Origin of the sequence: Pseudomonas sp. KD5, from assembly GCF_012932895.1 — a bacterium.
Classification (GTDB): Bacteria; Pseudomonadota; Gammaproteobacteria; order Pseudomonadales; family Pseudomonadaceae; genus Aquipseudomonas.
Window position 1 is genome coordinate 1 of record NZ_JDWJ01000013.1, and the last position, 57671, is coordinate 57671.

At 59.7% G+C, this 57671-nt stretch carries 47 protein-coding genes (1 of these 47 running past the window's edge); 25 read left to right on the forward strand and 22 right to left on the reverse strand.

Translation table 11 applies throughout. The features are described from left to right. Positions 1-268: 268 nt before the first annotated feature. The 3 genes from AF70_RS25060 to AF70_RS25070 form a co-directional block, all read right to left on the reverse strand. A complete protein-coding gene (locus tag AF70_RS25060) occupies positions 269-643 on the reverse strand; it encodes a DUF6124 family protein (RefSeq protein WP_019582286.1) in 375 nt (124 codons plus the stop codon). A gap of 862 nt (positions 644-1505) precedes the next feature. After that, the gene (locus tag AF70_RS25065; protein ID WP_081791058.1) at positions 1506-2309 is read right to left on the reverse strand and encodes a response regulator transcription factor; all 804 of its coding nucleotides are present in this window, start codon (positions 2307-2309) and stop codon (positions 1506-1508) included. A gap of 109 nt (positions 2310-2418) precedes the next feature. Then, the gene (locus AF70_RS25070) at positions 2419-2889 is read right to left on the reverse strand and encodes a prepilin peptidase (RefSeq protein ID WP_028940117.1); all 471 of its coding nucleotides are present in this window, start codon (positions 2887-2889) and stop codon (positions 2419-2421) included. Between the two features lie 75 nt (positions 2890-2964). Between AF70_RS25070 and AF70_RS25075 the strand changes: the two genes are divergently transcribed. Next, complete coding sequence (locus tag AF70_RS25075; protein ID WP_028940118.1) at positions 2965-3405, forward strand: TadE/TadG family type IV pilus assembly protein; 441 nt, start codon at positions 2965-2967, stop codon at positions 3403-3405. Continuing rightward, positions 3402-6170: an ATP-binding protein gene (locus AF70_RS25080; RefSeq protein ID WP_028940119.1), complete on the forward strand. Its 2769-nt coding sequence runs from the start codon at positions 3402-3404 to the stop codon at positions 6168-6170. The genes AF70_RS25075 and AF70_RS25080 overlap by 4 nt, the downstream gene beginning before the upstream one ends. Here AF70_RS25080 and AF70_RS25085 read toward each other — a convergent pair. The 5 genes from AF70_RS25085 to AF70_RS25105 form a co-directional block, all read right to left on the reverse strand. Continuing rightward, positions 6140-8122, reverse strand: coding sequence for a pilus assembly protein TadG-related protein (locus AF70_RS25085; protein WP_028940120.1), 1983 nt, complete (start codon positions 8120-8122; stop codon positions 6140-6142). The two genes, AF70_RS25080 and AF70_RS25085, sit on opposite strands and share 31 nt — an antisense overlap. A 317-nt stretch (positions 8123-8439) precedes the next feature. Next, entirely contained in the window at positions 8440-8997 is a 558-nt protein-coding gene (locus AF70_RS25090) for a DUF4136 domain-containing protein (protein WP_018928408.1), read from the reverse strand. A gap of 53 nt (positions 8998-9050) precedes the next feature. Then, complete coding sequence (locus tag AF70_RS25095) at positions 9051-9680, reverse strand: DUF4136 domain-containing protein (RefSeq protein ID WP_028940121.1); 630 nt, start codon at positions 9678-9680, stop codon at positions 9051-9053. 12 nt (positions 9681-9692) lie between these two features. Next, on the reverse strand, positions 9693-10442 hold the full coding sequence (locus tag AF70_RS25100) for a methyltransferase domain-containing protein (RefSeq protein ID WP_019582282.1): 750 nt from the start codon (positions 10440-10442) through the stop codon (positions 9693-9695). After that, a complete protein-coding gene (locus tag AF70_RS25105) occupies positions 10442-10744 on the reverse strand; it encodes a MazG-like family protein (protein ID WP_007937232.1) in 303 nt (100 codons plus the stop codon). The genes AF70_RS25100 and AF70_RS25105 overlap by 1 nt, the downstream gene beginning before the upstream one ends. A gap of 191 nt (positions 10745-10935) precedes the next feature. On the opposite strand from AF70_RS25105, the gene AF70_RS25110 reads away from it, so the two are divergent. Together AF70_RS25110 and AF70_RS25115 are read left to right on the forward strand one after the other, a co-directional pair. Then, on the forward strand, positions 10936-11229 hold the full coding sequence (locus AF70_RS25110) for a hypothetical protein (protein WP_019582281.1): 294 nt from the start codon (positions 10936-10938) through the stop codon (positions 11227-11229). A gap of 85 nt (positions 11230-11314) precedes the next feature. Next, positions 11315-12655 carry an MATE family efflux transporter gene (locus AF70_RS25115; RefSeq protein ID WP_028940122.1) on the forward strand — a complete coding sequence of 447 codons (1341 nt, stop codon included), beginning with the start codon at positions 11315-11317 and terminating at the stop codon, positions 12653-12655. Between the two features lie 23 nt (positions 12656-12678). On the opposite strand, the gene AF70_RS25120 is transcribed toward AF70_RS25115, so the two are convergent. The 6 genes from AF70_RS25120 to AF70_RS25145 form a co-directional block, all read right to left on the reverse strand. Next, positions 12679-13476, reverse strand: a complete 798-nt coding sequence (locus AF70_RS25120) for a DUF4123 domain-containing protein (RefSeq protein WP_028940123.1) — start codon at positions 13474-13476, stop codon at positions 12679-12681. Then, positions 13473-14795: a contractile injection system protein, VgrG/Pvc8 family gene (locus tag AF70_RS25125; protein WP_028940124.1), complete on the reverse strand. Its 1323-nt coding sequence runs from the start codon at positions 14793-14795 to the stop codon at positions 13473-13475. Before AF70_RS25125 ends, AF70_RS25120 begins: the two co-directional genes overlap by 4 nt. Before the next feature lie 233 nt (positions 14796-15028). After that, a complete protein-coding gene (gene speA / locus AF70_RS25130; RefSeq protein WP_018928415.1) occupies positions 15029-16942 on the reverse strand; it encodes an arginine decarboxylase in 1914 nt (637 codons plus the stop codon). Positions 16943-17162: 220 nt separating this feature from the next. Continuing rightward, positions 17163-17534, reverse strand: coding sequence for a translation initiation factor Sui1 (locus AF70_RS25135; RefSeq protein ID WP_007914613.1), 372 nt, complete (start codon positions 17532-17534; stop codon positions 17163-17165). Between the two features lie 175 nt (positions 17535-17709). Next, on the reverse strand, positions 17710-18267 hold the full coding sequence (locus AF70_RS25140) for an NUDIX hydrolase (RefSeq protein ID WP_019582277.1): 558 nt from the start codon (positions 18265-18267) through the stop codon (positions 17710-17712). A 3-nt stretch (positions 18268-18270) separates the two neighbouring features. Then, positions 18271-19338 (reverse strand): DUF2333 family protein, encoded by a 1068-nt coding sequence (locus AF70_RS25145; RefSeq protein ID WP_019582276.1) that lies wholly within the window; start codon positions 19336-19338, stop codon positions 18271-18273. 290 nt (positions 19339-19628) lie between these two features. Between AF70_RS25145 and gcbA the strand changes: the two genes are divergently transcribed. The 14 genes from gcbA to AF70_RS25215 all read left to right on the forward strand — a co-directional run bounded on the left by gcbA (position 19629) and on the right by AF70_RS25215 (position 38409). After that, complete coding sequence (gcbA, locus tag AF70_RS25150; protein ID WP_019582275.1) at positions 19629-21299, forward strand: diguanylate cyclase GcbA; 1671 nt, start codon at positions 19629-19631, stop codon at positions 21297-21299. 954 nt (positions 21300-22253) lie between these two features. Continuing rightward, positions 22254-23297 (forward strand): methyl-accepting chemotaxis protein, encoded by a 1044-nt coding sequence (locus AF70_RS30125; protein WP_370741084.1) that lies wholly within the window; start codon positions 22254-22256, stop codon positions 23295-23297. A 279-nt stretch (positions 23298-23576) separates the two neighbouring features. Further along, the gene (locus AF70_RS25160) at positions 23577-23945 is read left to right on the forward strand and encodes a hypothetical protein (protein ID WP_230175426.1); all 369 of its coding nucleotides are present in this window, start codon (positions 23577-23579) and stop codon (positions 23943-23945) included. 200 nt (positions 23946-24145) lie between these two features. After that, positions 24146-25888 carry a protein-disulfide reductase DsbD gene (locus AF70_RS25165; protein WP_028940126.1) on the forward strand — a complete coding sequence of 581 codons (1743 nt, stop codon included), beginning with the start codon at positions 24146-24148 and terminating at the stop codon, positions 25886-25888. Positions 25889-26020: 132 nt separating this feature from the next. Beyond that, positions 26021-26473 carry a type II 3-dehydroquinate dehydratase gene (gene aroQ, locus AF70_RS25170; RefSeq protein WP_007937215.1) on the forward strand — a complete coding sequence of 151 codons (453 nt, stop codon included), beginning with the start codon at positions 26021-26023 and terminating at the stop codon, positions 26471-26473. 48 nt (positions 26474-26521) lie between these two features. Next, positions 26522-26986, forward strand: coding sequence for an acetyl-CoA carboxylase biotin carboxyl carrier protein (accB, locus tag AF70_RS25175; RefSeq protein ID WP_019582271.1), 465 nt, complete (start codon positions 26522-26524; stop codon positions 26984-26986). A 17-nt stretch (positions 26987-27003) separates the two neighbouring features. Beyond that, complete coding sequence (gene accC, locus AF70_RS25180; protein WP_007937211.1) at positions 27004-28362, forward strand: acetyl-CoA carboxylase biotin carboxylase subunit; 1359 nt, start codon at positions 27004-27006, stop codon at positions 28360-28362. Between the two features lie 335 nt (positions 28363-28697). Next, positions 28698-29576 (forward strand): 50S ribosomal protein L11 methyltransferase, encoded by an 879-nt coding sequence (gene prmA / locus AF70_RS25185; protein ID WP_019582270.1) that lies wholly within the window; start codon positions 28698-28700, stop codon positions 29574-29576. 30 nt (positions 29577-29606) lie between these two features. Further along, entirely contained in the window at positions 29607-30845 is a 1239-nt protein-coding gene (locus tag AF70_RS25190; protein ID WP_028940127.1) for a DUF3426 domain-containing protein, read from the forward strand. A 185-nt stretch (positions 30846-31030) separates the two neighbouring features. Then, positions 31031-32041, forward strand: coding sequence for a tRNA dihydrouridine synthase DusB (gene dusB / locus AF70_RS25195; RefSeq protein WP_018928425.1), 1011 nt, complete (start codon positions 31031-31033; stop codon positions 32039-32041). Then, positions 32038-32358, forward strand: a complete 321-nt coding sequence (gene fis / locus AF70_RS25200; RefSeq protein WP_007907419.1) for a DNA-binding transcriptional regulator Fis — start codon at positions 32038-32040, stop codon at positions 32356-32358. Before dusB ends, fis begins: the two co-directional genes overlap by 4 nt. A gap of 81 nt (positions 32359-32439) precedes the next feature. Then, complete coding sequence (purH, locus tag AF70_RS25205; protein WP_028940128.1) at positions 32440-34047, forward strand: bifunctional phosphoribosylaminoimidazolecarboxamide formyltransferase/IMP cyclohydrolase; 1608 nt, start codon at positions 32440-32442, stop codon at positions 34045-34047. 189 nt (positions 34048-34236) lie between these two features. Next, positions 34237-35532 carry a phosphoribosylamine--glycine ligase gene (gene purD / locus AF70_RS25210; protein WP_019582268.1) on the forward strand — a complete coding sequence of 432 codons (1296 nt, stop codon included), beginning with the start codon at positions 34237-34239 and terminating at the stop codon, positions 35530-35532. A gap of 99 nt (positions 35533-35631) precedes the next feature. Continuing rightward, complete coding sequence (locus AF70_RS25215; protein ID WP_028940129.1) at positions 35632-38409, forward strand: hybrid sensor histidine kinase/response regulator; 2778 nt, start codon at positions 35632-35634, stop codon at positions 38407-38409. A gap of 24 nt (positions 38410-38433) precedes the next feature. Here the strand turns inward: AF70_RS25215 and AF70_RS25220 are convergent, their stop codons facing one another. From AF70_RS25220 to AF70_RS25230, 3 genes are all read right to left on the reverse strand, one after another. Continuing rightward, a complete protein-coding gene (locus tag AF70_RS25220; protein ID WP_026331932.1) occupies positions 38434-39129 on the reverse strand; it encodes a hypothetical protein in 696 nt (231 codons plus the stop codon). Positions 39130-39184: 55 nt separating this feature from the next. Then, positions 39185-39991: a hypothetical protein gene (locus AF70_RS25225; protein ID WP_019582265.1), complete on the reverse strand. Its 807-nt coding sequence runs from the start codon at positions 39989-39991 to the stop codon at positions 39185-39187. Between the two features lie 154 nt (positions 39992-40145). Next, positions 40146-40817: a hypothetical protein gene (locus tag AF70_RS25230; protein ID WP_019582264.1), complete on the reverse strand. Its 672-nt coding sequence runs from the start codon at positions 40815-40817 to the stop codon at positions 40146-40148. Positions 40818-41023: 206 nt separating this feature from the next. Between AF70_RS25230 and AF70_RS25235 the strand changes: the two genes are divergently transcribed. Beyond that, positions 41024-41620 carry a MarC family protein gene (locus tag AF70_RS25235; RefSeq protein ID WP_019582263.1) on the forward strand — a complete coding sequence of 199 codons (597 nt, stop codon included), beginning with the start codon at positions 41024-41026 and terminating at the stop codon, positions 41618-41620. A 14-nt stretch (positions 41621-41634) separates the two neighbouring features. On the opposite strand, the gene AF70_RS25240 is transcribed toward AF70_RS25235, so the two are convergent. The 5 genes from AF70_RS25240 to cobG all read right to left on the reverse strand — a co-directional run bounded on the left by AF70_RS25240 (position 41635) and on the right by cobG (position 53404). After that, the gene (locus AF70_RS25240; RefSeq protein WP_028940130.1) at positions 41635-48558 is read right to left on the reverse strand and encodes a TcdA/TcdB pore-forming domain-containing protein; all 6924 of its coding nucleotides are present in this window, start codon (positions 48556-48558) and stop codon (positions 41635-41637) included. A 494-nt stretch (positions 48559-49052) separates the two neighbouring features. Beyond that, positions 49053-50753 (reverse strand): precorrin-3B C(17)-methyltransferase, encoded by a 1701-nt coding sequence (gene cobJ / locus AF70_RS25245; protein WP_028940131.1) that lies wholly within the window; start codon positions 50751-50753, stop codon positions 49053-49055. After that, positions 50753-51484, reverse strand: coding sequence for a precorrin-2 C(20)-methyltransferase (locus AF70_RS25250; protein WP_028940132.1), 732 nt, complete (start codon positions 51482-51484; stop codon positions 50753-50755). Before AF70_RS25250 ends, cobJ begins: the two co-directional genes overlap by 1 nt. Beyond that, complete coding sequence (locus AF70_RS25255; protein WP_007937188.1) at positions 51484-52110, reverse strand: precorrin-8X methylmutase; 627 nt, start codon at positions 52108-52110, stop codon at positions 51484-51486. The genes AF70_RS25250 and AF70_RS25255 overlap by 1 nt, the downstream gene beginning before the upstream one ends. Beyond that, positions 52103-53404: a precorrin-3B synthase gene (cobG, locus tag AF70_RS25260; RefSeq protein ID WP_028940133.1), complete on the reverse strand. Its 1302-nt coding sequence runs from the start codon at positions 53402-53404 to the stop codon at positions 52103-52105. The genes AF70_RS25255 and cobG overlap by 8 nt, the downstream gene beginning before the upstream one ends. Before the next feature lie 143 nt (positions 53405-53547). On the opposite strand from cobG, the gene AF70_RS25265 reads away from it, so the two are divergent. From AF70_RS25265 to AF70_RS25290, 6 genes are all read left to right on the forward strand, one after another. Further along, entirely contained in the window at positions 53548-54759 is a 1212-nt protein-coding gene (locus AF70_RS25265; RefSeq protein ID WP_028940134.1) for a bifunctional cobalt-precorrin-7 (C(5))-methyltransferase/cobalt-precorrin-6B (C(15))-methyltransferase, read from the forward strand. Continuing rightward, positions 54752-55849 carry a cobalt-precorrin-5B (C(1))-methyltransferase gene (locus tag AF70_RS25270; RefSeq protein WP_028940135.1) on the forward strand — a complete coding sequence of 366 codons (1098 nt, stop codon included), beginning with the start codon at positions 54752-54754 and terminating at the stop codon, positions 55847-55849. Before AF70_RS25265 ends, AF70_RS25270 begins: the two co-directional genes overlap by 8 nt. Beyond that, positions 55846-56568, forward strand: coding sequence for a cobalt-precorrin-6A reductase (locus tag AF70_RS25275; protein WP_028940136.1), 723 nt, complete (start codon positions 55846-55848; stop codon positions 56566-56568). The genes AF70_RS25270 and AF70_RS25275 overlap by 4 nt, the downstream gene beginning before the upstream one ends. A gap of 253 nt (positions 56569-56821) precedes the next feature. Further along, positions 56822-57133 (forward strand): hypothetical protein, encoded by a 312-nt coding sequence (locus tag AF70_RS25280; RefSeq protein WP_028940137.1) that lies wholly within the window; start codon positions 56822-56824, stop codon positions 57131-57133. A gap of 48 nt (positions 57134-57181) precedes the next feature. Then, positions 57182-57580 (forward strand): DUF2946 domain-containing protein, encoded by a 399-nt coding sequence (locus AF70_RS25285; protein ID WP_028940138.1) that lies wholly within the window; start codon positions 57182-57184, stop codon positions 57578-57580. Between the two features lie 48 nt (positions 57581-57628). Beyond that, positions 57629-57671 carry the start of a copper chaperone PCu(A)C gene (locus AF70_RS25290; protein WP_028940139.1) on the forward strand. Its footprint extends 437 nt past the window's final position, so 43 of the gene's 480 nt are visible here — the first part of the coding sequence; the start codon lies at positions 57629-57631; its stop codon lies beyond the right edge, outside the window.

Here is a 57671-nt window from a genome sequence, read left to right on the forward strand (position 1 = left end):
GCCTCTCTACAGACAAGGTCAGGAGCAAGTCCTGCCTTCAGGAGCGGTCGGCCTCCCCCAGAAACACATCTTTGAGACAACACCGAGGAGCTTAGCTGCTCTCGCCGGGTGTTCGGCCAACATACAAGGAGCGAGCCTGTGGCGAGGGGGCTTGCCCCCGTTGGGCTGCGAAGCTGCCCAAAAATCTCTGGTGGTCCAAAGATCTTGTGAGTGCTACGCACTCAAACGGGGGCAAGCCCCCTCGCCACAGGTCGCTCCTACAAGGGGGTTAGCAGTGTGGCGCGGGTTTTGGTACGTCGACGTTATCCAGCACCCGATTCACCGCCAGCTCGGCCAGCATGATCACCTGCTGAATCGCCAGGAGCGTATGCCGCTGCGGGGCGTCGACATAGGCTGCAATGTCGCTGGTCATGACGCTGGCCGAGGCCAGGGATTCGCAGACATGGGCCAACAGGCTTTCGTTGTCCATGTCCGGGGCGACCAGAAACATCCTGCTTGGTTTGCGGCCTTCGGGTTGTTTGGGTGGTGGCTTGAGGTAGTGGTCGAGCGCGCGTTCGGCGGCTTCGTTGAGTTTTTTGGAATCAGGGGATTCGTAGGGGGAAACGTCGTCCGTTTCAGGGGGATTTGGTGTGGCTTTGAACATGATTACACCTCCGGGATGAAATGGAGCCACTTCCAAATTGCCGCGACGCAATTTGGGGTGGCAGCTGTACGCGGGTTCGCGGACCGACCCCTGAGGCTTGCTCGGCATACCCGAAGGTATCCCGCGCACAGTCGCCATGACACGAAACGACAGACACCAAAAAGTGTTGTTGTTCGGTGGAGCGATTATGCCTCAAGAATCGAGCCGCGACGCCCGGTCGCTGAATTGTCAGCGACGGACAAAGGCTAGAGACGCCGCTTCCGACGGGCAACCTGAAAAACATGTGGGAAGGTTCTGACGTTTTTACCGACCAATAAACATCGTTGCCTGTAAGGTCGCCTTCGCGGGCAAGTCGGATCGCCGCACCGCTCGCTCCTACAAGTGGGTCCGCGTATGTCTGGGAGAGATAGGTCGGCTGTCAGGCCGCCAAGATCAAAAGATCGCAGCCTTCGGCAGCTCCTACAGGGGAGCGGCGTACACCCGCCAAACTACAGGCCGAGCGTTAGCTCGCCTGCCGCTTTTGATCTTGATCCACCCGCCCCTTCGGGAGGCTGAGTGGAGGTGTTCATCTGGGGATTGGCGCGCAGCGCCGTTCGACGCAGTCGAACACATCGCATGTAGGTTGAAGCGAAGCCAACCGTAGGGCGATGCCCCCAGATGGATACCGGAGCGAAGGAACGCCGAGCCTTAGCGAGGGGCCGTACGCTTGGGGCGAGACCTTTTGGGTACTTTTGGGGCGTTTGCCAAAAGTGCCTCGCCGTAAGGGCGAAACCATAAGTAGCCGTTACCGCAGAAATGGATATGTACCCGACCAACAAGAACCTGGTCGGCTACCAGGCCGCCAAGATCAAGAGACAGAAACTCAGTGCGCAGAAACCCGCCGCCCCCCAGCGTTCCCGGGCGACAACGCCAACGCCACCTGCGTACGATTATGCATATGCGTCAACCGCAACACCTGCGACACATAAAGCTTCACCGTGTTCTCGGTAATCCCCAACTCACAGGCAATCTGATAATTGGTCTGCCCCTTGCCCACCAACTGCGCCACCTCCAACTGCCGCGGCGACAACTGATTGAACACCGCCGGCATCCCCACCACCCGCTCCGGTTCACCGAGCACACCGTCAACCGAACCTGACACAGGTTCCGGGGACGCCCCCCGACGAACCTTGTCCAGATCCTGATAAAGCTCATCGATCGATTCACAAAGGTACTGCAGCTTCTGACTCAAATGCCCCAACTGCAGATTTCTCTGCCGCTCCTGCAAGGCCACCTCCTGACGCTGCAAACCTTCGAGCAACTCAGCCAGATCAATCGGCTTCTGATAGTAATCGGCGAACCCGATACGCAAAGCCTTGATCACATCCTGCTTGTTCGCATGCCCGGTGAGCATGATCGCCTCGAATGCCCGATGCTTGCCGGACAACCGCTGCAGCGCCTGGACAAGCTGGATGCCATCCATGTCAGGCATCTGCAAATCACACAGCACCAAGCCGATATTCACGTCTTCGCTGAAACGCTCGATCGCCTGATGGCCGGAGACACAAGGCACGCAGCGATAACCATTGAGCTCGATGAACTCGCAAAGCTCTTCGACAATCAACGGCTCATCATCAACCACAAGAACTTTTACTGCCGAGGTAAGCTTGTTCACGTGCCACTCCATGCCAAGTCTGGCTTGGCTGCTCCTGCACCGACACCACAGGCTGTACAACAACAGTTTTGAAAGTAGACGCACTTTCCAACTATGTACATAGAACAGGGGACGCCTGCGATTAATGCATCCAGGCCAGTGTGAGCAGCACACCCACCAGCACGAATGGCGCAAAGGGCTGCTTTTTTGACGTCCCAGGCTCCAGGTAACGAAGACGCGCCCTAAGCCCCTGCCCCATATGCAGCCAGAGTCTTGGCGCCAGCAGCAGCCAGAGCACACTGGCCACCCCGGCGCCGATGAAACCGCCGAGCAGGTGCGTACCGTCCGTCGCAAGACCCAGCGTCGCCATCAGCTTCACGTCGCCTGCCCCCATGCGTCGCACTGCATAACCGGGCAAGGTGAAGGCCAATGCCAGCAACAAAGCCCCGCCGCCCTGCACCGCCTCGGCCCCCAGCCACGTAGTCCCTGTCCACAACAGATAGATAAGCGCCAGCACACCTGCGCCAACGGTCAGGCCGTTGCCGATGTGGCGTTCTCGGGCATCCTGTGCTGCGCAAAGCGTCAGCCAGATGAGTAGGACAAGGCTCTGCATCCGGTAAAAAACGTCCGTTTTGGCTGAATGATTCTATGCTGACACTACGCAGTAATTGTCAGGGTAGACGCACTCATGAAAATAGGCCTCCCCCGCCAACAAAAAGGTGCCGTGGCGATCGAGTTCGCCTTGGTGTTCGTGATTTTTTTCGCCGTGTTTTATGGATTGGTCAGTTACAGCCTGCCGCTGTTACTGATGCAATCGTTCAATAAATCCACGGCTGAAGCGGTGCGCCGCAGCGTGGCGCTGGACCCAAGCACCGCCAATTACGACACCGCCGTGCGAACCGTTGCCACCACCGAACTGACCCGGCAGCTGGCCTGGATTCCTGCCGCGCTGAACTTCAACGTGGCCACCGACGCCAGCGCCACCTACACCGGCGGCGTACTGACGGTCAGCATCAACTACCCCACCAGTAAACTGAATCAAGTGCTGCCGTTTCTGGTACTGCCGGGAATCGGTTCGGTGCCCAATCTGCCGCCGACCCTCACGGCCCAATCGAGCCTGCAGTTTTGAGCTCCGGGGACAAACTCTTCGGGCGTCTGCTCAATCGCCATCCGCCACAGACCCCGAACACGCCAGACCCTGCGAGCGTGCAACGTGTCGGCTTGCAGCTGCATCTGAATGATGAAGGTCGAGTGATTCAGCTGAGCGGTCCGTTGCGGCATCTGCTGGCGCAACAGATACCCGACGCGCAGTCACCGCACCTGCTCGATTACCTCATGCCCCATAGCGCCCTGTCGGTCGAAGGCACGCCGGCCGAGTGGCAGGGACAAAATCTGGACCTGGACTTTTTTAGTCTCGCCGGGCAACCGCTGCACTTGCGCGGCTGGGTGCAGCCGTTGGGCGAAGAATGGTTGTTGCAGTTGATCGACATCGGCGATCTGTTGCTCGAACGTCGACAAGCGCGCAGTCGTGAACAGTGCCAGTTGCTCGCGGCGCAGGTCAGCGAGCAGTTGCGCCTGTGCAGCCTGACGCGCCTGCCCGAGGTATTGGCCGAACAACTGCAAGGCCTGGCCCAGCGTTTTCAGATCCCGTGCATGGCCATGGCCTTGCTCGATGAACAGGCCGAGGGTTGGTTGATTCACCAGCAGTACGCGGCCTTCGATGCACCAAGGTTGTGGGAAACCCATCAACGCCTGGGCACCGGCCTCGATAGTTTGAATGGCTCAGTCCCCCAACAGCTGACACCCAGCGAGCACCCACGCCTGCAAAGCATCTTCGGCAATGCCGAAGGGTTCGCGGTGCCCTATCGCAATGCTCTGGGCGTGGTCGCGTGGTTGCTCTGTGGTTTCTACCCGGTGCAAGAATGTGCTCCCGACTTGAGCGAGCGCGACTGGTTGCAACTCACCGCCGCCCTGGCCGGCCCGCTGCTTGAGCGCTTGCGCGAGCATCAGCACCACCTGCAACTGGAGCGGCTGGAATCTCTGCAAGCCTTGCTCGGCACCGGTTGGTGGGAGCTCTTCAGCGACCATGCCGAGGTGCAATTGGCGCCGTCGCTCGCCAGTACGCTGAACCTTGCGAGCACTCGTTTTCCGCTGCACGACTGGCTCGAACAGATTCATCCCGCCGACCGTGAAGAGCTGACGATTCGCCTGCAATCCTTGCAAGACGAAGGCGCGCCGTTGCTGTTGTGCGTACGTCTGCATCGCCCCGACACGGCGCAAGCGCCGATCTGGTATCGACTGCAAGGCCAGGCGTTGGGCATCGGTAAAAACCGCCGGCTGGTGGGTTTCATGCTCGACATCAGCGACATCAAAAACCAACAGCAGAACGCCGCTGCCGCCCATGCCCGGCTGGACAACCTGATCGCCAGTTCACCGGCGGTGATCTACGTGCAGCGCTATGTCGAAGGGGCGCTGCAACCGACGTTTTTCAGCGACAGCCTGTTGCCGCTGCTCGGTTGGTCGCTCGCCGACTGCGCCGCAGGCTCGCTGGTGGAGCGGGTCCATCCTGAAGACCGCGACGGCTATTTCGAGCGTACCCGGCAACTGCTGCGCGAGGGTTCGGTGAGCGCCCGATATCGACTGCGCGACAGTCACGGCGATTACCACTGGCTGCTCGACGAAGCCAAACTGCTGCGCGATGACCTCGGGTTGCCGGTGGAGGCCGTGGGCCTGTGGCTGGATGTCACCGAGGCGACCCTGGCCACCGAGAAAGTCAAACAGAGTGAAGAGCGCTACCGGATCCTGGTGGAAGATTCCCCGGCGATGATCTGCCGCTACCGCCCCGACCTGACGCTGACCTTCGGCAACCGGCCTCTGGCGAGCTATCTGGAATGCCAGCCCGAGCATCTGCCGGGGGTGAATCTGGGCAGCTGGATGTCGCCGGAGCAGCGCGAAGCGTTCCTCCAGCGCCTCAGTAGACTGAGCCCGGAGTTCCCGGTCAGCACTGCGGAGATCAACCTGCAACTGCCGGGACGGGAACATGCCTGGTGGGTCTGGTCGGATCGCGGCGTGTTCGACGACCAGGGTCGTTTGCTGGAAATTCAGGCCGTGGGCCGCGACAACACTGAGGTCAGGCGCGCCCAGCAGCAGCTTACCCAGAGCGCGAAAATGGCCACCCTCGGAGAAATGGCCACTGGGCTTGCCCATGAAATCAATCAGCCGCTGAACGTGATGCGCATGGCCATCGTCAATGTGCTCAAGCGTCTGAGCAATGGCGACGCGCAAATCGATTACCTGACTGACAAGCTCAATCGCATCGACGCACAAGTCCAGCGCGCCGCGAAGGTGGTGGATCACATGCGGGTGTTCGGCCGGCGTTCGGAGGTCGAGCAGCAGCCGTTCAATCCGGTTCAAGCCATCGAGGGCACGCTGGCGCTGCTGTCCGAAGGCTTGCGCGGCAAAGGCATCGAGCTGCGGGTCAGCGAGAGCAGTTTTGATGTGCAGGTGCGCGGTTACGTCGATCAGCTGGAACAGGTGCTGATCAACCTGATGGTCAATGCACGGGATGCGCTGCTGAGCAAACGCGAGGCCGACCCGGCGTTCAAACCGTGGATTTCGCTGTACGCCGAACGTGATGAGCATTCAGTGCGGCTGTGGGTCGAGGACAACGGCGGCGGCATCGAGCCACGGTTGCTGGAGCGGATTTTCGAGCCATTTTTCACCACCAAACCGGTGGGCGTCGGCACCGGGCTCGGGTTGTCGGTGAGTTACGGCATCGTCGAGAACATGGGCGGACGGTTGAGCGTAAGAAACGCGGCCGAGGGCGCGCGATTCTGCATCGAGTTGCCGATTGTCCCGGGCGATCAGATCACCAGCGACGCGCGCCCTGAGTGACAACTGAGGTTGGCGCCGACGTCAACCTTGTTCAAGTCGACCCCAAGACTTATCAGCACAGTGTTGATCAGACTGTCGAGCAACGGGTTGAGCACGCCGTTGATTGCGCTGACCAGCAAACTGGTCACGCTGTTCAGGATCGCCCCCAGACCGCCGACGAGACTGCCTGACGGGCCATACATGTCGACGTGAAGGTTGACCGGGGTGTTGAGCAAGTTGCTGACAATGCTGCTGGTGGAAAATGAGTAGTAAAACGGCGGCTGGTTGATGTCCGGCAGGCTGTTGGCCGGTGGTGCGGAATAGACATGGGGCATGTTGGTGTTCGCCGCCACACTGGTGTCGGCAACGACATCGATGCCACCACCGACGCCTGGCACACGCGGATCGCAGGTGATGGGCACGAACAAAAACCTGCGACAGGTTTTGATCCCGATATCGATCAGTTTCAACGGCTGCACCGTGACCGTCGGTGGTGCGGTGTTGCTGCCGAACATACTGGCGGCATCGATCCGGCCGATTTTCAGGTTCACCAGCGATGCGCTGGTGTTGGTGGTCAGGGTTTTGTTGGTGTTGCTGATGCAGCTGTAAGCCGTGACGTAACTATCGGCACTGGCGACGTCCAGCGCCACGTCGAGCCGTATCGGCCCCGGTAGCACGATGACGTCGGGCGTCTGACAGGGCACGCCGATGGCACAGGTCAGTGAATTGAGCACCGCCACCAGGTCGAGATTGAGCAAGGCGTTGAGGGTGTTGGTCAGCGGTCCTGCCAGATCCGCCGCGGCATTGACCAGCGCCGCGATGGCGTCCAGCGCTGGCAAGTCGATCGACAACAACGTGCGAAGCTGTGCGGTTTTCACGTAGATCCGATTGGGCCCCAGCGGATCCAGCGCGGCGTTTTTCGGATTGCCGATCGCGGAGAGTTGCGGCGGCTCCAGTACCTGCACCCGAGCGGTGATTTGCGCCAGGCCCACCAGATTGATCGGCACCGTTGCCACCACACCGTTTTTCTTGTTGGCCAGTTGCACGACGCCTTCGATCAGGTTGAACACACTCACAGTCGTCGCGAACGTTGAGACGTCGCTGCCGTTCTCGACGTGCAGCAGATTGCCCAACACCACAGTCGTGGAGCCAGCGGCCACCTTGAGGGCTTGCAGACCGACAATGGTCGCCGTCGCGCCGAGGGTGCCGCCGGGGTCCAGCACATTGACGGCGGTCTGGATCAATTGGCTGACGGCCACCGAAGCGCCCAATACCTGGTTATACCCGGCGGCGTTGAGGCCGAGGTCGACCTTCAGTCGATCAAGGTAACCCAGCAGCCTGATGTTGGTGTTCACCAACCCATCCCACCCTGCCACGGACACGTTCAGACTGCCGCCGAGCAAACCGCCGAACAGCGCATTGAGGGTGGCCGACTTGCTGCTATCGATGCTCAGCGCTGTGGTGCGCAGGGTCAGCGATGCCAGCGGTGGCGGCAGCGCCGCAACGGCGGTCGCCGTCAGGTTGAGGGTGGCCCCGGCCGGCGCACCGCCGAACAGGGCGCCAACGCCACCGGCGAAACTCTGCGGCACTGAATGACTGACGATCACCCGAATGGCTTCGCTGCTGCTTGGGTTAGCCACAAAAACCCGAAGACTGTTGGCGTCCAGGCTCAAGGTGCCACAGGCTACCGCCAGGCTGCGCGTGGGGTCAGGAAGGGTGAAGCCGTTGCGGTTTACGCTGGCGGTGGCATAGGCGGTAGCGCTGGCACCCACGGCGCAATCACCGTTGCGCGTGGCAGCCTCCAGTGCGGCCATGTCCGCTATCCGCTGCAAGCTGCGTTTTTCCAGGTACAAGCGGCCACTGTCGACCACGATCAGCAGGAACACCAGGGCCATGCCGAGGGTCAGCACTGCCATCAAACCGATCGCTCCCCGTTGCCGGGCCGGGCTACGAAACTGCAAGCAGGGAGACATGGCGCACTCCTTTGCCGGCGCACCGCCGAGGGCTACCTCCATTGATGAACAGCAGTGTAGACAAGGGTTTGCCGGATTGCTGGCAACTAGCCACTCCACCAACAAAAACTCCATGTGGGAATGGGCTTATTGTGGGGCGTGTGTGGCGAGGGGGCTTGCCCCCGTTGGGGCGCGAAGCCCCCCCTAAAACCAGCAACCACAATCTTGAACTTAGAAAGTGGTGACTGGTTTTACGACTGCTTCGCAGCCGAACGGGGGCAAGCCCCCTCGCCACAGGCTCGCCCTACAGGGGGCTGTGGTGTTGGTTAGTTCAGGGTTCAGCGCGGTGGATAGTTGGCCAATATGCGCCCGACCGTCTGGCGTATCGTACTGCTGCGGTCCTCTGGCTTGGGTGTGCGGCTGAGGGTCTGCTCGTCGCTGCCGCGCCACACCAGTTTGCCGTCCTTGCCATCGAGCAGGTCGATCTGGATGGTCGCCACCTTGTAGCTGACGTTGCGGGTTTCGTTGTACATCGGCCCGCCCCAGTAGCCGTTCCATGGGCCACCATAACCGCCGCCATAGGAGGTGGTCACTTGTTGCTGGCGATCTTCAACGATCAGGTAGGTCTGCACCTTAAGGTCTGCCTTGGCGCCGGCGGCGGCCGGACGCAAGCCACGCTGATCCAGTTGATCGGCAACGGCCTGGCGGATGCGTTGCTCGGTCAGGTCACTCTTGATCCTTGGGTCGTCGGGACGGTATTGCACGGCGGGCTCTTTCCAGCTCCAACTGCGATAGGCGGCAAAGTCGCGACTGGCATCGAAGTCATGATTGACCTCGTTGGCGGCGCAGGCAGTGAGCAGCGCGGCGATGGCCAGTAAAACGAGACGGCGGAACATGATTTTTCTCCGATTGAAGACATGCACCTGCGGGGCGCTCCCTTAATAGGGAGCTAACTAGGAGGATACGCCGACATGGCCTTTTCGACAGCTTCGCGCAGGGCATCGGCACGTTCGCTCTGGTTGCCCTGACTGCTGGTTTCGGCACTGGCACTCCACACCGGTTGACCGGTGCTCGCGTCGAACAGATCGACCCGCACCACCACAACCTGTACCTGATAAGTACGGACGACCGGCACGCTGTTGTACATGCCGTAACCCGTGCCGTAGCGGTTGTAACCACCGCCGTAATACCCGCCGCCATAGCCGCCACCGTAACCAGAGCCGTCCTGCACCTGACGCAAGCGGGTTTCCAGATGCAGGTCGGCGCTGACCAACAGGTCCGCCGGGCGGTTGTCGTGCAGTGGGCGCAAGCCGCGCTGGTCTAGGGCATTGCTGACGACTTCGGCCACCTGCTCCGAATCGGCCCAGGCCGTGCCCGCAGGCAGGCGCCCGTTGAGCCAGGCCCAGCTGCGGTAGCGACCGTAATCCCGTGGCGCCGCCGGGTAGGCGCTGCGGTCGAAAGTGCCGGCGGCCTGGGGCGGTGCCGGTGGCAGGGGATTGGACGTCGCGATGTAAGGGTTGTCGCCCTGACAGGCCGCCAACCCCAGACAGATCACCAGTAACCCTGAACGACTTTTCATTGCGCACTCCGGTCAGATCGGCCGACAGATCCAGTGCAAGTAGCGCCCAAGCCCGGCGAAGCTTGGGTGACGGCGGTGAGCCAATTCCATTTCCAACAAGTCGAGCAGTTCGGCGCGGGCCTGGAATTCCACCGGCATGTAGTCGTGAAAAACCCGCACTCCACTCTGGGTTTCGACCCGCCACAGACCCTCAAGTTGCGCTGCCAGCTCCCGTGGATCAAGCGGCTGTTGCGGCGTCAGGCTCTGCTTCTCGCCAGCCATGTCGTTCTTGCGCATCTTGCGGAAGTGGCCCTTGAGCAGGTTGCGGTAGATCAGCGCATCGCGGTTATAGAACGCCAGGGACAGCCAGCCATCCGGCTTCGTCAGCTGATGCAACACCGGCAAAATCGCATGGGGTTCGGCCAGCCATTCCAGCACGGCATGGCACAGCACCAGGTCGTAGGGTTCGGTGAGCTGACCAAGCAACTCCTGCCACGGCGCCTGAATGAATGTCGCGGTCTGCCCGGCTTCGGCAAAACGCTGGCGAGCGCCTTCAAGCATCGGCTCGGCGGGTTCGGCCAGGGTCACCTGGTGACCGCGCTGGGCCAGCCACAACGACATGTGGCCCAGGCCGGCACCGATGTCCAGTACGCGCAACGGGCGGTCCGGCAGGGTTTCGGCCAGGTCGGCCTGCAGCACCGCGAGGCGGATCGCCCCTTTGGCGCCACCGTAGATTTTTTCAGCGAAGCGGGTCGCCAACTGATCGAAATGACGGTCGCTCATCAGCTGAACCGCCGTTCGCTGTCCGCGAGCTTGTTACGTACCACTTCATTCATGTCCAGTCCCAACTCGCTGCACAGCAGCAGTAAATACAGCACGATGTCGCCGATTTCCTGCCCGGCATGGGCCAGTTTGTCCGCCGGCAACTGGCGCGACTGGTCTTCGGTCAGCCACTGGAAGATTTCCACCAGCTCGGACATTTCCACGCTCGCGGCCATGGCCAGGTTTTTCGGGCTGTGAAATTGCCGCCAGTCATTGCGGTCACGAATGGCGTGCAGGCGTTCGGTCAGTTCAACAAGGTTCATCGGGCTCTCCTGAAGGCGTATAGCTTCAGGGGGATGACGGGTGAAGGCAAGTGGCAGCGTTGTACCTGCGTACTTGCGCCATACTCAAAAAAATCGCAGCCTTCGGCAGCTTCCACGGGAACCCGGGAGCACGATCAATAGCCCAAGGCTCGGATCCGGCAACCACGCCACCACTCCATCAGGACGTACACATGCAGGTAGACAGCTTTTTCGAATGGCTCGGCCAGGCAATCGGTTCGGTCATCCGTTTTATCATCGATACCCTCAGTGGCCTGTTCAACCTGTTGAGCAACGCCAGCAGCAATTTTGTCGATGGGCTAGCCCAGGCATTGGGCATGGACACTTCGATCATCAGCATCATCACCTTGATCCTCGGGCTGATGCTGCTGTGGGCGGCGATCCGCGCCTTCATGAACGCGTCGATCATCATGGGGATTATCTGGTTGCTGCTGGGGTTGTGGTTGCTGAGCTGGATCATTCACTAAGGCTGCCACACAGGCTCGCTTCCACAATGGATCGGTGCGAATTCCGAGTTCGTCGCTACAATGCAGGCGCCCCCAAGGAGCCTGCATGCCCAACCTGATTGCCGACTGGCGCGACCGTCCGACCCATCGCCGCGTCTGGGCGCTCGCCGCCCCGATGATTCTCTCGAACATTTCCGTACCGCTGGTGGCACTGGTCGACAGTACCGTCATCGGTCACCTGCCCTATGCTCATCAGCTCGGCGCCGTCGCGGTGGGCGCCAGTCTGTATACCTTTCTCGCCTGGGCCATGGGCTTTCTGCGCATGGGCTCCACCGGGTTCGCCGCCCAGGCTGCCGGGCGCGGGGATGGCGCTGCGTTGCGGCAGATTTTGCTGCAAGGTCTATTGTTGGCCATGGGCCTGGCCATTCTATTGGGGGCGTTGGGTGTGCCGTTGAGCGGGGTCGCGTTGCACTTCATGCAACCGTCGGCAGAGCTGGATCAACTGACCCGCGAGTTCTTCCACACACGGCTGTTCGGCCTGCCGGCGGCGCTGGCCAGCTATGCGCTGGTCGGCTGGTTTCTCGGCACCCAGAATGCCCGGGCTCCGCTGGCGATTCTGCTGAGCACCAACCTGGTCAACATCGCACTCAACCTGTGGTTTGTGCTCGGCTTGGAGTGGGGCGTGGTCGGCGCGGCACGGGCCTCGGTGATCGCCGAGTGGACCGGCGCGTTGATCGGCCTGTTCATGACCCGCAAAGCCCTGCGCGCTTATCCCGGCCATATCGCCTGGGCCGCATTGGCGTTGTGGCAGAGCTGGCGCCCATTGTTGGCGGTCAACCGCGACATTTTCATCCGCAGCCTGGCGTTGCAGTCGGTGTTCTTCCTGATCACCGTGCAGGGTGCACGACTGGGCGATGCCACGGTCGCCGCCAATGCGCTGCTGCTCAACGGCCTGCTACTGACCGCCCATGCGCTGGATGGTCTGGCCCACGCCGTGGAAGCCCTGTGCGGACACGCCATCGGCGCTCGCGACCGTGATGCCCTGCGCCGCTCACTGGTGGTGGCGTGCGGCTGGTCGTTGCTGGCAAGCCTGGGGTTTGCCCTGCTGTTTCTGTTCGCCGGGCACCTGTTCATCCAGATGCAGACCAACATCCTGAGCGTGCGCGACACCGCCTTCATCTATCTGCCGTACCTCGCCGCGCTGCCGCTGATTGCGGTCTGGAGTTACCTGCTCGACGGCCTGTTCATCGGCGCCACCCGCGCCCGGGAAATGCGCAACGGCATGCTGTTGACCGTGATCCTGCTGCTGCCCTTCGCCTGGATGCTGCAAGGCTTGGGCAACCATGGACTGTGGATAACCTTCCTGTTGTTCATGATGCTGCGCAGCCTGACCCTTGGCACATTCGCCTGGTACTTGCGCAGAAACGACGGCTGGTTAAAAGGATGACGAGCGACACATCTACAACTCATTCAGGGTTGATCGTTCTGCCACAGGTTGCGCAGGCTATCGAGACGCTCCTGCTGGGTGGTTCCCGATAACGACTGCCCCGGCACGGCGTCAGGGTGCTGCAAGCGCAGCCATAACCAGCCATCGAGCACCGGGCGCTCACTGAAACCCAGCGCCAGCCCTTCCTGCAGGTGAGCCCACAAGCTGTTGTAGTCGGTGCCGGTGGATCGGCTCCAGCGCCAGGCATGCTGCTCCAGCAGGCAGGTCTGCAAGGTGTCTCGCTGACGCGAACTGAGGTTTTCTTCGATGGCCAGCGGCCTGACGGCAAGCCGTGGATTGAACAACTGCTGCCAGCCCAGACAGCCAATGGCACGGTCGGCCCAGGTGCCGCCGAACCAGCGTAACTGATCGATCGGACCGAGCCAGCGACTCAGCTCCTGCGCATCGCAGGCATCGAAAAAGTAACTCGCCGTTTGAGGGTTGTAGTAACTCAACAAGGCCCGGTGATGCAGGCTGAAGGTGACGGTGAGCATGCGGCGCAAATGCTCCAGCAGCTGTGATGAAGAGGCGTCACTGACCAGCAGCAACCCGCCCCATATGTGTGGCTCACTTGAGTACAGCTCGGCGAGTGCCGGGCATTCGCGAAGGTCGACCAACACTGGCCCGTGCTCACGCAACGGATGAAACTCGCTGCCTTCGAACAGCCAGAACCATCGGACATGAGCAAACTGTTGCCGCAACATCGCACCGGCCTGAGGCACGCCCGGTACATCGAGCAACAGCCATTGCGGGGTCGAGTCGGGCGCCTGAACGGCAATCATGCCGCACCGCTCTGACCAGGCTGCGTCGCTGCCCGGCAAGTGCATAAGGATTGCGCGCAATGACTGAAACTGCCCCCACCAGGCAGTAGACACAGGAGCACCAAGGGTTCACTGGATTGCAGCAAGCCCGATAAACCATCAACCGCGTGGCTGGCTTCAGTGGTCGAGGCGGATAGCAGGTCGGCCATGGCTGACTCTGCGCTGGACGGTGGTCCGGGAAGAAATCCGCTGATCAAGGGTTGATCAGGATCACCTTCGATAAAGCTCACCAGCACTTGCGTGCCCTCACTCAAGGGCATGACACCCGCGCTTTCCAGCTCGCCGGATAACGGCAACCAACAGTGGCTGGGGGCTGCGCCTTCGCCCTGATAAAGCCAGTCAAACTGCACGGCAACTGATCTGCCGGGATCGGGGCGAGATTCACCGACGTCGACTACCCATCCCCTTTGCAGGCTGTGCATCCTGGGTTTCACAACGGGATGAGCCGCAATGAAAGGCACCTCCTGCGCAACGACGCGCAGCTGGTTGCGATACAAAAAATCTGGCTGTTGTCCTCCCTGATGCTCGACATGGGTCACTAGCCAGAGACGATTCCAGTCCGCATACGGATGACCAGACAACGGCATCAGTTGACCGCTGCACAGCGTTGCCAGGTTCGTCTTCCCTTCGGCAATCTGCCCGCAGCCATGAAGCTTGAACTGATGTACTCCCGGTCGTTCGCTCTCATCCTCGAAGACCCTCTCTTCGCCACGGCGAAACTGCCCCGGACCGTCGCCCAAGACCAGACAATGCCCGCGCGCACGGTGCTCGAAGTAGTAATGAAGCCGTTCCTGGGCGCATAGACGCTGGAAAAACTGCAGGTCCGACTCCCGGTACTGCGTGCAGAAATCACGGGGCGGGTAATCGCCGCTGAGGTCGAAACGACGATCCTTGCCGGCAATCCCATGCTCCTTGAGCACCTGAGCGAGAATGTCCGGCACCGAGCGATCGCTGAAAATTCGCTGAATGAAGCGCTGGGCCAGGCAAGCAAGCCTGGGGCCCAGACGCACACGACAAAGCCTGGGCTCATTGCCATGGCCGAGTTGAACGAGGCCAAGCAACTGCCCGTGAATACCCTCCCCTTGCGGCCCGAAGTGCAAAAAGGCCGAGCGGTACAGCAGGCTTGCAAGGTCCAGCGTCGGGTCATCGTTCAGCAGATCCACGTCGAACGCAAAAGGCTCGCTGATCGCTTCACTACCGGTAAAGGCCAAGACCTCAAAGGGGTCGGGAAGACCCGCTATATCCAGACGAAATGACGGCTCGTTGACTGAATCGAACATCGGCAATTCTCTACAGGAGGGGCGGCCGGGGATTCTCGCTGAGAGACATGGCCGAGTAGAGTGCCGAAGTACAACTTAGGAAATGACCTACGTGAAAAGAAGACCACATCGCTTGGATTGCTCGGTATGTGGGCTATTTCGCGTGACAAAAGAGAAGCCCCGCACCAGGTCATCTGAAATTTCCGCAACCTACGGAGAAATTTCAGACAACCTGATGGGCGCGGTGCCTTACCTCAAGAAGACAGGTAAGACGAACGGGTCAGGCCCAGACGCAAGGCATCGAGGAACTGGGTGCGCTCGCTGGCGCTGATGCGGGCACTGGCGCACTTGTCGCGGTAGTGGGTCATCAGCTCTTCCGGCGACAAGTGCACATAACGCAGCATGTCTTCGATGGTGTCGTGGGTTTCGATACCGGCGTGGTAAACGCTGCCGTCAGCATTCTGATAGATGTTCACCGAGTCGGTGTCACCGAACAGGTTGTGCATATCGCCAAGAATTTCCTGGTAGGCACCGACCAGGAAAATCCCCAACAGGTAGTCTTCACCCTCGTTCAGACCGTGCACCGGCAGGCTGGTCTCGATGCTCTGCTCGTCGACGTACTGCTTGATCTTGCCGTCGGAGTCGCAGGTCAGGTCTTGCAGCACCGCACGGCGCAACGGCTCTTCGTCGAGACGGTGCAGCGGCAGGATCGGCAGGACCTGGCCGATGGCCCAGGTGTCCGGCAGGCTCTGGAAGACCGAGAAGTTGCAGATGTACTTGTCGGCCAGCTTGTCGTTGAGTTCGTCGAGCACCTGACGGTGGGAACGCTGACGGGCCTTCAACGAGTTGTGCAGGCGGCGGCAAACGGCGAAGTAGCATTGCTCGGCCAGGGCTTTTTGCGCCAGGGTCAGCTTGCCATCGGCGTATTGGGTGGCGACGTCACTCATGTAGTGCGTGGCGCGCCAGTAGGTCTCGGTGACCATTTCGATGTCGGTCGGGCCGAGCAGGTCAACCAGCCACTGCACGGTTTCCGGCAGTTCTTCCTTGTTGTCGATCTTCGGCACGTCGTCGTTGTGTTTCTCGACGTCGGTCACCTGCACCACCAGCATCGCGTGGTGGGCGGTCAGGGAGCGGCCGCTTTCAGAGAAGATGTTCGGGTGCGGCAGGCTCTGCGCGTCGCAGAATTCCTTGAGCATCCCGACCACGACACCGGCGTAATCGTCCATGTCGTAGTTGATCGAACTGGCGTTACGCGAGTGAGTACCGTCGTAGTCCACGCCCAAACCGCCGCCGACGTCGATGTGATCGACCGGCAGGCCAAGGTTGCGCAGTTCGCCGTAGTAACGAATCGCTTCCTTGAAGCCGTGCTGGTAGTCCGCCAGGTTGGCGATCTGCGAACCCATGTGGAAGTGCAGCAGGCGAATGCCCTGGTCCAGGCCAGCGGCACGGAAACGCTCGACCACCGACAGCAGTTGCGCCGCCGACAGGCCGAACTTGGATTTTTCGCCACCGGTGTCTGCCCACTTGCTCGACGCCAGGGACGACAGACGCACACGCAGGCCGACCTGAGGCTTGACCTTGAGCGACGCCGCTTCTTCGATCACCAGACCGACTTCGGATTCTTTCTCGATCACGATGAACACGTTGTGGCCCAGCTTCTGGCCCATCAGCGCCAGACGGATGAACTCGCGGTCCTTGTAACCGTTGCAGACAATGGTGCCGCCCTTCGGCGCCAGTGCCAATACCGCCAGCAGCTCAGGCTTGGAGCCGGCTTCCAGACCGATGGAAACGTTCTGGGTGGCGATGATGTTTTCGATCACCGCTTCCTGCTGGTTAACCTTGATCGGGTACAGCGCGGTGTACTTGCTCTGGTATTCCAGGCGCTCGATGTTGGCATCGAACGCGCCGGTCAGCTGACGCACGCGGTCTTGCAGGATGTCTGGGAAACGCACCAGCAGCGGCAAGGACAAACCGCTTTTGCGCAGTTGGTCGACTTGCTCGAACAGATCGATAGGCGAACTGGTCGGGCCGTTCGGACGAACTTCGACGCGACCGGCGTCATTGATCGCGAAATACCCGGCCCCCCAATGGCGAATCCCGTAAACACTGCGGCTGTCCGCAACTGTCCATTGGCTGCCATCGTCTTTGCGTGTGCGTCTTACGGACATCGAAGTCCCCTATAAAGAAGTCATAGAGCGTCGCCTTGAGTTCAGGCCGGCGCAGTCTAAAGAATGAAAATGACGTTTCGTCAACGAGGGGGTAGACCTCGCTGACCGCAGTGAGTTTAGAAACCGGTCTTGAACAGGCTCTGTGAAAACCATGGAGACGACGCCAGACCAGAATGAAATCAGGACTGGATCAAGCCGCGGGTGGTTTTCACAGAGGCTGCTAGCCGCCGGACTTCTTCGCTTTGAAACCGTGTTTGATCAGCTCAGCCAAGAGTAGCTCGACATGATCGCCCTGGATTTCGATGATCCCGTCTTTCAACGCCCCACCGGTCCCGCAACGTTTCTTCAACGTGGTGGCCAGTTCCTTGAGCGCGTCTTCGGCCAACGGCACGCCGGTGATGGTCGTCACCGTCTTGCCGCCACGGCCCTTGCTTTCGCGACGCACGCGAGCGATGCCGTCGCCGGCCGGGATAACGGTTTGTTTGCAGATGCAGGCATCCACCGGTTTACTGCATTCCGGGCAATGACGACCTGCGTCGGTGGAAAATACCAGGCCACCAAGGGCGGCGAAGGATGCGGCTTTTTTGGCCACCGGCAATCCTCTTGGGAGGACAAAGACTGATCGCAACCTTGGGCAAGGTTATCGACCGCGAAGCCCCACTCAGGCAGGGGCAGCGCTACTGAGCCGGGCACTGCCGGTTCAGTTTGAAAAGGTCGCGCAGTGTAACGGCAAAAAGCCGACTTGCTAAGAGCCAATCGGCGCCAATTTACAGCTCTTTTGCGACGTCATCCCCTTGGGCGCGAAGATAGCGCTTCAGGGCTGCCAAAGAGTCCGGGCAGTACGGCTTTTGCTGGATTTCCAGCAGGACCTGATCAATCGGGATAAAGCGCGCTTCCAGCACCTCTTCCGGCTGCAGGATCAATGGGCCGTCCCACACCGCCGAAAACGCCGAACACCAGAGCCGGTTGCCGGTGTCCTCGAAGAAAAAGTGATCGTGGGCGGTCAGTTCCACACCGCTCACCCCCAGCTCTTCTTCCAGCTCACGGGCCGCCGATTCGGCGTAGGTCTCGGTGGCCAGCACCATGCCGCCGGCCGCCACGTCCCAATAACCGGGATAAATCGCTTTGCTCAGGGTGCGCCGGTGAACGCACAGCTCGCCGGCAGAATTGAACAGCATGATGTAGGTGCCGCGCCCGATCAGCCCACGCTCACGCAGGTCGGAGCGCACCAGGGCGCCGAGCAGGTTGTCCTGCTCGTCGACCCAGGCGATCTGTTCGGCATCGGAGGCCGCGCGGTGGGCGGCCTCTTTAGCGCTATCTACCATGACTCAGCCCTGATTGAGCAGTTGACGCAAGTCGATCACCGCGGCGTTGGCCCGGGAGATGTAATTGGCCATGACCAGCGAGTGGTTGGCCAGCACACCGAAGCCGCTGCCGTTGAGGATCATCGGGCTCCAGACCGGCTCTTGCGAAGCCTCCAGCTCACGGATGATCTGGCGCACGCTGACCGTAGCGTTTTTCTTCGCCAGCACATCGGCGAAGTCGACTTCGATGGCGCGCAGCAGATGGGACAATGCCCAGGCCTGACCACGGGCTTCGTAGAACACGTTATCGATCTGCATCCACGGGGTTTCAACAACTTCTTCGTCAACCTGCGGCACCTGGCCGAGCGCCGGGACTTCGGTTTTCAGCGCAGTGTTGAGCTTGACCCGGCCAACGCTGGCCGACAGCCGTTGCGACAGCGAGCCCAGACGAGTCCCTACATCACCCAGCCAGTTGTTCAGGTTGTCGGCACGGGCGTAGAACAGCGCGCTCTTCTGGTCAGGCCCCGACAGACGTGCCTGATAGCGGCTCAGGGAGTTGATGCCCTCCTGATACTCGGACTCACTGGATGGCAGCACCCAGCTCTTGTTGTCGAAGTTGAAGCGCGGCTCGGCCTTGGCCAGGTCGGCGTCTTCGGCGGACTGCGACTGGGAACGGGCGAAGTCTTTACGCAGCGCACGGCTCAGGTCGCGGACCTGGACCAGCACGCCATATTCCCAGCTCGGCATGTTGTCCATCCACAGGCCCGGCGGGAAACGGTCGTTGGAAATATAGCCACCCGGTTTGGTCAGCAAGGTACCGGCGACAGTCTTGAGGGTTTCCACCGTGGTGTACCCGACCACCATCTGCTTGCCTTCTTTCTCGGCTGCCACCTGGGCATTTTGCTGAACCGGAAAGAGCGCGGGCTCCTGGCTCCAGTACCAGCCCAGCGCGATAGCCACCAACAGGTAAAGGCAAATCAGAGTGGCCAGCGCCCGACTGAACAACAGGCCACCAAAATAACTGCGGGTGGCCGATTTCGGTTCAGCGGCACGCTCAGGCGCGCTGCCCGTGCGGTTCTTCCAGTCCAGCATGGCGATATCCTTTCAATCACTTGAGTTCATCGGTTCGACTACAACCCTACGCCATCGTGCCTTATTTGCCGCGCATTAAATCCTGCGGGACACAGCGAGCCATACAATGACTGCAATCGAAGCCGTCACTATAAATGAAGCACAGCGTTGAGCCTATGCGACCAGTCGGTCGGGAACTGAATGATGTCGCTTTGCAGATTATTGACGCAGGACACTCATGCAATTGAAAAGAGGTGCTAGCATAGAGCCACCAGTCGATCTCAGCATGCACCCTAACTAGTAGTCAGGATATGACCGAGCCAGAAGACCCCAGCCGTGAGCGCCTCAAGCACCACTTTGCCCAGCGGGTAATTCATCAGGCACGTCAGATTCTTGAGATATGGCAACGCCTGCAACGCAACGAATGGTCCATCACCGACCTGTCGGAGCTGAGCGAGGCCAATCTGCGCCTACTGCGCTTTGCCGAACGTTTCGAACAACCGGAACACACCCTGCTGGCCCGTCATATCGGCCAGTCGCTGGAGGCCGTCGACGCCAATCGCGGACGCCTGAGCAGCGGATTGATCACTGACCTCAACCGCCTGATGCAGCGCTTGTCCCGTACCGGCCTGCGCCATGGCGATCAGCTCGAACACACCTTTCTGCCACCGCTGCGCAAGCCGATCTACGTGATGCTGCAGGATCACGACCGGGCCGAACGGCTGGCCAAGCAACTTGAATTCTTCGGGCTCAGCGCCCAATCCCTGGGCAGTGTCGCCGCGTTCCGCGCCTCGATGGTCGAGCGGTTGCCGGCGGCGATTGTCATGGACGTCGACTTCAGTGGCGCCGGCATCGGCCTGAAACTGGCGGCCGAAGCCCAGCAAGGCCTTGAGCAGCCCTTGCCGCTGTTGTTTTTCAGCCTGCACGAAACCGATACCCCGACCCGCCTCGCCGCCGTGCGCGCCGGTGGCCAGGAGTTTCTCACCGGCACCCTCGAAGCCTCGAGCCTGCTGGAAAAGATCGAAGTGCTGACCTGCGTCGCCCAGTACGAACCTTATAAAGTGCTGATCATCGACGACTCCCGCGCACAGGCCTTGCACACCGAACGCCTGCTCAACAGCGCCGGGATCGTCACACGGACCTTGATCGAACCGATCCAGGCCATGGCCGAACTGGCGGATTTCCAGCCTGACCTGATCATCCTCGACATGTACATGCCGGCCTGCACCGGTACGGAACTGGCCAAGGTGATCCGCCATAACGACCGCTATGTCAGCGTGCCGATCATTTATCTGTCGGCCGAAGACGATCTGGACAAGCAGCTCGACGCCATGAGTGAGGGCGGCGACGACTTCCTGACCAAACCGATCAAGCCGCGACACCTGATCACCACCGTGCGCAACCGCGCGGCGCGGGCGCGCAATCTGAAAGCGCGGATGGTGCGCGACAGCCTGACCGGTTTGTACAACCACACCCATATTCTGCAGCTGCTCGAAGACTGTTCATTCCGTGCCCGTCGCGAAAACAAGCCGCTGAGCTTTGCGATGCTCGACATCGACCACTTCAAACGGGTCAACGACAGCCATGGCCACCCCATGGGCGACCGGGTGATCAAGAGTCTGGCGCTGTTCCTAAAGCAACGGTTGCGCAAGACCGACTTCATCGGCCGTTACGGCGGTGAAGAGTTCGCCATCGTCATGCCGGACACCGATATTGAATCGGCCTACAAGGTGCTCGATGAAATCCGTCAGCGCTTTGCCGAAATTCACTACCCCGCGCAACCCCAGGACCTCTGGTGCACCTTCAGTGCCGGTGTCGTCGAACTGCACGAAGGCTCCGACAGCCTGATGATGGCCACACAGGCAGACGAGGCGCTGTACCGCGCCAAGGACGCCGGACGCAACCGCGTGCAAGCCGCGCGGGAGTCAAAGCAAAGTGCCACTTTTTCATCGGAATCGACCGATTCGGTCATAACGCTGTAACAGAAACGCAATAACTTCAGGCACTTACCATTCTGCCGTTGGTAGTCCGCAATGCGCCTGAAGCTGTTGACCAATCTCAATACCCTCCTTCTGGTCGCCGTGTGCGTGGCCCTCGGCGCTACCCTCTGGTGGTCGCAAAAAGCCCTGGAGCGCCCCTATCTGTTGATGGAGCGTTACCTGCGCCTGTCCCAGCAGTTTCAAAATGAAGTGGCGCGCAACGTCGAGGATTACCTGGCCAGCGGCGATGCCCTGCGCCTGAGCAGCGCCAGCCAGGCCATCGACAGCCTGCAAAAAGAGCTCGGCGAATTACCTCCGACCCTGGCCGACACCTTGCGCCCCAGCCTGTCGAACCTGGAAGAGTTCAGCAAGACGGACTTGCTGGCTGCCGGCAAACTCGCCGGCGATCCACAAGCCCTGCTGCTGCAAGCCGAGCGCGAGCTCGGTGCCAGCCTCGATCAGCTCAGCCAGTACGCCAACGGCAACGCGGCGTACCTGACGCCTTTGCTCGCAGCTTCCCAGCATCTGGGCAAGTTGTCTTTGGCCCGGGACAAACTGGTCAGCAGCGGGCGCAGCGAACTGGCCGCCGATGTCGAGCGCGAAGTCGCCAGCATCCGCGTTCAAGCTGAACAATTGAACAGCTTGCCGCTGCTGGGGGTGACTGCCAGCAGTGAATCGAACACCGATGACTTCTCCGCCATGATGGGCCTGGAGAATACCGAGAAAGCCGTCGCCGAAGACGCCGGTGTCAGCCTCAAGCGTGAACTCAATAGCCTGCTCACCCGCTACCCGGCTGAACTGGCACGCACGCGCGAACAGATCCAGAAACGCGCCGACCTCAGCGCCGCGACTCACTTGAAAATCACCGCCGTGCAGCAGGCCATCGCCGGGCTGGAACCGGTAGTGCGCGCCCAGCACGGGCAAATCCAGGGCGAAGTGCGGCTGATGCAGGGCGTGATGATCGGGCTGATTCTGCTGATCGCCTTGCTCATTGATACCTTGCAGCGACGCCTGGCCCGAACCCTGACCAATCTGGCACCAGCCCTTTCGATCTGGGCCGAGGGCGACTTCAGTCGCGACATTCAACTGGGTGCGACCAACCGCGAACTGCATGACATTCAAGCCTCGCTCAATCGCTTGCGCGCCTATCTGGTCGACCTGGTGGGGACCATTCGCCTCAATGCCGAGCAAGTCGCCGGCAGCAGCCGGACGCTGGCCGAATTGAGCAATGACCTGCACAGCGGCGCCGAGCATCAGGCCGGCGACACTGCGTTGATCCGCGACTCTCTCGGTGAACTCGAGGCGACGATTCAACAAGTCGCCGGTGATGCCAGCCAGGCCGCGGACGCCAGTCGTCATGCAGGGTTGGCGGTGGAACATGGTCAGAAGGTCATCGGCCTGAGCCTCACCGGGCTGCATGCGCTGGTGGGTGAAGTGCAAGGCAACGCGCAGATGATCGAACATCTGGCCGAAGAGTCGGCGACCATCGGCGGCGTGCTGACGGTAATTCGTTCGATTGCCGACCAGACCAACCTGCTGGCGCTGAATGCCGCCATCGAGGCGGCCCGCGCCGGGGAGATGGGCCGGGGATTTGCGGTGGTGGCCGAAGAGGTTCGTTCACTGGCGCAGCGCACCGCCGGTGCCACCGCCGAGATTCAGACACTGATCGCCGGCCTGCAAACCGCCGCGCGGCAATCGGTCGAAGGCATGCGCGCCCAGGTCGAACACGCCGAAGCCACGGCCAACCAGGCCCAGGCCGCCGACGGTGCATTGGATAAAATCGTCGGAGCGATCCAGACCATTTCCGACACCGCCGTGCGCATCGCCGATGTCACTGCCCAGCAGAGCGGCGCCGTCAGCGAAATCCGCGATCACAGTGAGCGGATTCATCAATTGGGTGGGGATAACTTGCTGAGGATTGGTGAAGGGCGCAGCCAAGGCGAACATTTACTGACATTGGGTGGGCAGTTGCATACAGCGGTGCAGGCATTTCGGGTTTAAGGGCTCGGGCCTGAACGCTACCAACGAGAAAGATTATCGACACCTGAGTTTTTGTATGAAAACTCCTGTTTATCTATACGGTGCTTTTAGTCATCGTTTTGATGCTAGAGTTTAGCGCTTCAATCAATCGAGCGTGCACAGGAGTGCCCCGTGATAGTTCCAACGTCGCCCCCTGGTGTATCAACGCCCGATACAGGAACTACTCAAAAAACTGCATACACAATCGTCGCCTCCTCCCTGCTAGTTGTATGCTTGGCTTACATCGGCTGGACATGGCTCATGTCTTCCGGCAACCCGGTGCTGACCGATGTAGTACTTAAACTACCCCTTGGCGAAAACGGCTTCATCTACGGCGTCAAAGATGATCGAGGCGGAGCAACAGTACCGTTCAGCTATCGATACTATGTCTATCGCGAACTGACATCCAACGAGCAAATAGCGTCTGAACTCAAGACCGCTGGTCCGTTTTTAGTCACCCGAGATCCAGCCATAAAGGTCGATATCCAAGGTTCAACTATCAATGTATCGACCAACCAGGAAGTCTATGAGTATCACAGCAGCACGCTGTTTCGACATACCAACAGTAACCACTACACCCCTGTAACAATCAACTTGTGTAAACACTCCAGCGATCAACCAACAAAGTAAGCCCGAAGCCTGACTGAAACACCTCCCTGCAGGAGCTGCCGAAGGCTGCGATCATTTGATGTTGATCCTGGCGGCGGATCGAGCGTTGAAGATCAAAGTCAAAATATCGCAGCCTTTGGCAGCGCCTACGGGAGATCGGCGTAGTCGCATACATTGCACACTCAGCTATCATGCCCGCACCTCCAATACGCGAGATTGTCATGCGCCGTTTGCTCTGCCTGCTGTTTTTAGTGCTCGCCCTCCCGGCCTCCGCCGCCGGGTTGCTGGACAGTCGCCCCAGTTCCACCCTGGGTTCGATCAACAACAGCGCCGACTTTCTGCCGGTGCGCGAAGCCTTTCAGTTGAGCCTGGTAGAAAGTACGCCGCAATCGATCAAGCTGCGTTTCGTCGCCACCGAGGGTTACTACCTCTACCGCCATCGCTTCCAGTTTCGCGCCGATCCGGCCGACGTTGGCCTCGGCGCGGCTCAACTGCCCAAGGGCGAACAAAAGCACGATGAATACTTCGGCGATGTCGAGGTTTACCACGGCATTCTCGATGTAGAGCTGCCACGCACCGATTCCCGCGCCTTTACGCTGGCCGTGACCTATCAGGGCTGTGCCGACAAAGGCCTGTGCTACCCGCCCGAGACCGAGCGCCTGAGTATTGATGGCAGCGGTGCCACGACCACAGCCTGGGGCTGGCGCGAACTGGCGCTGTTCTTCCTCGCAGGCCTCGGCCTGACTTTCACCCCCTGTGTGCTGCCGATGCTGCCGATCCTCTCCGGGGTAGTCCTGCGCGGGCAGATTGGCGGTTTACGTGGCTTCAACCTGTCGCTGGCTTATGTGCTGCCGATGGCCATCTGCTTCGCCCTGTTGGGTGCATTGATGGGCATGTTCGGCGCACAGCTTAATCTTCAGGCGCGCTTGCAATCGGCTTGGGTGCTGGTGCCGTTCGCGATGTTTTTCGCAGTGTTTGCCTTGGCGATGTTCGGGGTGTTCGAACTGAAACTTCCCTACGCCATCAGCAGCCGCCTGGACCGGATCGCCGGGCGCACCGAAGGTGGCTCACTGTGGGGCGCGGCGGTGCTGGGCGTGGTGTCGAGCCTGCTGGTTTCGCCCTGCGTCTCGGCTCCCCTGGCCGGTGCGCTGCTGTACATCAGCGCCAGCGGCGATGCCTTGGGCGGCGGATTGAAACTGTTCATGCTTGGCCTGGGCATGGGCGCACCGCTGTTGCTAGTGGCGACTGGCGGCGCGGCCTGGTTGCCGAAAAGCGGGCCGTGGCTGATCTACGTGAAAAACGCGATTGGTGTGCTCTTGCTGGGGCTGGCGATCGGTTTGCTCAGCCGAGTATTGCCAGGCCAGATCACTTTACTGTTGATCGGCTTGCTCGCCGGTGGCGTCGGTTTGTTCATGGGCGCGCTGGAGTTTGTCTATAAGCCGCCGAGAAAACGCCTGGGGCAATTGCTGGGGATGTTTCTGCTGTTTTATGCACTGGCCTGTTGGTACGGTGCGTTCAGCGGTCAGTCCGATCCATTCAACCCCATTGGCCAGACGCGCCTCGTCGCCAGCAACGAGCAGCAAGCGCCAATCGCCAGCACCTGGCAAACCATAACCTCTCCAGCAGAACTGGATCGTGTCCTCGCCGAAGCCAAATCCTCCGGCACACCGCTGCTGCTCGACTGGTACGCCGACTGGTGCATCAGTTGCAAAGTCATCGAACACGAAGTGCTCAACGATGCCAACGTCGTCGAACGTCTTAAAGGCTATCGACTGATCCGTTTCGACATCACCGCCAGCAACACCGAACAGCGCGCCCTACTCGACCGCTACAAGCTGTTCGGCCCTCCAGCGCTGATGTTTTTCGGCAGGGACGGCGTCGAACGCACCGATGTGCGAGTGATCGGCGAGATAAACGCCACGGACTTCGCCGAACGTGTTGCGAAAGCAAATGACCGGATTTAATCACCCGGTCACATATTTCGCGCAAACATCGGCCATCGTGCTGCCTATTGCATAGAACTGGACAGTCACAAAGGCTTTGCGGCATAGTCGCCGGGTTCTGACAATTGCACACAGATAACAAAGGAGCAGCAGATGGCGACCCTATTGGTTTTGCACGGCCCTAACCTGAACCTGCTCGGCACCCGGGAACCGGGCGTCTACGGTGCAACCACCCTGGCACAAATCAACCAGGACCTGGAACAGCGGGCACGCAATGCCGGCCACCATTTGCTTTACCTGCAAAGCAACGCCGAGTACGAATTGATTGACCGCATCCACGCTGCTCGCGGCGAAGGTGTGGACTTCATTCTGATCAATCCAGCAGCTTTTACGCATACAAGTGTCGCGTTACGTGACGCGCTGCTGGCGGTGAGCATCCCATTCATCGAAGTGCATTTGTCTAACGTGCATAAACGCGAACCTTTCCGCCATCACTCTTACTTCTCCGATGTAGCGGTGGGAGTGATCTGCGGCCTTGGCGCCAGCGGTTATCGACTGGCCCTGGAGGCCGCACTAGAGCAGCTTGAAAGACAGGCAACGGCTTGAACAACAAGCGTTAAACGCCCCTGACCGACCCTTGGGAGTTGATGATTCATGGATATCCGTAAAGTTAAGAAACTGATCGAATTGCTGGAAGAGTCCGGCATCGACGAGCTTGAGATCAAGGAAGGCGAAGAGTCCGTACGCATCAGCCGTCACAGCAAGACGCCGGCTCAGCAGTACTACGCACCGGCTCCGATGCATGCACCGGCTCCGGCACCAGTTGCTGCCGCCGCTCCGGTTGCTGCCGCTGCGCCTGCGGCTCCAGCTGCACCTACGCTGAACGGCTCCGTTGCCCGTTCGCCGATGGTCGGTACTTTCTATCGCAAATCTTCGCCGTCCTCGCCGTCCTTCGTTGAAGTTGGCCAGACCGTGAAGAAAGGCGACACCCTGTGCATCGTCGAAGCCATGAAGATGATGAACCACATCGAAGCTGAAGCCAGCGGTGTGATCGAATCCATCCTCGTCGAAGACGGCCAGCCGGTTGAGTACGACCAACCGCTGTTCACCATCGTTTGAATCGCGGAGAGCCTTTGATGACTGCGAAGTTGGAAAAAGTTCTGATCGCCAACCGCGGTGAGATCGCCCTGCGGATTCTGCGTGCCTGCAAGGAAATGGGCATCAAGACCGTCGCCGTTTACTCCAAGGCCGACAAAGAGCTGATGCACCTGGGCCTGGCAGACGAATCCGTCTGCATCGGTCCGGCCTCCGCCGCTCACTCCTACCTGCACATTCCGGCCATCATCGCCGCCGCTGAAGTGACCGGCGCAACCGCCATTCACCCAGGCTACGGTTTCCTTGCGGAAAACGCCGACTTTGCCGAACAGGTCGAGAACTCCGGTTTCGCGTTCATTGGCCCGAAAGCCGATACCATCCGCCTGATGGGCGACAAGGTATCGGCCAAGCACGCCATGATCGCCGCTGGCGTTCCAACCGTCCCGGGCTCCGACGGCCCACTGCCTGAAGACGAAGAAACCGCTCTGCGCATTGGTCGCGAAGTCGGTTATCCGGTGATCATCAAAGCCGCTGGCGGCGGTGGTGGTCGTGGCATGCGCGTGGTGCACAAAGAAGAAGACCTGATCTCCTCGGCGAAACTGACCCGCTCCGAAGCGGGCGCAGCGTTCGGCAACCCGATGGTCTATCTGGAAAAATTCCTGACCAACCCACGTCACGTGGAAGTTCAGGTGCTTTCCGACGGTCAGGGCCACGCCATCCATCTGGGCGACCGCGACTGCTCGCTGCAACGTCGTCACCAGAAGGTTCTCGAAGAAGCGCCGGCACCGGGCATCGACGAGAACGCGCGCGAGGAAGTCCTCGCCCGCTGCGTCAAGGCTTGCATCGACATCGGCTACCGTGGCGCCGGCACTTTCGAGTTCCTGTACGAGAATGGCCGCTTCTACTTCATCGAGATGAACACTCGTGTCCAGGTAGAGCACCCGGTATCGGAAATGGTCACCGGCATCGACATCGTCAAGGAGATGCTCAGCATCGCCGCCGGCAACAAGCTGTCGTTCACCCAGGATGACGTGGTCATCCGAGGTCACGCGCTGGAATGCCGGATCAACGCCGAAGACCCGAAAACGTTCATGCCGAGCCCGGGCACGGTCAAGCATTTCCACGCACCAGGCGGCAACGGCGTTCGCGTCGACTCGCACCTGTACAGTGGCTATGCCGTTCCGCCGAACTACGACTCGTTGATCGGCAAGCTGATCACCTACGGCGCAACCCGTGACGAAGCCATGGCGCGCATGCGTAATGCGCTGGACGAAATCGTTGTCGACGGGATCAAGACCAACATCCCGCTGCACCGTGATCTGACCCGTGACGAAGGCTTCTGCAAAGGGGGGGTGAACATTCACTACCTCGAGCACAAGCTGGCCGGCGACAAGCACTAAGCTTCAGCCGGAACATGACAAGGCCGCCTTCGGGCGGCTTTGTTGTTTCTGGGGATTGTTGATTGATCGATAAATACAAAATCCTGTGGTGAGGGGGCTTGCCCCCGTTGGGCTGCGAAGCAGTCCCTATCAATGCGCCACAGGTTTTCCTGACGAAACGCATTCAACAGATTTGCGGCTGCTGCGCAACCGAACGGGGGCAAGCCCCCTCGCCACAGTAATCCGCTCACTCCAGAGCATCGCAACCCGGTCGTCTTCTGCCGCGCGCTCGCGTAAACTTGCGCGCTTCTCGCAGCCCGCTAGGCTGCAATCTATATTTTTCAAAGGTGCCCGCCATGCCTTGGCTGCAAGTCCGTCTCGCCATCAGCCCAGAACAAGCCGAAACCTACGAAGACGCTTTCCTTGAAGTGGGCGCCGTGTCGGTGACCTTCATGGACGCCGAAGATCAGCCGATCTTCGAGCCGGAACTCAACACCACCCCGCTGTGGTCGCACACACACCTGCTGGCCTTGTTCGAAGGCGGCACTGACGCCGCCAGCGTGCTGGCACACCTGGAGTTGCTGACCGGTAGCCCGCTGCCCGAGCATCACAGCGAAGTGATCGAAGACCAGGACTGGGAACGCAGCTGGATGGATGGCTTCCAGCCGATGCGCTTCGGCCAGCGCCTGTGGATTGTCCCGAGCTGGCACGCCGCCCCTGAGCCTGACGCGGTGAACCTGCTGCTGGACCCAGGCCTGGCGTTCGGCACCGGCACTCACCCGACCACCGCGCTGTGCCTGGAATGGCTCGATGGCCAGGACCTGAAAGACTGCAACGTGCTGGATTTCGGCTGCGGCTCGGGGATTCTGGCGATTGCCGCCCTGTTGCTGGGCGCCAAACAAGCCGTCGGCACCGATATCGATGTGCAGGCCCTGGAGGCCTCCCGCGACAATGCCGGACGCAACAACATTGCCGACGAGCTGTTCCCGCTCTATCTGCCGGAAGATTTGCCGCAGGTTCAAGCCGACGTGCTGGTGGCCAACATTCTTGCCGGCCCGCTGGTGTCCCTGGCGCCGCAACTGTCCAGCCTGGTCAAGCCCGGCGGTCGCCTGGCGCTGTCGGGCATCCTCGCCGAACAGGGCGAAGAGGTCGCCGCCGCTTATGCCCGGGACTTCGATCTGGATCCGATCGCCAATCGCGACGGCTGGGTACGCATCACTGGCCGTCGGCGCTAGAATGAGCGCCTGCATAAACCGGATTGCCGCATGACCGATAGCTTCGTCACCCAGTGCCCGCATTGCCAAACCAGCTTCCGCGTCAGCCATGCTCAGTTGAGCGTGGCCCGCGGGGTGGTTCGTTGCGGCTCATGCTTGCAGGTATTCAACGCCGCCAAGCAGTTGCTTGAGCAACGGGCCGGCAAGGAAGCGGTAAAACCGGCTGCATCGGCGCCCGTAGAACCGCCCGTGCAGCGGGCCATCAGCCAAAAGCAATGGACCGCGGCCGAAATGGACCTGGACAGCCTGGACCTGGACGAAGAACTCGCCCGGCTCGAACAGCGGGAAATCCAGCCGACGACGGAGTTCGGTCGCCCTCGCGAAGACAGCCTCAGCGCTCGTCGCGACAGCACCGGACACGACGAAGCCCCTTGGCCCGACAGTCTCTTCAGTGAGTCGGCCGCCGATCGTGCGCAAGCCGCCGACACGCAGACGCCAGCACCGATGGTCGAACCGACGATCGAGCCAGGCAAACACTCGCGCACCGAGCCTTCGCTGTCCATGGAGCCCGTGCCACTGGACGATGAGCCCGAGATACAGCAACTGCGCCTGCACGACCCGCTCGACGCCCCGATCCCTTTTGGCAGCCTGTCGGCGAAAGCCGATGACGATGAGATCGACGATGACCTGCCCACCGTCGAGCCTCTGCGCAAGCGACGCGAACGCAGCGAACCGGCCATGCGCGCTGAAGCGCTACAGGACCTGACCGACGACCCGTTGCAACTGGATTGGCAAAAACGCCGCTCCCCCTGGGGTCGGCGCTTTTTCTGGCTGCTGCTGATCCTGCTCGGCGCTGCCGGCCTCGCCGGCCAATACGTCGCCTACCACTTCGACGAACTGGCGCGCCAGGACCAATATCGTCCGTGGTTCCAGCAACTGTGCCCGCACATCGGCTGCACAGTGCCGTCCAAGGTCGACATCGCGAAAGTCAAAAGCAGCAATCTGGTGGTCCGCAGCCACCCGGACTTCAATGGGGCGCTGGTGGTCGATGCCATCATTTATAACCGTGCGCCCTTCTCCCAGCCGTTCCCGCTGCTGGAGCTGCGTTTTGCCGACCTAAACGGCCACCTGATCGCCAGCCGCCGCTTCAAGCCCGGCGAGTACCTCAACGGCGATCTCGAAGGCCTGGCCGAAATGCCGCCGCAAACGCCGATCCACATCGCGCTGGACATTCTCGACCCAGGCCCCAAAGCGGTGAACTACAGCCTGAGCTTCCATTCGCCCGAGTGAAACACTCAAGCGTTGCAGGCTTGACGGCGGTTTCCTGACTTTGACCGTTCAAACCAAACCGCTGGCGATAACGAATTAGTTGTTCAGATTTTGTTCAATTCAGCCTTTATCCAGTCATCGAGAGCGGGTATCATGCCAACCCTTTTTCGAACTCTCATGATCCGGCCCCACAACAGGGAAGTCCTATGTCGGCGGTACGCATCGGTCCATATACATTGCACAACGGCTTGATCCTCGCCCCCATGGCGGGCGTCACCGACCAGCCCTTTCGTCAGCTGTGCAAACGATTGGGCGCAGGACTTGTAGTCTCGGAAATGGTCACCAGCGACATGAGCTTGTGGAACACCCGCAAATCGCGGATGCGCATGATCCACGAAGGCGATCCCGAGCCCCGCTCGGTACAGATCGCCGGCGGAGATGCGCAGATGCTGGCGGATGCGGCCCGGGCCAACGTCGAACTGGGTGCACAGATTATTGACATCAACATGGGCTGTCCGGCGAAGAAGGTCTGCAACAAGGCTGCCGGCTCCGCACTGTTGAAAGATGAAGCATTGGTGACCGAGATCCTGCAGGCCGTGGTGGCTGCGGTCGATGTGCCGGTCACCCTGAAGATCCGCACCGGCTGGGACCGGGCGAACAAGAACGGTCTGACGGTGGCGAAGATCGCCGAACAGGCAGGCATCACGGCGTTGGCCGTACATGGCCGCACGCGTGCCGACCTGTACACCGGGGAAGCCGAGTACGACACCATTGCCGCGATCAAGCAGGCGGTGTCGATTCCGGTCTTCGCCAATGGCGATATCGATTCGCCCGAGAAAGCCCGGTACGTGCTCGACGCGACCGGTGCCGATGGCCTGTTGGTGGGCCGGGCTGCCCAGGGGCAGCCATGGATTTTTCGTGAAATCGACCATTATCTGCGTACCGGTGAAAAACTCCCGGCACCGGAACTGATCGAAGTGGAATGTATTCTGCTTGAGCATCTGGCCGCGCTGCATGCCTTCTATGGCGACGTCATGGGCGTGCGCATAGCTCGCAAGCATGTGGGCTGGTATCTCGCAACCTTGCCGGGCGCCAGGGAGTTTCGCGCCCACTTCAATCGTTTGGAAGATACGGAAGCACAATGCGCCTACGTTCGAGGCTTCTTCGCCGAACGTTACAAGAGCCTGACAGGGGACGGAGAAGGGGTGGCCGCATGACGATGATGACCGAGACTTTAGTGAGTGGAACAACACCCGTGAGCGACAACGTGAATTTGAAACAGCACCTCAATACACCGAGCGAAGAAGGTCAGACCCTTCGCGGGAGTGTCGAGAAGGCGCTGCACAATTATTTCGCCCACCTTGAGGGCGCTGCCGTCACGGATGTGTACAACCTGGTGCTCTCCGAAGTCGAGGCTCCCCTGCTCGAATGCGTGATGAACTACGTCAAGGGTAACCAGACCAAGGCCAGTGAGCTGCTCGGGCTGAACCGGGGCACCCTGCGCAAGAAACTCAAGCAGTACGATTTGCTGTAAGCATTCAATCAAACCAGAAAGGCGCCCGCGTAAAACCGGTCGCCTTTTTTGCTGACTCCTTTGCTTTTGATGGAAATTGAGATGACCGACCAGACTACCCGCCTGCCGATCCGCCGCGCCTTGATCAGCGTTTCCGACAAGACCGGGATCCTTGAATTCGCCAAAGAGCTCGAAGCCCTGGGCGTCGAGATCCTCTCCACCGGCGGGACGTTCAAGCTGCTGCGCGACAACGGCGTTGCCGCAGTAGAAGTCGCGGATTACACCGGTTTCGCAGAAATGATGGACGGTCGGGTGAAAACCCTGCACCCGAAAATCCACGGCGGGATCCTCGGTCGTCGCGGTATCGACGACGCCATCATGAGCGAGCACGGCATCAAGCCGATCGATCTGGTAGCGGTCAACCTGTACCCGTTCGAAGCCACCATCAACAAGCCAGGCTGCGACCTGCCGACCGCCATCGAGAACATCGATATCGGCGGCCCGACCATGGTTCGTTCGGCGGCAAAAAACCACAAAGACGTGGCCATCGTGGTGAATGCCAGCGATTACGCCAACGTTCTGGAAAGCCTCAAGGCCGGCGGCCTGACCTACGCTCAGCGTTTCGACCTGATGCTCAAGGCCTTCGAACACACCGCCGCCTACGACGGCATGATCGCCAACTACATGGGCACCGTGAACCAGGCGGCTGAAACCCTCAGCACCGAAGGCCGCAGCGAATTCCCGCGCACCTTCAACAGCCAGTTCATCAAGGCTCAGGAAATGCGCTACGGCGAGAACCCGCACCAGAGCGCGGCGTTCTACGTTGAAGCCAAGCCTGCCGAAGTCGGCATCGCCACGGCGACCCAACTGCAAGGCAAAGAGCTGTCGTACAACAACGTGGCCGACACCGACGCCGCACTGGAATGCGTGAAGAGCTTCGTCAAGCCGGCCTGCGTGATCGTCAAGCACGCCAACCCGTGCGGCGTGGCCGTGAGCCCGGACGCCGAAGGCGGCATCCGTCAAGCCTACGAACTGGCCTACGCCACCGACACCGAGTCGGCGTTCGGCGGCATCATCGCGTTCAACCGCGAGCTGGATGCTGAAACCGCCAAGGCCATCGTCGAGCGTCAGTTCGTCGAAGTGATCATCGCCCCATCCGTCAGCGCAGAAGCCCGCGCCATCGTGGCAGCCAAGGCCAACGTACGCCTGCTGGCCTGCGGCGAGTGGTCGGCTGACCGCGTTCCGGCCTGGGACTACAAACGCGTCAACGGCGGTTTGCTGGTACAGAGCCGCGACATCGGCATGATCGGCAGCGAAGACCTGAAAGTGGTGACCAAGCGCGCGCCAACCGAGCAGGAAATCAACGACCTGATCTTCGCCTGGAAGGTCGCCAAGTACGTCAAGTCCAACGCCATCGTCTACGCCAAGAACCGTCAGACCATCGGTGTCGGCGCCGGCCAGATGAGCCGCGTGAACTCCGCGCGTATCGCCGCGATCAAGGCTGAACATGCCGGCTTGCAAGTGCAGGGCGCGGTCATGGCGTCGGATGCGTTCTTCCCGTTCCGCGACGGCATCGACAACGCGGCCAAGGTCGGTATCACTGCGGTGATCCAGCCAGGTGGCTCGATGCGTGATAACGAAGTGATTGCCGCAGCTGATGAAGCCGGCATCGCCATGGTCTTCACCGGCATGCGCCACTTCCGTCACTAATAAGACAACGGCCGCACTGAACCCGGTATCTGCTGCGTTGGAGCCGACCTCGATGATGCTCATTGCCAAAAGGCAGCTCCGCTCATCAAGGTCGACTCCGCCTTGTATCTACCGGCTTCATTGCGACCTCCTACGGCGTGAAGCGCTTTAGGTTCCAAAACAGAATTAGCGTCATCCGAGGTTTTTGAAATGAATGTTTTGATCATTGGCAGCGGTGGCCGTGAACACGCCCTGGCCTGGAAAGTGGCTCAGGATCCGCGCGTGCAGAAAGTGTTCGTTGCCCCGGGCAACGCTGGCACCGCCATTGAAGCCAAGTGCGAGAACGTCGCCATCGACGTGCTCGCCCTCGAGCAGCTTGCAGATTTCGCGGAGAAAAACGTTTCCCTGACCATCGTCGGCCCGGAAGTGCCGCTGGTTGCAGGCGTTGTCGATCTGTTCCGCTCCCGTGGCCTGGATTGCTTCGGCCCGACCGCGGGTGCCGCGCAACTGGAAGGTTCGAAAGCCTTTACCAAGGATTTCCTGGCGCGTCACAAGATCCCGACCGCCGACTACCAGAACTTCACCGAGATCGAGCCGGCCCTGGCTTATCTGCGTGAAAAAGGCGCACCGATCGTGATCAAGGCCGACGGCCTGGCTGCCGGCAAAGGCGTGATCGTGGCCATGACATTGGCTGAAGCTGAAGACGCGGTGCGCGACATGCTCGCTGGCAACGCGTTTGGCGATGCCGGCTCCCGGGTGGTCATCGAAGAGTTTCTGGACGGCGAAGAAGCCAGCTTCATCGTCATGGTCGACGGCAAGAACGTGCTGCCGATGGCCACCAGCCAGGACCACAAACGCGTCGGCGACGGCGACACCGGTCCGAACACCGGCGGCATGGGCGCTTACTCCCCGGCTCCGGTCGTCACGGCCGAAGTCCATCAACGGGTCATGGACCTGGTGATCTGGCCAACCGTGCGCGGCATGGCCGAGGAAGGCAACGTCTACACCGGTTTCCTCTATGCCGGCTTGATGATCGACAAGGCTGGTAACCCAAAAGTTATCGAGTTCAACTGCCGTTTCGGCGATCCTGAGACCCAACCGGTGATGCTGCGTTTGCAGTCGAGCCTGGTGTTGCTGGTCGAAGCGGCCCTGGCGCAAGCGCTGGACAAGGTCGAAGCACAGTGGGATCCACGTCCGAGCGTCGGCGTCGTATTGGCCGCTGGCGGTTACCCGGGTGACTACGCCAAAGGCGTTGCCATCAACGGTCTGGATGCAGCCGCGGCACTGGAAGGCAAAGTCTTCCACGCCGGCACTGCACTCAAGGACGGTCAGGTGGTGACGGCCGGTGGTCGGGTACTGTGCGCAACCGCCATGGGCACCAGCGTCGACGCAGCCCAGCAGCAGGCTTACAAACTGGCGGCTAAAATCGACTGGGAAGGCTGCTTCTATCGTAAGGACATTGGCTACCGCGCCATTGCCCGCGAGCGTGGCGAAAATCAGGAATAAGCCATCCACTCGGCCAGGCAAGGGCTTGCAGCCCTTGCCGGACTATTCCGGCGCCGCGCATAGTTATATTCTGGCATCAACCTACGAAGGGATTTCGCCGTGCGCTGGCTCAGGATTGCCATAGGCTTCACCGTCACTCTGCTGACCTTGCTCTGCATGCTCCCGGCCCAGGCCACGCAAGGCAGTGGCTGGGCGGTATTGCTCGACGAACAGGGCGATCTACAGCTGAGCGACATCCGCTCCGGCCGCTACACCAATCAATTCAGCCCCGTCGAACTCGACCGCCTCACCGCAGCCGGGCCCGAGGGTGCGCTGTGGCTGCGTTTCAGGCTGGCACCCGGCAAACACGAACAGTTGCTGAGGGTGTTCGCCCCCGACCTGTCGCACCTCAATCTGTATGTGCTCGACGGCGACCAACTGATCGATCAATTGAATACCGGCACCGGGCAGCCTCAGGCTGAGCGCCCCCTGCCCAGTAACGACTTCATGTTGCCGCTGCCACAAAGCGACAAAACCCTCGACATCTATATGCGACTGGTCTCCGAACACCAGTTTCGGCCTTACATCACCCTGCAATCGGCGGTCATGAGCGCAGCCACTCAGAACCAGACGTTGATCTACGGTCTGCTCTTTGGCTGTCTCGGAATGCTGATCCTGCATAACCTGACCCGCTACACCTACACCCGCTCGCGTAGCAGCCTCTGGCTGGCAGCGTGCGAAGGGTTGCTGCTGCTCAGCCTGGTGCTGCTGCTGAACCTGGCCCGACCATGGTTACCGAACTGGTCCGTCGTACAAACACCCGGTGCCTATCTTGCCTTGCTGCTGACCGCACCTTGCGGCCTGATGTTCGCCTACCGCTTCTTCGCCCCGCTCGGCCCACACCCGCTGAACAAGCTGCTGCTGGGGGACATCCTGTTCATCGTGGCCTGCGGCCTGCTGCTGTTGTTCGTCAACACCCTGCCGCTGAACCTGATCACGTACGCACTGGTTGCCCTGGCCGGCCTGAGCATGTTGTTCGTCAGTGCCCATCACTGGCAAAAAGGTTATCGCCCGGCTCGCCTGTTCGTGGCGGCCATGGTGGTGTTCAACCTTGGCACGTTGATTATCCTGCCGGCGCTGCAGGGGCTGACCCTTGTCGCCCCGCAAGGCCTGATCATCACCCTGCTGGTGTTTATCTGTATCAGTGGCCTGTTGATGAGTGTGGCCCTGGGCGAGCGACAGCGTAGCATCACCGAAGACCGTTTCAGCGTCAGTCGCGACCTGGCTGCCAGCAATGCCGAAATAAACGCCAAGGCTGAATTCCTGGCGAAAATCAGCCACGAAATCCGCACCCCGATGAATGGTGTGCTGGGCATGACCGAACTGCTGCTGGGCACCCCGCTGTCGGTCAAGCAGCGCGACTATGTGCAAACCATCCATAGCGCCGGCAACGAACTGCTGACGCTGATCAACGAAATTCTCGACATCTCCAAGCTCGAGTCAGGACAGATCGAGCTGGACGATGTGCAGTTCGACCTCAATGCCCTGATCGAAGACTGCCTGAGCATCTTCCGCGCCAAGGCCGAACAACAAAACATCGAGCTGATCAGTTTTATCCAGCCACAGGTACCGCGCGTCATCAGCGGTGATCCGACGCGCCTGCGCCAGACCCTGCTGAGCCTGCTGGAAAACGCCCTGAAGAAAACCGATGAAGGCGAGATTCTGATCGTTGTCGCCCTGGATGAACGCAGCGCCAAACCACGGCTGCGCATCGCCGTGCAGGACAGCGGCCAGCCGATGGAGGCTGAAGAGCGCGACGCACTGATGCACGCCGAGCTGCACAGCAAGCATTTCCTCTCGGCCACCAGCCTGGGGGGCAATCTGGGGCTGGTGATTGCCCGTCAGCTGATCCGTTTGATGCAGGGCGAATTCGGCATCAAGAGCGGCGCCAACCAGGGCAGCACATTGTGGCTGACCCTGCCACTGGACCCGGACCGTCTCGAGCATCCGACCTCGGACCTGGACAGCCCGTTGCAAGGCGCACGCGTACTGGTCGTGGACGACAACGACACCTGTCGCAAGGTGCTGGTGCAGCAGTGCAGCGCCTGGGGCCTGAACGTCAGCGCCGTACCGTCCGGCAAGGAGGCCCTGGCGCTGCTGCGCACCAAGGCCCACCTGCGCGATTATTTCGACGTGGTCCTGCTGGACCAGAACATGCCTGGTATGACCGGCATGCAACTGGCCGCCAAGATCAAGGAAGACCCGAGCCTGAACCACGACATTCTGCTGATCATGCTCACCGGCATCAGCAACGCGCCGAGCAAGATCATCGCGCGCAACTCCGGGATCAAGCGCATCCTCGCCAAGCCAGTGGCCGGCTACACCCTCAAGACCACCCTGGCGGAAGAACTGAACCAGCGCAACAACGGCCCGACTACCTCGCTGCACCTGCCCACCGGCCCTACCCTTCCGGTCAAGGTGCCCAGCGACTTCCGCATCCTGGTGGCCGAAGACAACAGCATCTCGACCAAGGTCATCCGCGGCATGCTGGGCAAGCTCAACCTGCAACCGGATACCGCCAGCAATGGCGAGGAAGCCTTGGTGGCAATGAAGGCCCAGCGTTACGATCTGGTGCTGATGGACTGCGAAATGCCGATCCTTGACGGTTTCTCCGCCACCCAGCAATTGCGTGCCTGGGAAGTCGGCAACCAGCGGATTCGCACCCCCGTGGTGGCGTTGACCGCGCACATCCTCGCCGAGCACAAAGAGCGCGCGCGTCAGGCCGGCATGGACGGGCACATGGCCAAACCGGTCGAGCTGTCGCAGTTGCGCGATTTGATCGAGCATTGGGTTGCTCAGCGTGATCAGCAGCATCGTGCCACGACTCAACCATCGTGAATCGACAGACTTAAAAGCGACTGGCTACTTATTGGGCGTTGGCGAACGCACCGTCTTTATCAGGTCCTCACGAGTAGCGGCAACGGCTATTGCAATTCTCTTGCGCCACGGCTCAAAGGCCATCGGATCCAGCACTGAAATACAGCCGTTGAACTCGACATCCCCAACGATATCGTTAGTTCGAAAGATGTGCTCGATGATTGAATTCGGGAGCGTTTCACGGGTTGTGATACTGCCAGTCAAATAGATTAACCGCGTCCCCTCCAGGGCAATACCGACCTGCAATCGGACTCTCGTCAGGCTCGACGCCTGATCCTCAGCAACCGAATACTGGCGAAGTAAAGCGCGTGCCGCACTGTGTGGTGGCAGTCTGGACAGCTCGATAAGTGCACGGTCGATGGCTTCAATATAGGTGTTGGAAAGATAACGACTGACTTTGGATGCCAGCATTTTACTTATCGTCAGGCACGGCAGTTCTGAATCAGGTTCGAACGAACCACCGAAGTCTTGAAGACGAGTCCAGCCAAACTGATTAAATTGTGAGCGGTACAGTTCCCACCACTGTTCATACTCGCCCAATGAAGGCCGCGTGGCCGTCGCCGCAAGCTGCATATATAAAGTCGAGTCCAGCACATCATCACGCGCCCCCTGACTCAGCTCATGCGACAGTAACAAAATGCTCCCGACATCAATACATATGTCGTAATTTGAATTCAACATAAGCGTTACTTCTTGGCAATCAAAAAAACCGGAGGCAAACGCCTCCGACTCCATGTTATTTACCGGCTAAAATGGCCTGAAACGCTCGCTCATCCAGTTTATCCAGGTAGGTATTTACCTCTTCCTCCCTTTTCGCAGGGTAATCCCCCTCATGGATAACCATGTGCGCAGTGTCCTGGTAAATATTGACTTCAGAGCTTTTCCACTCAAAGAACAGCACACCACCGTCATTACCAGGTTCCTTGGAATAATTGACCGCCGCGACAGCCATGTTTACGTAACCTTCATTGTCCTGTACGCAAGAGGCCATTCCAAAGCGGCGCCCCTTATCCTTTTCTACAGAGCGATTGAAAAGGTTAAGCGCTTTTTCATCCTGCTTGAGAGAGCCAAGGGTATCGGAAACCAGAGAGGGGATACCGATGCCTCCGACAGCGCCTTTGACGATACCGCCAACAATATCGACCACTACATTTTCCATGGTCAGACTTTGCGTTTTCTTTTCATACTCCTTGGATACCTGGACGATTTTGGTCCATTTCAACGAGGTAAGAACTTGTAGCAAAAACTGAAATCGTTCCTCCATCTGGTTTTTTCCAGGGTATCGGTTGCTGGCCATGATCTCGGCAAACCGATAAGTATTGAGCGCAACTTTTTTGTTGCGCCGAGTCATGCCTTCCAGCATACCGACGACGTTAGGCCCATCGACCACCGCTCGAATATTGTCCAAGTCGATCAGGCTCGCCCCCGACCTCGCCGAAAAACCCGCAATACGCACCTTTGCCTGAGAAGCGGGATAACACTTGATCAGGCCAGTAATTAATTCTGCTTGTTCCACTTCAGTTAAAGCATCAACCTTATTCATTTTTCAACATTCCATTGTTATTAATACGAGCCAACTCAGCTCAGCGACAACACTACCAAAACCAGCTTAAAGACATCAAACAACGAATACATACAAATAATTGCCACACACAAACAAATAACTAAACTGCCCAAAACACAGTCTTTCAAAAGGATCAGTTATGCGACATCAGATCAATAAAGTCCTGCTCCTCCAACTCATCCAGTGCACCCTGTAATATCTGGCGATTTTTTTCGATACCTCGTTGCCGAATAGTAAATTCACGCACCCTGATATCCAGCTGCGCCATCGAATGTCCCACGCCCCAAAAGCCAGTAGACCAGTCTAGTTTAAGCAGTCGTACATGACTCAGGAATATTCCCAACGTGCCATCCGGATTAAGCTCGGCGGGCAAAATCTCAAGCTCGCCGGACTCTCTCACTCTTGCGGCGAAGGAACCTTGCAACACATCGTCGTTCCCTAGCATATTTAAAGCATTTACAAGGGTCTCAGCCTTATTGCGCCCGACCTTCCTGGACATAACATCCAGATACGCCGCTGTGACACTTCCGGAAAATTTCCGATCCACTACTTCCACGAGCGGCTGATCAAGCCCCCAGCCGACAGACCAGAGTACACCTGAGTAATACTCGAACCAGTCAGCAGCCTGCTTGACACTATTGTATTTTTTGTTCGCTCGATTTTTTGCATATCGAATACTGTTCTTTACAAATTGTTTGTCCTGACTAGAAAGCTTGGCACCGAAGCCCAACAAACTGTTGTGTAACACCGAAGCGCCGGTTTGCAGTGCAATCGCTTGGGCGTTTCCTTTCAACTCAAATTCCATTTTTAATTCCTGCCTACTTGGCATCTGTTGACATCTTGATATGCAGATTTGTCTGCGAAAAACTTCTTGATCCAACACCCTAACAAGAAGAAATTCACTCACTCAATTCATGAAGAACAACATTTGATGTCCGCCCATGTTGACGGCAAAATGGCCCCGCACCTGATAGACTCCCCCCGGACCTTCCTCGCCAGTGAGCTTGCACCATGCTCCATGTGTTATTCAGCGTTTACCTGAAGATGCTGGTGCTCTACAGCCCATTCTTCGTATTGTCCTGCTTCATCAGCCTGACCCGCGGTTATTCGCGCAAGGAACAACGTCGCCTGGCCTGGAAGGTGGCGATCGCCACACTGGTTTCCAGTGTCTTGCTGTACCTGTTCGGGAGGGTGATATTTGACGTGTTCGGCATTACCGTGGATGCATTTCGCATCGGCGCCGGCAGCGTGCTATTCATTTCGGCGCTGGGCATGGCTCAGGGCAAGTCGGTGGTGCAGACCGACAATGTGCAGCAGGACGTGACCATCGTCCCGCTGACCATCCCCCTGACCGTCGGCCCGGGCACCATCGGTGCACTGTTGGTAATGGGCGTGAGCCAGCCGCATTGGGACGACAAACTCACGGCCATTCTCAGTATTGCCCTCGCCAGCTTCACTGTTGGCGTGGTGCTGTATTTATCGAACCGAATCGAACGGATTCTGGGTGACCAGGGGTTGCAGATTGTCAGCCGGTTGATGGGATTGTTCGTGTGCGCTCTGGCGGCACAGATAATCTTCACCGGGGTGAAAGGTTATCTGGTGCCTTAATCGGCAAAGGAGCTCTAAAAAGCCGGTTCTGCAAGCGCCTCGATCTGATGATTCAACATCAGTTCCGTTAGCATTGCGCTGCCCGAAATGCCCTTTTGCCTCAGCAACTCGGTCACTATTTCCGAAACCGCACGCGATCGATAACCACTGAGCGCAAGGAACACGTCCCCCCGCAACGTCACATCCGATGAGTAAGCACCGCGAAAGATCAGACTGTGCCCGCTGTCCAGGCCGTTCATTACCAGGTGCTCATCGACCAGGCTGACCCATAACTGATCCATGATTGAAGCGTCCAGAATCAGCTTTCCCGGAATCAAGGGTGGGAGCTCAAGCGGGTAACGACAATCGACGATAACCGATTCAAGTTTCAACCACGCCGCTCGGGTCAGCCGGCTAGTCGTTGTCCCTTGACCCATTTTGAGCACCAGGATGCTGACATCATCGGCAATCAACGGGAGAAGGTCATCGGCCGTCTTCAGCCCCTCGACCACCAGTACTTCGGCATTTCGCTGAATATACTCAAGCGGCCCAACCGTAGTTTTTTGCGGATAGGTGTGCAACAAACCATCCCCGATTTGGTGCAGCATCACATTGGTTTGATGCCGGGTACCCACCAGCGTGTATTGCGCAGGAAAGGTGGCTTTCGGAATCCGGATCAATCGTCCGGTCCGGACCACATACCATTGAAGGTAGTCAGGATTTTTGACGGACAGAAAATCGGCGCATCGATGTTGGCTCGCCAGCGCTGCCAGGCGCTCACTCAATGGAGCGTCCAGTGCAGCGACCCAGAGGCTGTCCACGCCCGTAACCCGTACCGGTTCGTTGTGCTGTAAATCCACCTCCACGCCTTCGAGAGTCGTCGCCCTCAGACCCGCGCCCTCTGCCGTCACGTCGGTAAAGGTCCAGGGTGCCCACACCTGCATCGGGGCCGGCAATGCCTCAACTTGCAAAAGCCTGGTGCCTTGGGCAAATGCCGTACTCAAATGTTTCATATCAATAAAGCGCTGGCTGAAAACCTTCCCCGTTGAAAGATCGAACAACCAGGCGGCCTGATTATCTGGAGCAATACTCAGTAACCGTACTTCTTTTCCATGGCCAGGATCCGAGAGCAACAGCCGATCGTCCAGATACCAGGCACATAAGTCGGCATCCCCCGTAAAGTTGGTCAACCCAAGGAGGGCGAAACTCGACACCGGATAGCGCGTCGACACTTCCGGCAGTGCGGACCACCATAGGGCTCGATCCTTGAACCAGGTGTCGGTGAGGCCGCCCAATCGAAGCGTGCCATCAGGCATCACATTGAAGAACAGACCGGATTCGGTCAGAGCCAGGTAGCCCTGCTCAACGGCAACAACATTATTCAGGTCCAAGGGCGCAATTTCTGTGGAAGACCATTGCACGCGGCCATCCTCTATCGACCTTTGCTGCCGCACTAGGCGTCGGTCAGGCTGGTCGTAGGTCACAAATACTTCGCCCTCTGCACCGGCAGGAACAATCAGTCGAAGATCATTCAGAATCGAATCTTTCCATCCTCGCGCATGACGACGTCGGGTCGGCGCACGGATGATCAACCCGTCAACCTCTCGGACCCAGACCAGATCGTGCCACTTGTCTTCGAACTGCCAACAAATCGAAACCAGCGCACCGGGGCGCCAATTCACGGTATCGATGGACTCTGCCGGCAACACATAGTTGTCCAGCACCTGCTTCCAGTCCGTGAGCGTGTTGACCTGCAAAACGCCTAGCAATGCAGGATCCAGACCTCGGTTGATTGAGCCGAGCAGTACTGCCCCGTCATGGATCATGTAGGTCAGCTCATCGTGCTGACCGCTCTTATGAGTGAATCGCTGAACGATCTGAATGCCGCCCTTGGCCACCGCCTCACAACGGACAATCGCCTGATCATCGCCTATCAACAAACGGTATCGCTGAACCAGCGTTCCCGTCGTTGCATCTACCTGCCAGATATAAAAGCTCTCGGGATGATAGAAGTATGCCGAGCCCTCGATCACTGCCCCCAACACGACGGCATCGGACAGCAACACTTTCGGGTCGCGTACATACAGGAAACGATCCTCAGCCGAATCGTAGTACGCGGCCACTTTTCTGGGTTCATCCTGTTTTTCGTAGGGAACGATAAAATCATGAACGGGAAGATAAGGGATCGCCAGGCGATGCTCACGAGCCAGTGACTTGAAGTGATCCAGCAACGCTTGCTCTCCGAGCGCCGGATCGGCCGCTTCTTCGACCACCTCCAATTGCAGGGCAACAAGATCAACGCGCACGATCTTGTTACCCGCCAGTTTGAGCAACACATCGTGAACGCCGCTTCCTGTGAACTTCACAGCCAGAGCGCCCAACATCAGGCTACCCGCGGGTTCTATCCGGATATCCGTCTCCGCCAGCCAGGTAGCCAGCAACACCCAGTGCATGGCCGTGTGACCCGGCGCGTCGAGTTCAAGGCTCACCCCCTGATTGAGCAGCACGGAACATTGAGCGCCGGCACCGGCTATCCGATAGGAGACCAGGCCGTGCCATGCCTTGGGTAGCACAGGCACCACCAGCGAGCGCTCAACGTTATCGAGACGAACGTTGAAAACTGTTGGTTGGCAGACAGGGCTCAGTCGGTGGACGACGTACTCACCCGGGAACGAATAAAAGGAAAACAGGAACTGCCATTTCCCCTGTTCGTTCTTTTTCTCCAGCCGACGTGCCGTATCAAATCCATCAGCATGACGAAACGTGACAAACGGCAGCAACTTGTACTCATAGCCATACCAGGTTTTGGGTGTGCACGGCAAAACGATCGTCTGCCCAGGCTTTGGCGAGAAAAGCGCCGAGCCCGGCAACGCAAGTTCCAGGCGTATATCAATGGCGCGGTGGTAATCCTCATCGTAATCCGGGACCCCGAAATGATCCCGAAGCGGGAACAATTTAGGGCTGTCGAAATGGACCGTTGATCCGCGTAAATCCAGTTCGGTGAACACCAGCAACGGATGTGCAATCCACGCATTCGACGCCTTGTCCAAGTGAAAGCCGCCCTGAAGATGCGCCTTCTCCAGTCGTTCAAAAAAGAGGCCGACCCCTTTGGCCTCCTCGGCAATGGTGGCGAACCCTTCGGCCAGTGCAGCGACACCCACCGCCAACCCGCCCAGAATCACCCCGACACCGCCCAGCACCGCAGATACGGCACCTGCGCCGGCCAATCCCGCACCCAACCCGGCCGCCCCCAACACGGCGCTCGCGGAGTCGAACGCCAATTGCGTCCCGAACTGCGCCTTTTCAATGTCATTGCCGGCATGGCTCAACTGGTAAATATCAAACCCGACATTCACCATTCCCAACACCGTGCCAACGCCTTCATTCGCCACATGCCCCAACGCCTTTTGTACCAATGGCGCACTGGTGCGAGCGATCAGCTTTTCATCCTCCAGGGCCTGTCGCACCAGTGTCACAACACCAATCACATCCACCACATTGCCATGGACCAATTGGGCGTAGTTGACGTAGGCATGCAGGCGAATGGCGGTGGTCAGTGACTTGTCGCTACCGCTGGCCGCGCCTTCGTGATGACGCAGCGAGTTCATCAAGGCCTGTACGGTGAAACCGGCATTGAGCGTATGAACGCTACCGGCGTCCACAGGATCAGGCGAGTTGGCCGGCGCACGCGGTTGAGCCGCCAAGGAATGGAAGGTTTGCGAGAGGAAATTTTTAATCCTGAGGAGTCGATGATCATCGGTGGTGACACGCACAATGGTCTGCGCAGGATCGTTACTGACCAGACTGATTTTGTAAGCGCCTGTCGGGGTTATCTCCAATGTCTCAAACAACGCAATGGCACCCGACGATAGCCCGTGTTTCTCCTGTAGCTGCCATGTCGCCTGCGCGATTTGCCCGCCCCACCAGTGAGCGTCCAGTTCCAGCAACGAACTGCCCAATACCCCATTGTTGACCAACGACCGTCCTCTTGCGCTGGCCAGCCGCTGTCTTGCCCGGGGCGTCTGTTCAGGCAGGCTGCCTGACTCGGAAAGACTGGACACCCGGACACCCGACGGCAGTATCCGTTCATTGAGTCGGCCAGCGTCGAGCTCAATCAAATCGAACGTCGGACGCGTTGGCTCTCCATAAGCTGCGTAAGGTTTGGCCATCTCTTGCCGAACGAAAAAATGTGTCAACGCGCTGCTGAGTGCTTCAGCGGTATCAAACTCGAAAACACTAAAATTCGGATCGTAGAAATGGTAAGTGCTGCGGCCTCCACTGAATGTTTTGGCTACCAGCATCGAGTGGTTGTCAGAGTTGAGCATCAAGGTGCTGTTGCCGGTTTTACCTTCGAGCGTCGCAATGACGCGTGCCAGATCGGAGCGCACCACCGCTCCACCCAAGTCATGGACGTCAACATCGCGCAGCTCCTCGATGATGCTCACAAACGCTTTCGAAGCGACGGTGTCAGGCTCAATGACCGCCAGGTAAAACCGCTCACGCAAGGTGTTGGCAGCTTCGTCACCCTTGCTGATCGCCGCCGCCATGGCCAATGCCAGTGGGTAGCAACGCCCCGCGATCCGGTCACCGGCCCCTTGAAGCAACAAATCCTGCGGCACCAGTTTGAAGCTGCCGTGATCGAAACTTTCCAGCACATCGGCCATGCGCTCGGCAATCCGGTCACGGAACTCGAGTTTTGCTACCTGCTGAATACGGGAGACCTGACGCCCCCATTGCAGCAAGGTCAGTGACCGCTCCAGCGCCTGCTTCTTCAGCTCAATGCTGGTCTCGGACAATGCTAAGGAAGGTATCGAAGCGCTGGCCAAACCGGCAACGAATGCAGGGTGATTTTCTTTGAACAGCTCCCGTTCAATCGCCCCATAACGGTGTGACACGCCCAACTCAGACACGTTGTTGGCGAGGTTTTCCAGCCGTGCGTTGACGTGTCCAAAGTTGCGTTGATCCATGGCCCGTGCGCCCAGTAACGAACCGATCAACAACCGCTGCAAGGGGTTAAGCTGTTCAACCTGCAAAGTGCCCCGGCCAATTCGATGAAGCAATTCATCAAGCGGCAGATCCAAGGTTGCCGGCTCCCCGACCAACGATGGCGGTAGCGTGATCTCCTGTGTGAGGATGGACTGGCGCTCGTCAAAACTCAGCTGCACTTGCTTGTCGAAAGTCACTTCACCAGAGACCCGTTGGCTCATCGCTCGCAAAAAGGGTTCACCAAGGTGCTGCGCCAAGGACTGCAACAATTCGGTCGACATCACATGTCGACCTTCGATTATTGGCCAGCCATGGTCGAAATGGATTGTCTGACTCTTTAGTAATTGATCCACCTTGCCGACGTAACGCGCCTTGAATTGCCCGGCCTCCCAACGTTGTTTTTCCTTGCGCAGCCACTCGACGGTGTCGTTTTCGTTTTCTTTCCAGGAATGGTCCAGCTCCTCCTCGGTAGCCCGATTCACCATGGCGGCGGCGACAATAGCCACATCCTCTCGCCACGCGCCCGCTGCACGAGGTGTGAAGTGGATTTTTGCGTAATCCGCGAGTGCATCGCGCATCGCAGCGGGCCCGGTCAGATAGATGGTCACTTCGCTCTGCGGGCGAATGCCGTCGCTGTAGTAAATCGCCGCGGCTTCCATCAAAAAAGTGAGGGCGAGTTCTTCTTCGGGCGGGAGCGCATCCATCGGACCAAATTTTTTCTCGACCACCTCCCGCGCAAAACCGCTCATGGCCTCGCTATCAATCAAGGCGACCTGGTTCTCCATAGCCAAGCGGATCGTGGCATCAACAATCTCATAGTTGAGTTTGAAACGGTCGATGACAGCGCTCAACATTGCCGACCCGGCATGAGCCATGAGAAACGCATTACTCAGGCTGGCCTGCTCGGCCACCGCCCGCATTCCGTTCGGACGTACGAGACGTTCGACGGGGGCGCGGAAAACGCTGTTCAAGTCCGGGCGATTTTTCGCGAAACGTTCCAGTGCCGGACGATGCTCTGCAGGGATGACATCGAAATAGTTTGTATATTTACCTCTTAACGCCTTTCGACCTGGCATCCATCCAGGATTTTGATCGAGCAACAACTGCAACACCCCCAGGCGCGCATCGTTGCTGAATTGATTGATTTCCACATCGCCCAACTTTTCCACAAGAGGTGGCAAGTTATCGACATCTGCGTAACACCCGCCCTCTGCCATCAAGGCTTCAATGCGCACCACATCGGAGGCGGCGGCAAAATTGCCTCGCAAACTTATTTCCCGCTCATAAATGGTCTGCAAGTGCAGCGGTGTTGCACTCTCCGCCAAGTCGCGAAGCTCTACTCCCGCCTCGATCAATGCCAACAGGCTCTGACTATTCTTTTCCCGCAAAATTTCCAGGGCTTTTTTATCCTGGCCATACCCACGAACCAGAAGATCAATTCGGGCGTCATCCGCTTTAACACCACGCTCTACCGCTGAGTTGATATGTGCGAACATTTGCTGCTTAAGAACGATGGCTCGCTCTTCATACTTGTCACCCAGCTCAAGAAACGTTCCCGTGCCATGTCCACCATTAATCATCGCATCGGCCTTCGCGGCCTCGACAATGATCCGGTTGGTTTCATAGGCCAATAACGCGTCGCTGTCATACCAGAGTTTCACGGCATAATCGTGCTCGGCCAACACCTTGCACCAAACATTAATGTAATCGCGCTGAATATTTCCAAGCCCCCCTCCAAGCCAAACGAAGTGTAGATTTTTCGGCACTTCGGTTGCTGCGGCAGACAGCTCTGCAATGCTGTTGGACAGGCGCGTGTGGAAGCCTTCGACCCTGTCGTGGATTTCGGTCAAACCCAGAGCAGCAGCGCCCTCCGGCGCAGCTTTCGGCTCCATCTCCACAGCACGTCGATGCCGGCTCTTGGACTCAACAAAAGCCCCCAGGGCTTCGCGCAGCAAACCCAGCGGTGGAAGCATTCTCGGAAAATCGAGCAGGCCGATACAAGAAAAGTAATATCGAAATACCGCGTCGTATTTTTCTGTACCGCTATATTCCTGTAACGCCTTTTCAAGATCAGACAGTTTAAATAAATCAATAAAATTGACGTAGCCGCTCACATGACGAGCCGTTTGCTCACCCATAAATATACTTCCCTGTAAAAATAAAAATTCCTCACCCGTCAAAATGGATGAGTGCACCCGACGCTCAATCAACACTAACTGAACAACACTTCAGCCCGAAAGCAAAAAACAAACAACTGATGACCAACCGAACACCCAGAAACATTAAATCCATCAAACACAACAAAAAACAGACAAGCCAAAAGGCAACCATCAACAAACGCGACAGTTTCTTTTGCACTAGAGAAAGACAAACTTACATCAAGACATCTAACCGCCTGCCGCTAAAACTTCCTGTTTATCAACGCCAGGCCATTTTGAAACGCGGCCTCCAGCGAGGCCGCCGACACTCATGATGTTGGCTTGTCGCCATACCAACGAGGCGTATACACCCACTTGCCCCCCTCGGCACGAGGGAACACGCAGGTGGTGGAGGAGCCGATCAGCACCATGGTGCGCATGTCGACCTGATCGGGGGTCAGTGCGCCGAGCGTCGTGACCCGGAGCGTCTGGCCAGGGCGACCGATGTCGCGGCCCAGCACCACCACCGTTTCCGGCGTTCGATGCCGGCCGACGATCTCCAGTGCCTGGCCCAGTTGCCATGGCCGTGCGCGGGAGATCGGGTTGTAGAACGCCAGCGCCAGATCGGCCTCGGCCGCCAGGTCCAGACGCTTTTCGATGATCGCCCATGGCTTGAGGTTGTCCGACAGCGACATCACGCAGAAGTCATGTCCCAGCGGCGCACCGGCCTGCGCAGCAGTGGCCAGAGAAGCAGAAACGCCTGGAAGGATCTCCAGATCAACGCTGTGCCATGCAGGCTCACTCGACTCGTGCAACGCCTCAAGCACCGCCGCCGCCATGGCGAACACGCCCGGGTCCCCGGATGAAACCACCACCACCGACCGCCCTTGGGCCGCCAGCTCAAAGGCGTGGCGAGCGCGCTGCATTTCCTCGCGATTGTCGGTGCAATGCAGTACCTGATCGTCGCGAAATGGCCCGGCCATGCGTACGTAGGTTTCATAACCGAGCACGTCATTGGCGCGCGCCAGTTCGGCCTTGACCGCCGGCACCATCAATTCGGCAGCGCCAGGGCCCAGGCCGATCACAGCCAAACGACCGCGCGCACGACCGATCTGCGCAAGCTCCAGTGGCTGACTGGCCACCGCGATGGCGATTCCGCTATCCGCCGTCACGACGGTAGCGTGCGGTACGGTGTGGCGGGCCAACTCGCTGACGCCGCTGGCCGATGTAAACCGCAGTGGCACGCCCAGCTCAAGCGCTGCTTCGCGCAACGCAGGGTTGGCCATGTCCAGGTCGCTGGCCAACAGGCACGCCAGCGATTGCACGGCGATTTTCGCCTGATGCAAAGCCATTCGAACTGCGCTCGGCAGGTCCGCCACCTCGGCGCTCACCGCCACCAGCACGCTGCGCGGGTAGATCATCAATTCATTGGCCGCAGGCGTGCGCTCGGCACTGCCGACATGAATCGACAACCGAGCCTGGGGATCTTCCGGTAACTGTGCCTGATCAAGCCACGGCGCAGCCCCTTCAATGCGCACGCTTTGGCCCGCGAGCAAATCCGAGACGAAGCGCTTGCCCAGTTCCAGATCACCCAGGGCGTAACCGCTCGGTGGATTGAGCAGGCAAGTGCCGAAACGCAGCTCACCGCTGGTGGTGATCGCCGCCGCGACGTCAAGGCCAGCGGCAATCGCGCGCGCCATGACATTCACCCCGCCAAGCCCCCCGAGCAGCGGCACCACCGCGCTGCCGTCCTCAGCCACGGCCAGCACCGGCGGCTCGGCGCCCTTCTCCAGCAACAATGGCGCCAGGGTGCGGATCACGATCCCTGCCGCGCACAGGGCGATGATCGGCGTGTCCTGTTGATAAAGCTCACGCAGGGTCGCGCCGAACTCGCGATAGCTGCGATCCGCGCCTTCGACCCGATCAGCCAACCCATGGATCAAAGCCCCCGAGTAAAGCTGTTGGATTTTGCGTGCGGTCGCAAGGCTGCCATTGCCGAGAATGACAATCGCCGGAGCAGAATGGGCCATCAGCCTTGCCACCTTTCACCAGGAACGATGATCAGCGAGAAATACGGCGAGGACATCGGCTCGACCTGATCCAGCGGCACGATTTTCTGGTTGGCCATGGTCGCGCGCTCCACATACAGCGCACGCTCTGCCAGACCGAGTTCTTCCAGCACCTGACGGACCTTGGGAAAGTTGCGCCCCAGCTTCATGATCACCGCCGCATCGGCGTCGGCCAGTCGCCGTTTGAGGTCGTCGTGGGGCAGCACGCCGGACAGCACCGACAGGCTCTGATTGCGATACACCAGCGGCGCGCCCAGTACCGAGGCGCCACCGAGCATCGAGCAGACACCCGGCACGACTTCGGCTTCATAGCGCTCGGCCAAACGATCATGCAGGTACATGTAGGAGCCGTAGAAGAACGGATCGCCTTCGCAGATCACCGCCACATCACGGCCGGCGTCCAGATGCGCGGCGAGTTGTTCGGCGGCCGTATCGTAGAAATCGCTGATCACTTGTTCATACGACAACGGCGCCGGCAGCGCTTCGGTGGTCACCGGATAAACCAGCGGCAGCAGGGTTTGTGGATCTTGCAGATGCGCTTCGATGATGCCGAACGCATTACCCTTCTTGCCCTTGGCGACGAAGTACGCCACCACCGGCGATTCGCGCAGCAGGCGCAAGGCTTTGACGGTAATCAGTTCCGGATCACCGGGGCCGACGCCCAGGCCAATCAAACGTCCAGGTTGCTGCATCATTCGATCTCCGTGGCGAGGGCATTGACGGCGGCGGCGGCCATGGCGCTACCGCCCAGCCGGCCTTGCATGATGACGAAAGGCACACCACGGCTGTCCGCCGCGAGCATCGCCTTGGATTCGGCGGCGCCGACGAAGCCCACCGGGAAGCCGAGGATCAGCGCCGGCTTCGGCGCGCCGGCATCGAGCATTTCCAACAGATAAAACAGCGCGGTCGGCGCGTTGCCGATCACCACCACGCTGCCTTCCAGATGCGGGCGCCACAGCTCCAGCGCGGCGGCGGAACGGGTATTGCCCAACTCGCGGGCAAGCTCCGGCACGCTGTCGTCGCGCAGGGTACAGATCACCGGGTTGTTGGCCGGCAAGCGCGCGCGGGTCACGCCTTCGCTGACCATCCGCGCGTCGCACAAAATCGGCGCACCGGCCGCCAGTGCATCGCGCCCGGCCTTGCCGGCGCCTTCGGAAAATTGCAGACCGTCGATGGCTTCGACCATGCCGCAGGCGTGGATCACCCGCACGGCGAGTTTCTCCAGATCGGCCGGAATACGCGCAAGGTTGGCTTCGGCGCGAATGATCGCGAAGGAGTTGCGATAGATCTCCTGACCGTCGCGGATGTAATCAAGCATCAAGGGAACTCCGTGAGCGGGCGTCGAGCAAGGCTGCGACCGCTTCAATAGTAAGGTTGTGTGCGTGCAGGGCGCCGAAACCCGGTTGCCCTGCATCGCGAAAATAGAGGTCGTAGTGACCGGGGGCGACAGCCAGCAGCGTGACCGGTGCTACATGGGCCGCGGCGCAGGAACGCTGGCAGCCGGATAAATGCACTGCTTGATCGTGACGTTGCAACAGCGCGGCCAACTGCATGGCGTCGCTCTTGGTATCGGCCAGGCCCTTGCCGCAGCCAGCGGAACCGGTGCAGGCGATCAACCGTGACACAGGCTGATCAGCGTCACATAGCAGGCCCAGTTGCTCCAGACGCCTAATCACTTCAGGCGCCCGCTCTTTTCGAACGTTGGGCAGCAACAGACTTTGCCATGGAGTGAAACGCAGACTCGCGTCGCCGAATTCGCACGCCAGTTGCGCCACGCCCCTGAGCATGACGGGATCGAGCCGCCCCAAAGGGGGGACGGCGCCGATATAGACGTGTTCGGCTTCACGTTGCGGATGAGCGCCGATGTGCAGAGTGTCCAGGTTCAGTGAACGCTGCCAATCGGCAATCGACTTCAAGGGCACACGCTCGGCCAGGCGAGCGAGAAACTCTGCGAGTGGATACTCGGCCAGCAAATGACGCATTCGTGTTTGATCCGGACGCGCCAGGTCGAGAAACAACTCCAGCACCGCTACCACCAGTGCGTGCCCCTGCTCGCGTGACACCGCGCCTGCGGGCCTGTCCGTAGGGCAACCCGCCAGACCGAACGCCAGTAACAGCTCGCCGTTTCGCTCAGCAGCAGACAACCACAGATCATGCGGGTGTTCGAGCATCGCCAACGCCTCGCCGCCATCGAGTTGCACGGCAAACTTGGCGCTGAGTTCGTGGAAACGTTCGTGGCTTTGCAGCGTCGTGAGGATCTGCTCCGCCAGCGCATGCGTGTCGAAGAGCATGTGCCGGTCAACCCCGGCAGACGGGCTGAGCATCAGATTGCGCACATCGTCGCCCGCCGCGGTACGCGGCCCCAACCCTGCGGCGAGCAGACTGTCGATCAAAGCCGTCTGCTGACTGCCAATTCCGCGAATCTGCAGGTTGGCCCGGTTGGTCGCCTCGATCACGCCCCCGGCAAACCGTTCGGCCGCGCTGGCCACCGCTTCAGCCTGGGCCGCGCTGATCGAGCCGCCGTTCAATTTGATCCGGCAGATACCGCCATCCAGCGCCGGGACGATACGCAGCAACCCCGGGCAAGCCGAGGGGCGTAAGGCGGAAGACATCGGGCGTTCGTTCAAAGGGGCGACCGGCTGTGTGGGAAAGGCGCTTCGCGGGCGAAGGCGCGGTATTATGCCTGCTTTGTCCGACGGCATGAAAAGCCTGCCCGTCGGAACACCCCGTTTGAGGCATTTTTTGAGGACTGCAGATGTCGCCCTGGCTGACAGTAGTAGGTATCGGTGAAGACGGCTTCAAGGGGCTGGGCAAGAACGCCCGTCGCGCCCTGCTGGGCGCTTCGCGGATATTCGGCGGCCAACGGCAACTGGATTTGTTGCCCGTGTGCATTCGCGGCGAGCGCCAGCTCTGGCCCAGTCCATTCTCCCTTGAACCCCTATTGGCGCTGCGGGGCGAGCCGGTTTGCGTGCTGGCCAGCGGCGACCCGATGTTCTTTGGCGTCGGTGCCAGCCTGGCGCGGCAACTGCCCGGCGCAGAAATGCTGATCCTGCCCGCCCCATCCTCCGTGTCACTGGCGGCCGCTCGCCTGGGCTGGCCGTTGCAGGATGTGGTGACGCTGTCGGTGGTCGCTCGCCCCGTCGCGGCGCTCAACGCTCATTTGTTCAGTGGTGTGCGTTTGCTGGTGCTGAGCAACGACGGCCAGAGTCCAGCGGCCATTGCGGCGCTGCTGCGTGAGCGCGGTTTCGGGCCGAGTCGCCTGACCGTGCTGGAACATCTGGGCGGCGAAGCCGAACGGCGCATCGAGGGCGCTGCCAACGACTGGAGCGACCCGGCGATCGCCGATCTGAACCTGATCGCCATCGAATGCATCGCTGAACCCAACACACCGCGCCTGTCGCGCCTGGCCGGCCTGCCAGACTCAGCCTTCCAGCACGACGGCCAACTGACCAAACGCGACGTGCGCGCCATCACCCTTGCGCGCCTCGCCCCGATCCCCGGCGAACTGCTGTGGGACGTCGGCGCCGGCAGCGGCTCGATCGGCATCGAATGGATGCGCGCTCACCCGAGTTGCCGGGCGCTGGCCATCGAAGCGGATGAGGGACGGCAGGCGTTGATTGAACACAACCGCGATGCCCTGGGCGTTCCCGGCCTGCAATTGATTCGCGGCAGTGCGCCACAAGCCCTGAGCGGACTCGAACGCCCGGACGCGATTTTCATCGGCGGTGGCGTCACTCGTGAAGGCGTACTCGACACCTGCTGGGCGCAACTCAAACCCGGCGGCCGGTTGATCGCCAACGCTGTGACACTGCAAAGCGAAGTGACCTTGATGGCCTGGCGTGAACGGCATGGTGGTGAGCTGACCCGCATTCACGTCGCCCAGGCGCAACCGTTGGGCGAGTTCGATACCTGGCGTCAGGCGCTGCCGATTACCTTGCTGGACGTGACGAAACCCCTCGATGCGTGACGAAACCGCCGAACAACCCGCCCCGCTGCGCAGCGGCCTGACCACCGGCAGCTGCGCCACCGCCACCAGCCTCGCGGCCGCCCGCCTGCTGCTCGGCGGCGTGGAAGCGGACGCCGTCGAGATCATTCTGCCCAAAGGCAAACGGGTGCAAATGCGCCTGGAATTCTGTCGGCTGACGGACGACGGCGCCGAAGCCGGAACGATCAAGGACGCCGGCGACGACCCGGACGTGACCCACGGCGCCCTGCTGTTTTCCCAGGTGCGCTTGCACAGCGAATCGGGTATCCGCTTCAGCGCCGGCCGTGGCGTCGGCACCGTCACCCGGCCCGGGCTGGTGCTGAACGTCGGTGAGCCGGCGATCAACCCGGTGCCGCGCAAGATGATCACTGATCACCTGACGTTGCTCGCCGAGGAACTGAATTACCAGGGCGGCTTCGAGGTCACGGTAAACGTCGAGGACGGCGAAGCCCTGGCGCTGAAGACCATGAACCCGCGGCTGGGCATTCTCGGCGGCTTGTCGATCCTCGGCACCAGCGGCATCGTCCGGCCATTCTCCTGCGCCGCCTACATCGCCTCGATCCACCAGGGCATCGACGTCGCCAAAACCAACGGCTACCTGCACATCGCCGCGTGCACTGGCAACGCCAGCGAAGACACCATGCGCCGGGTTTACGACTTGCCGGAAATCGCCCTGATCGAAATGGGCGACTTCGTCGGCGCGGTGCTCAAGCACTTGCGTAAAGTACCTGTGGAAAAACTCAGCCTGTGCGGCGGCTTCGGCAAGATCAGCAAACTGGCAGCCGGGCACATGGATTTGCACAGTCGGCATTCAAGCATCGACCTGCCGCAACTGGCCGAATGGGCCGCGGCGGTCGGTGCCGATGCGGCGTTGCAACAGGCGATCCGCGATGCCAATACCAGTCAACAAGCCTTGGCCATGGCCAGCGCCGCCGGGATCGCCCTCGGCGACGCGGTGTGCCAACACGCTCTCGACTTTGCCCGCAGCGTGGTGCCGGCGCAGGTTCAGGTCGAAGTGTTCGCCATCGATCGCCAGGGCGGGATTGTCGGCCATGCGGGAGTTTTTCAGTGAAGCGCGTGTTGTTGCTCGGCGGCGTCACTGAGGCATTGGCCATCGCCCGAACCCTGGGGCCTGAGCACATCTACAGCCTGGCTGGCGTCGGTCGTGTGCCGACGGATCTGAACTGTCAGGTCCGCGTTGGCGGCTATGGTGGCGCTGAAGGTCTGGCGCAGTTCATTCGTGACGAAGGCATTGACCTGCTGCTGGATGCGACCCACCCCTACGCGGCCCGCATCAGCCACAACGCCGCCACCGCCGCGAAGTTGAGCGGCATTGCCTGCTGGGCCTTGCGCCGTCCGGCCTGGCAGCCACAAGCCGCAGATGACTGGCGCGAAGTCAGCGACTGGGGCGAGCTGATCGAAGCGCTGAAACCCTTTCGCCGACCGCTGTTCACCCTCGGTCGCGAGCCATTGCAGCACCTGCACGAAATCCCGCCGGAGCAATTCTGGACGTTGCGTGCACTGGACGTTTATCCGGGCAACGAGCGCTGCGAAGTGATCGGCGCCCGTGGGCCGTTTCTGATCGAGGATGAACGCGCGTTGTTCGAGCGGCGGCAGATCGACGTGCTGATCAGCAAGAACAGCGGCAGCACCGCCACCGAGCCGAAGCTGGAAGTGGCGCGGGAACGTGGAGTGCCGGTGCTGGTGTTGAAGCGGCCGGTGTTGCCGGGGGTTGAGCGGGAGTTTGGGGCGGTGACTGAGGTTTTAACGGCCCTCACACAAAACTGGTAGCAGCTGGCGAAGCCTGCGTTCGGCTGCGCAGCAGTCGTAAAATCAAACACCACGGTCTGCCAGGTTGACTGCGGCGCATGGGATCACGACCGCTACGCAGCCGAACGCAGCCTTCGGCAGCTGCTACAGAAAATGCACAATCCCCTACATATCCATCGGACCTAACGCACAACATCATCCAAATCGACTGACTTGTGGGCTCACAACCCAACCCCCATATTTCAAGCCCCACCCATGTAACGGGAAATGGCGGATGACTGAAAAATTCACTCGCTTCGATATCACTGAGTTTCTCCTGACGTCTGCCGATATGTGGCACTACATCAAGGCCTGCGAAGAGGAAGACCCGGGCGATGAAAGCTTCAATCGTGTAGCGCTCAGAGATGTCAAACACACAATCCGGGCAAGAATCCAAAGTGACCCTCAATTCGCTCAGGCATTAAGAGTCGAAGTCGCTACACTCTTTCAAAACGGCGAGGCTGAGCTTGCACGCCGGCTGCTCGATATGCTGACTGATTCGCTGCGACACCACACCGCACGCGGTCTTTTTACTTATCGCCCCTGATCAGGCTAAATAGCCGCGCCTGATCGCCCACTCAAACGGATCTGTCCCATGTCCCGACAACGGCTCGCATTTGCCTGGATCGCCTGCTTTGCAGTGCTGTTCAACATGCTCGCCATGCCGATGTCCGGAGCGATGGCGCAAACGGCGAAATCGCCGACCGAACAGTTGCTGTGGGGTAGCTTCTGCTCTTCCAGCGGCACGAAGCTGGTGGCGATTTCCCTGGGCGACATCGAGCAGAAAGCGCCGCAGAACGACGATCATTCCAACATGCAGCATTGCTGGTGTTGCTCGGGCTCCGCGCCGTTGGTGGCGTTGCCGGGGCATACGCCGCAGTTGTATTACGCGCGATTCGAGGCCAATCGAAGCGTGCCGCCGGCCACGCTCGACACACCGACACCGCGCCAGCAATGGCCCAGCCTCAACCCCCGCGCGTCCCCTCTGGTGTGATTCCTTCTCGCAATTGACCTGCGTTTTGAATCGTTCTGGAGAACTGCCATGTTGAACAAACTCATCGTCCTGGCTGCGTTGCTGCTGCCTG

What these genes read in the sequence shown, in the direction of transcription:
- AF70_RS25230 (WP_019582264.1), bottom strand. Translation starts at nt 40,817, where the DNA reads ATGGAATTTGAGTTGAAAGGAAACGCCCAAGCGATTGCACTGCAAACC.
- AF70_RS25140 (WP_019582277.1), bottom strand. Translation starts at nt 18,267, where the DNA reads ATGGTAGATAGCGCTAAAGAGGCCGCCCACCGCGCGGCCTCCGATGCC.
- gcbA (WP_019582275.1), top strand. Translation starts at nt 19,629, where the DNA reads ATGACCGAGCCAGAAGACCCCAGCCGTGAGCGCCTCAAGCACCACTTT.
- AF70_RS25285 (WP_028940138.1), top strand. Translation starts at nt 57,182, where the DNA reads ATGTCCCGACAACGGCTCGCATTTGCCTGGATCGCCTGCTTTGCAGTG.
- AF70_RS25220 (WP_026331932.1), bottom strand. Translation starts at nt 39,129, where the DNA reads ATGTTGAATTCAAATTACGACATATGTATTGATGTCGGGAGCATTTTG.
- AF70_RS25270 (WP_028940135.1), top strand. Translation starts at nt 54,752, where the DNA reads ATGCGTGACGAAACCGCCGAACAACCCGCCCCGCTGCGCAGCGGCCTG.
- cobJ (WP_028940131.1), bottom strand. Translation starts at nt 50,753, where the DNA reads ATGGCCCATTCTGCTCCGGCGATTGTCATTCTCGGCAATGGCAGCCTT.
- AF70_RS25165 (WP_028940126.1), top strand. Translation starts at nt 24,146, where the DNA reads ATGCGCCGTTTGCTCTGCCTGCTGTTTTTAGTGCTCGCCCTCCCGGCC.
- AF70_RS30125 (WP_370741084.1), top strand. Translation starts at nt 22,254, where the DNA reads ATGATCGGGCTGATTCTGCTGATCGCCTTGCTCATTGATACCTTGCAG.
- prmA (WP_019582270.1), top strand. Translation starts at nt 28,698, where the DNA reads ATGCCTTGGCTGCAAGTCCGTCTCGCCATCAGCCCAGAACAAGCCGAA.
- AF70_RS25160 (WP_230175426.1), top strand. Translation starts at nt 23,577, where the DNA reads ATGTCTTCCGGCAACCCGGTGCTGACCGATGTAGTACTTAAACTACCC.
- AF70_RS25115 (WP_028940122.1), top strand. Translation starts at nt 11,315, where the DNA reads ATGCCCAACCTGATTGCCGACTGGCGCGACCGTCCGACCCATCGCCGC.
- speA (WP_018928415.1), bottom strand. Translation starts at nt 16,942, where the DNA reads ATGTCCGTAAGACGCACACGCAAAGACGATGGCAGCCAATGGACAGTT.
- accB (WP_019582271.1), top strand. Translation starts at nt 26,522, where the DNA reads ATGGATATCCGTAAAGTTAAGAAACTGATCGAATTGCTGGAAGAGTCC.
- AF70_RS25190 (WP_028940127.1), top strand. Translation starts at nt 29,607, where the DNA reads ATGACCGATAGCTTCGTCACCCAGTGCCCGCATTGCCAAACCAGCTTC.
- AF70_RS25095 (WP_028940121.1), bottom strand. Translation starts at nt 9,680, where the DNA reads ATGAAAAGTCGTTCAGGGTTACTGGTGATCTGTCTGGGGTTGGCGGCC.
- AF70_RS25060 (WP_019582286.1), bottom strand. Translation starts at nt 643, where the DNA reads ATGTTCAAAGCCACACCAAATCCCCCTGAAACGGACGACGTTTCCCCC.
- purD (WP_019582268.1), top strand. Translation starts at nt 34,237, where the DNA reads ATGAATGTTTTGATCATTGGCAGCGGTGGCCGTGAACACGCCCTGGCC.
- AF70_RS25085 (WP_028940120.1), bottom strand. Translation starts at nt 8,122, where the DNA reads ATGTCTCCCTGCTTGCAGTTTCGTAGCCCGGCCCGGCAACGGGGAGCG.
- AF70_RS25065 (WP_081791058.1), bottom strand. Translation starts at nt 2,309, where the DNA reads ATGGAGTGGCACGTGAACAAGCTTACCTCGGCAGTAAAAGTTCTTGTG.
- AF70_RS25265 (WP_028940134.1), top strand. Translation starts at nt 53,548, where the DNA reads ATGTCGCCCTGGCTGACAGTAGTAGGTATCGGTGAAGACGGCTTCAAG.
- dusB (WP_018928425.1), top strand. Translation starts at nt 31,031, where the DNA reads ATGTCGGCGGTACGCATCGGTCCATATACATTGCACAACGGCTTGATC.
- AF70_RS25110 (WP_019582281.1), top strand. Translation starts at nt 10,936, where the DNA reads ATGCAGGTAGACAGCTTTTTCGAATGGCTCGGCCAGGCAATCGGTTCG.
- AF70_RS25145 (WP_019582276.1), bottom strand. Translation starts at nt 19,338, where the DNA reads ATGCTGGACTGGAAGAACCGCACGGGCAGCGCGCCTGAGCGTGCCGCT.
- purH (WP_028940128.1), top strand. Translation starts at nt 32,440, where the DNA reads ATGACCGACCAGACTACCCGCCTGCCGATCCGCCGCGCCTTGATCAGC.
- AF70_RS25120 (WP_028940123.1), bottom strand. Translation starts at nt 13,476, where the DNA reads ATGATTGCCGTTCAGGCGCCCGACTCGACCCCGCAATGGCTGTTGCTC.
- AF70_RS25105 (WP_007937232.1), bottom strand. Translation starts at nt 10,744, where the DNA reads ATGAACCTTGTTGAACTGACCGAACGCCTGCACGCCATTCGTGACCGC.
- AF70_RS25240 (WP_028940130.1), bottom strand. Translation starts at nt 48,558, where the DNA reads ATGCTTCCACCGCTGGGTTTGCTGCGCGAAGCCCTGGGGGCTTTTGTT.
- AF70_RS25100 (WP_019582282.1), bottom strand. Translation starts at nt 10,442, where the DNA reads ATGAGCGACCGTCATTTCGATCAGTTGGCGACCCGCTTCGCTGAAAAA.
- AF70_RS25255 (WP_007937188.1), bottom strand. Translation starts at nt 52,110, where the DNA reads ATGCTTGATTACATCCGCGACGGTCAGGAGATCTATCGCAACTCCTTC.
- AF70_RS25090 (WP_018928408.1), bottom strand. Translation starts at nt 8,997, where the DNA reads ATGTTCCGCCGTCTCGTTTTACTGGCCATCGCCGCGCTGCTCACTGCC.
- aroQ (WP_007937215.1), top strand. Translation starts at nt 26,021, where the DNA reads ATGGCGACCCTATTGGTTTTGCACGGCCCTAACCTGAACCTGCTCGGC.
- AF70_RS25070 (WP_028940117.1), bottom strand. Translation starts at nt 2,889, where the DNA reads ATGCAGAGCCTTGTCCTACTCATCTGGCTGACGCTTTGCGCAGCACAG.
- AF70_RS25235 (WP_019582263.1), top strand. Translation starts at nt 41,024, where the DNA reads ATGCTCCATGTGTTATTCAGCGTTTACCTGAAGATGCTGGTGCTCTAC.
- AF70_RS25125 (WP_028940124.1), bottom strand. Translation starts at nt 14,795, where the DNA reads ATGTTCGATTCAGTCAACGAGCCGTCATTTCGTCTGGATATAGCGGGT.
- fis (WP_007907419.1), top strand. Translation starts at nt 32,038, where the DNA reads ATGACGATGATGACCGAGACTTTAGTGAGTGGAACAACACCCGTGAGC.
- AF70_RS25225 (WP_019582265.1), bottom strand. Translation starts at nt 39,991, where the DNA reads ATGAATAAGGTTGATGCTTTAACTGAAGTGGAACAAGCAGAATTAATT.
- AF70_RS25250 (WP_028940132.1), bottom strand. Translation starts at nt 51,484, where the DNA reads ATGCAGCAACCTGGACGTTTGATTGGCCTGGGCGTCGGCCCCGGTGAT.
- cobG (WP_028940133.1), bottom strand. Translation starts at nt 53,404, where the DNA reads ATGTCTTCCGCCTTACGCCCCTCGGCTTGCCCGGGGTTGCTGCGTATC.
- AF70_RS25280 (WP_028940137.1), top strand. Translation starts at nt 56,822, where the DNA reads ATGACTGAAAAATTCACTCGCTTCGATATCACTGAGTTTCTCCTGACG.
- AF70_RS25075 (WP_028940118.1), top strand. Translation starts at nt 2,965, where the DNA reads ATGAAAATAGGCCTCCCCCGCCAACAAAAAGGTGCCGTGGCGATCGAG.
- accC (WP_007937211.1), top strand. Translation starts at nt 27,004, where the DNA reads ATGACTGCGAAGTTGGAAAAAGTTCTGATCGCCAACCGCGGTGAGATC.